This window comes from Micromonospora sp. CPCC 205561 (assembly GCF_036906775.1).
In the GTDB taxonomy this organism is placed as follows: Bacteria; Actinomycetota; Actinomycetes; order Mycobacteriales; family Micromonosporaceae; genus Micromonospora.
This window is the reverse complement of the sequence record NZ_JBAKHV010000032.1, coordinates 1-55,673: the sequence shown is the minus strand read 5'-3', so window position 1 is coordinate 55,673 and position 55,673 is coordinate 1. Positions and strand designations below refer to the sequence as shown.

Below are 55,673 nucleotides of genomic sequence, written 5' to 3'. Positions count from 1 at the left end.
CACTCTTCGTCGACGACACGCCGAGCATGAACCTGATGGAGATCCGGGCCAAGGCGCGCCGGCTCAAGCAGCGGCACGACCTCAAGTTGATCGTGGTCGACTACCTCCAGCTGATGACCTCACCGAAGCGCACCGAGAGCCGGCAGCAGGAGGTCGCGGACCTCTCCCGTGGCCTGAAGCTGCTCGCCAAGGAGGTCGAGTGCCCGGTGATCGCGGTGAGTCAGCTGAACCGCGGGCCGGAGCAGCGCACCGACAAGCGACCGCAGCTGTCCGACCTGCGTGAGTCGGGCTGCCTGACGGCGGAGACCCGGTTGATCCGGGCCGACAACAACTCCGAAGTCACCCTCGGCGAGTTGCTTGCCGGTGGAGCCAGGGACGTCCCGGTTTGGGCGCTGGACGAGACCCTGCGCTACACCCCGCGAACGATGACGCACGTCTTCCCGAGCGGCAACCGGGAGGTGTTCCGCATGAAGCTGGCCTCGGGTAAGCAGATCGACGCGACGACGAACCATCCGTTCCTCACCTTCGCCGGATGGCTGCCGCTCGGGGAGCTCACGCCGGGAACGCGTCTCGCCGCCCCCCGGCACGTTCCGCCTCCACTCACGATCCGACCGTGGGCGGAGCCGGAGGTCGTGCTGCTGGCGCACCTGTTGGGCGACGGCTCGTTCGTGCGCCGGCAGCCCATTCGGTACGCGAGCCGCGACGAAGGCAATCTGCAGGCCGTGGCGGAGGCCGCCAAGCATTTCGGCATCACTGCCATCCGTGACGACCACGAGGCGGCCAGGGTAACTACCCTGCGGCTTCCCGCTCCCTACCGTCTCGCTCGCGGCCGGCGCAATCCGATCGCCGAGTGGTTGGACGGTCTGGGGCTGTTCGGCCTGCGGTCGCATGAGAAGTTCGTTCCGGCATCGGTCTTCGGCATGCCGAAGGAGCAGATCACCCTCTTCCTCCGGCACCTTTGGGCCACGGACGGCTCGGTGACCGTGAACAAGTCCGGCCACGGTGGCCGCATCTACTTCTCGTCGACAAGCCGCCGGATGCTGGAGGACATATCCCGGCTGCTGCTGAGATACGGCATCACCGCCCGGATCAAGGTGGGGCCGGTCGAACGTCACCGACCTCAGTACACTCTTGACGTTTCCGGGCGGGACGACCAGTTGCGGTTCCTCCGGGAGATCGGCGTGCACGGAGACAGGGCGCGCAACTGTGCCGACCTGCTCACATCGCTCGCGGTGACGCAGAGCAACACCAACGTCGACACGGTGCCGCGCGAGGTGTGGAGCCGGGTCCGGGAGATCCTGGCGGAGAACGGCGTGACCCACCGCGAGTTCGCCGCGGCAATCGACTCCCAGTCCCGTGGCGGCACCCTGGGAACGCATGCACCGAGCCGATCCAGGGTTGCGGAGATCGCATCGGTCCTCGACGCCGCCGATCTCGACCTGCACGCCACGAACGACATCTTCTGGGATGAGATCGTGTCTATCGAGTCACTCGGCAGGCACGACGTCTTCGACGCCACCGTCCTCGGTACCCACAACTTCATCGCCAACGGCATCGCCACCCACAACTCGATCGAGCAGGATGCCGACGTCGTCATCCTGCTGCACCGCGACGACTACTACGACAAGGAGTCCCCGCGCGCCGGCGAGGCGGACTTCATCGTCGCCAAGCACAGGAACGGCCCGACCGACACGGTGACGGTGGCGGCGCAGCTCCACCTGTCCCGCTTCGTCGACATGGCCATCGTGTAGCGCAGCCGGTCACGGCGGCCGCCAGCGCCCCGCGGCCGGCGCGCGGATCAGCCCAGCAGCGGGAACCAGCCGGCGACCTCGCCGAGTTCGAGTTCGTCGCGGTCGGTGAGCGGGAGCCGGCCGGTGGCCTTGAGCAGATACTCGGCGTCGCTCCACCCGCCCGGTCGGACGGCGTCGTCGCTGAGCAGGCCGTCCATGGTGGAGAGGGCCACCCGTGTGGCGAGCGCCCCCGGCAGCGGCGCGTCGGGCAGGTCGAGCAGCAGGTCGAGGTGGTGGACGACGGCCTCGGTGGTCAGCGTGGCGAGCAGGTCCGGCACCCGCAGCACGTGCCCCTGGGTGGTGACGCAGCCGTCGGGGTCGGCCGCAGCCGCGGCGCGTACGGCGGCGGGGGCCGTGTCGGCCCAGAGCCCGACGATGGCGCTCGGGCGGTCGAAGGCCGCGGCGGAGCGGCGGGCCCACCAGGCGTGCCGCCCGCCGTCCCCGTCACCGTCGCCGTCGGCCGGGAACGCGCGCCAGTAGCTGACGTCGTCCACGTCGGGCGGACCCTGGGCGGGGCTGGCCAGCGCGACCAGCGCGCGCTGGGCGTCGCAGAGCACGTGGAAGAGCAGGTCGGCGACGAGCCAGCCCCGACACCGGGTGGGCCGTTGCAGGCCGGTGTCGTCGAGGCCGCTCACGACCCCGGTGATCCCGTCGTACGCCTGCGCCAGCGCGAGGTGCTGCCCGTGGTGCGTCATGGAGGGCAGCGTCGCACGACCGCCGCCCGTCGGCACGGCGGATGGCGGTGAGAACGCGGCGCGGCCACGGGTGACCGGGCCGGTCGAGGCACCGACCCGGTCGACGGGGCGGCTCAGCCGAACATCTCGTCCAGGAAGCCCTTGTGCTTCTTGCGCTTGTAGTGCCCGTGGTAGCCGTGGTGCTGCTGGCTGTGCCCGTAGGCGGGCGCCGGCGGGTAGCCGTGCGCCGGGGGCGGCGGCGGGACGGCGCCGTAGCCCGGCTGGTGGGGGGCGGGCGGCGGAGGCGGCGGCGGGTAGCCGCCCTGCGGGTGGCCGGGCTGGCCGGGGTAGCCGCCCGGCTGCTGGACGGGCGGCGGTGGGGGCGTGCCGCCCTGCTGGCGGCTCCAGTTGGCCTCCGCCTCGAACAGCTTCTCCAGCTCGCCGCGATCGAGGAAGATCCCCCGGCATTCGCCGCACTGGTCGATGACGACGCCGCTGCGCTCGTACTGGCGCATCTCTCCGTGACACTTGGGACAGGTCATGCTCATTCTCCGACCGTACCCGGTCTGGTCACGCGGTCGCTGTCAGCGCTTCCGTGACTTCGGAGTCGCCGACCTCGTGGAAGTCCTCGAAGTAGGCGCTCACGGCCATGAAGTCCGGTGGCCGCTGGGCGCAGACGACCTGGTCGGCCTCGGCGGCCAGCAGCTCGTACGCCTCCTGCGCGCCGACCGGGACGGCGACGACGACGCGGCGGGCGCCGAGGTGGCGGGCGACCTGCACGGCGGCGCGGGCGGTGGCCCCGGTGGCCAGGCCGTCGTCGACGACGACCGCGATGCGTCCGGTCAGGTCGAGCGGCGGCCGGCCGGCGCGGTAGAGGCGTTCCCGACGCTCCAGTTCGGCCTGCTCGCGGTGGACGACCTCGGCGACCTCGTCGGGGCCGAGCCGGCTGGCGACGGCGTCGTTGAGCACCCGTACGCCGCCGGGGCCGAGCGCGCCGAAGGCGACCTCGGGAGCCCACGGGATGCCGAGCTTCCGTACCACCAGCACGTCCAGGGGCGCGCCGAGGCGTTCGGCGACCACCCGGGCCACCGGCACGCCGCCGCGTACCAGCCCGAGCACGATGACGTCCGGTTCGCCGATCAGCGCGGTGAGCCGTTCGGCGAGCGTGCGGCCCGCCTCGTCGCGGTCGCGGTAGGTGGTCATGCCATCAGGTGTACGCCGTGTCGCCGTCCTTCGCCCGCCAGTTCGCGGAACCGGCGGGTGCCCCGGGCCGCAGGGCGGGCGCCCAGAGCAGGAGCGCGAGCGGGTAGAGCAGGTAGCCGAAGCGGGTCGAGGGCATCAGCAGGATCGCGGCGAGCAGGCCGTACCCGCAGACGAGGGCGGTGGCGACGGCGGTGCGGGGCGGGCGGCGGGCGAGCCGGACGGCGATCGCCAGTCCGGCCGCGAGCAGCAGGGCGGCGGCGACGGCACGGCCGGCGGGCAGCGCGGTGGCGATCAGGTGGCCGGGGAACGGCGACTGCGCCGGGCTGGTCACCAGGCCGTGGCCGAGCGGGAAGCGGAGCACGTTCTCGACCAGCGCGTCGCGGTCGACCAGCAGGGCCGGCAGCAGGGCGGCGGCGGGCAGGCCGATCGCGCCGGCGGCGACCCGCAGGCCGGCCCGCCGGGTCAGGCCCCAGATGATCAGGACGAGGGCGACGGGCCAGGCGAAGAGCTTCAGCGCTCCGGCGAGGCCGACCGCGAGGCCGGCCCGGCCCGGCCGGCCGGTGGCGGCGAGGGCCAGCGCGAGCAGGCAGAGCGCGAGTACGGGCAGGTCGTCGCCGCCGGTGGCGAGGGTGAGAGCGCAGACCGGCAGGACGGTGGCGGCCTGTACGCCGCGCAGCACGGCGACGCCGGCGCGCTGGTCGGCGGGCGGGTGGGCGGCTCGGATGAGGGCCCGGACCGCCAGGGCGAGCGCGAGTGCGGTGCCCACGGCGAACCAGACGCGGGCGTCGGTCCACCAGGCGTCGACGGCCGCCCGCGGCAGCCCGAAGAGTGCCATCCCCGGCTGGTAGGGGGTGTAGCCGAGCAGTTGCTCGCCGGGCGGCAGGGCGGCGATCGCGTCGTGCCCGAGGTACGGGGTGCCGGTGTCGGCCAGCCGCCGGCCGGACTCCTCGACGACCAGCACCTCCTCCTGCGCCCGGTCGGTGCGCCCCCGGGCGCGCTCGATGCTCTGCCAGGCCAGCGGCAGCAGGGCGGTGGTGAGCCAGGCGAACGCGGTGACCGCCCAGCGGGCCGGTGGCCCGGCCAGCGGCGAGCCGGGGTCGCGCCGGCGCGACAGCAGCTGCCCGGTCGCCGCGAGGGCGGCGAGGAGGTAACCGACGGCGGCGACGCCACCCCAGGCCCGGTGCGGGAGCAGCGTGGAGGTGGCGGCGGTGACGGCGGCGAATGCCGCCGACGCGGCGTAGAGGCCGAGGTCGAGGGCGAGGCCGCCGGCGGCGGAGTCGGCGGCCCGCCAGCCGCGGCGGAGGGCGGTCGGGGCGGCGGTCACGCGGGCCAGTCTGGCAGACGCGCCCGACGTCGTGGCGGCTGGCGGACGGGTGCGGCGTCGGTGGTCAGGCGGGCAGGTGGCGGTCGGTGCGGCCGCGCCCGCCCTGGCGGCGCCCCGGGGCGAGCCGGATCACGGCCCCCGCGTCGTGCAGCGGTGGCGCGAGCGTGCCGGGGCTGCCCCCCGATCCGCGCCGGAACGCGGCGAGGAGCGTGCCGGCGGGCATCGGCCGGGCGAAGAGGTGCCCCTGGCCGGCGGTGCAGCCGAGCTCCCAGAGGGCGCGGCGCTGCGGCTCGCTCTCCACGCCCTCGGCCACCACGTCGAGCCCGAGGCTGCGGCCCAGGTCGAGGGTGGAGCGGATGACGGCGGCGGCCTCGGCGGAACTCTCCATGGCGGTCACGAAGCTGCGGTCGATCTTCAGCTCGTGCACGGGGATGCGGGAGAGCAGCGACAGCGACGAGTAGCCGGTGCCGAAGTCGTCGAGCGCCAGCCGGACGCCCTCGTCCCGCAGCCGGCTGAGCACCCGGTCGACGACGTCGAGCTGGCTGAGGGTGAGCGTCTCGGTCAGCTCCAGGATCAGCCGGTCGGGGGGCAGGTCGTGGGCCCGCAGCCGGGCCAGCACCGAGCCGGGGAAGCGGGCGTCGAGCAGGCTGCGCGGCGACACGTTGACCGCGACGGGCACGTCGAAACCGGCGTCGCGCCAGCTGCCGGCCGCGATCAGCGCCTGGTCGAGGATCGCCTCGGCGAAGGCGGGGAGCAGTCCGGAGCGTTCGACCGCCTCCAGGAAGCGCATCGGGTCGATCATCCCGTGGGTCGGGTGGTGCCAGCGGGCCAGCGCCTCCGCGCCGGTGACGCGGCCGGTGCCCAGGTCGACGATGGGCTGGAAGTTGACGGTGAACTCGTGGTCCGCGACGGCGCGCGGCAGTTCGCCGCCGAGGGTGAGCCGGCAGAGGTCGGCGGTGTCCCGGGTCGGGGCGTACGTCGAGATCCGCTGCCCGGCCCGCTTGGCCTGGTACATCGCCACGTCCGCGCGGCGCAGCAGCTCCGGCATGCCGCCGGTGGCGGGTGCCGCGGCGATCCCGCCGCTGGCCTCGACGCTGATCCGCATGCCGTCCAGGTCGAACGGCTCGTGCAGCGCGGCGAGCAGGGTCTCCGCGCGGTGCGCGGCCACCGCCGGGGCCGGCAGGCCCCGCAGGAGTACGGCGAACTCGTCGCCGCCCAGCCGGGCCACCAGGTCGCCGTCCTGGGCGGCTCCGCTCAGCCGCTCGGCGACCTGCACGAGCACCTGGTCCCCGGCGGCGTGCCCGAGCGTGTCGTTGACCTCCTTGAAGTGGTTGAGGTCGATCAGCACCAGCGCGGTCACCCCGTCGGCGTGCCGGGTGCCGAGGTGCTCGGTGCCCTGGTCGAGCAGGTGCCGGCGGTTGGCCAGCCCGGTCAGCGCGTCGTGCGTGGCGGCGTACGCGTGCTCGTCGGCGACGCGGGCGAGTTCGGCGTACGCCCGGGCGTTGCGTACGGCCGTGCACAGCGCCGAGGCGAAGGTGCGCAGGGTGTACTGCTCCCGTTCGGAGAGCTGCACCGGCCCGCGGAAGCGCAGTCGCAGGATGCCCACGTCGACGGTGCGGTCGTGTCCCTCCAGCGGCGCGGCGATGACTGTGCCGTCCACCGGGGTGGGCTCGCCGGCCGGTCCGTCGTACACGATGGCGGCCACGCCGCCGCGAACGGTCCGGCCGCCGTCGCGCAGCTCGATCTCCACCTCGTCGGCGGAGAAGAGTTCGGCGGCCCGGGTGACCGCCGTGGTGAGGACCTCGTCGAGGTCGACCACGTTGAGCGCGTCGGTGGTGCGGGCCAGCCGCTGCCACGCCTGCTGCTCGGTGCGGGCCTTGACCCGGTTGGAGTAGAGCAGGTGGAGGCTGAGCACCAGGGGCGGCACCGCCAGCAGGAGCCGGGGGTCGGCGCGCAGGATGAACAGGGTGGTGACGATGAGGACGAAGCGCGCCACCGCGCTGGTCAGCCGCAACCCGAGATCCTCGCGGAAGAGCTCCCCGAGCCGGGTGCCGGTGGCGAGCGCGATGACGGGGAGCGTCAGGATCTCGTCGAGGACCACGGTGACGAGGTAGGCGACCCCGATCAGGCCGATGGTGCGCCCCAGGCCGGTGAGCGTCGGCGACCAGCCGAGGGCGTGCAGGGTCGCCCCGGCGCCGGCCGCCAGCAGCATGCTCTTCGCGATTCCGAAGGCGGCCTTGAGTCGCGGCAGCTTGATCAGCAGCAGGGCGATCGTCACGCCGATCCCGGTGGTCAGGATGACCAGGGACGTCGGCGCGACCGCCAGGCTGAGGATGACCGCCGTCTCGCTCCAGGAGATGGCGTGCACGGTCGCCCGGATCCGGATCCGCCACTTGATCGTCACGCCGAGGGCGGCCATGAGGATCAGGGCGAGGGAGGCCGCGAGATCCTGGCCGGAGAGGTCCAGGCGCAGCAGCCCGCGTACGGACGCGACCGCCGCGGCGACCGCCACGACGCAGACGAGGCCGACATGCAGCGCCAGGCGCTGCTCGGCCTCTGTCTTGCTCGCCCCCGGTCGTGTCACCGCACCCCCGACTGCCGCCCGCCCTCGATGGACGGATGCCAAGGCTACCTACGGTCACTCGCCGACCACAATCATTACTGCCACTCGTGTGCCGACATCGCGCTGCCCTCCCACATTCGGCTCGACCGGTGCGCGGCTGGTGTTCCGCGACGCCGACAGCCTAAGTGCGGTTCGGCCAATTATGGAGGGATATATGTGACTATGGGCAATGGATGAGAACTGCGCTCCGCGGCGTGACTTTCCGTTCTTGACCGGGAACGGAGTGCTGTTTCCCTATCGACTCCCGGTTAACGCTAGATAATGAACCGGTGGCGGCTCCGTCGGTATCGGACAGGGCTGCACTTTGCAGCGGCCGAAAGGCCTTCGCCACCAGGACGCGGCGGCCGGGCCGGGCAACTTGCCGTCCGCAGCTTGCCCGGCCCGGTCTCCGGCGACGCGGGAAATTCCGACGATGGCGATGATCGCCGTCCGTGGCGGTGCGGTCAATGGACTCCCGGATACGTTCCCCGCCGGCCGTCGGCCGCCGACGCGATGACGGCGCCGGCGACCGACCGGGTCCGTGGTGGCGGGCGGTGAATCGGGTCGTCGGGCGGCGACTCGGAACCGTTCGTTCCTACGGGCAATTCGCGGTCGCGCCGTGTTGGCGCGACCGATGTCGGCTCCGCGCGGGCGCGGGAGGGCGGTCGGCGCGAGGGCCGCGGGGCACCGCGCCGGGGTTCCTTTCCTGGGCCGGAAAGATAGGCTCGCGAGCGTGACGGATCCCGTGCAGCTCACCCACGTCGACGCGGCGGGCGCGGCCCGCATGGTCGATGTCTCCGCCAAGGCGGTGACCGGCCGCCTGGCCGTCGCCGCGGGCCGGCTCCGCACCACGCCGGAGGTGGTCGAGCTGCTGCGCCGCGACGGGCTGCCCAAGGGCGACGCGCTGGCCGTCGGCCGGCTCGCCGGCATCATGGGCGCGAAGCGCACCCCCGACCTGATCCCGCTCTGCCACCCCATCGCGCTGCACGGCGTCACGGTCGACCTGACCGTCACCGACGACGCCGTCGAGATCACCGCCACCGCGCGGACCGCGGACCGCACCGGCGTGGAGATGGAGGCGCTGACCGCCGTGGCCGTCGCGGGGCTGGCGCTGGTGGACATGGTCAAGGCGGTCGACCCGGCGGCCAGCGTGGACGCGGTCCGCGTGCTGCGCAAGGAGGGCGGCAAGACCGGCCTGTGGGTCCGCCCACAGGAACGGCCGTGATCCGGGCGCGGGTGGTCGTGGCGTCCAACCGGGCGGCGGCGGGGGTGTACGCGGACACCAGCGGGCCGCTGCTCGTGGCCGGCCTGCGCGACCTCGGCTGTGAGGTGGACGGGCCGGTGGTGGTGCCCGACGGGGAGCCGGTGGGCGAGGCGCTGCGGTCCGCCCTGGCCGACGGGGTCGACGTCGTGCTGACCAGCGGCGGGACGGGGATCAACCCCTCCGACCGCACCCCCGAGGTGACCCGCGCGCTGCTCGACCACGAGGTTCCGGGCATCGCCGAGGCGATCCGGGCGCACAGCCGGGACAGGGTCCCCGCCGCCGCGCTCTCGCGGGGGCTCGCGGGCGTGGTCGGCCGGATGCTGGTGGTCAACCTGCCCGGATCGACCGGCGGGGCCCGCGACGGCCTCGCCGTGCTCGGGCCGATCCTCGCCCACGCCGTCGACCAGCTCCGCGGCGGCGACCACTGACGGTCCCGGCGGCGTCGACCCGGTAGAACGGTCCGGCCCTCGGCACGACGGTCCGGCGCCCGGCGAACCGGAGCACGGGACGCCGTCGCCCGCGAGGGTGACCCGGAGCACGGGACAAGGCACTTCTGGCAAAGCGACGGGTCTGCGGCAGGCACTAGGCTCGGCGGGGTGAGCACGGAAACCGCACCGGCCGAGCCGGTCGCCGCGCCCCCGCCGGCCGGCTGGGAGGAGGCCCGCTCCCGGGTGTACGCCGTCGGTCTGGCCGCTGCGCTCCCGGCCGTCAGCCGACCGCTCGCCGAGATCGACGGACACACCCTCGCCGAGCCACTGACCACGCGTACGGACCTGCCGGCCTTCCCCACCTCCAGCGTCGACGGCTGGGCCGTGCGCGGCGCCGGGCCGTGGCGGCCGGTCGGGCGGGCGCTCGCGGGCAGCACCCCGGCGCCGCTGACCGACGACGGTACGACCGTCGAGATCGCCACCGGCGCGATGGTGCCGCAGGGCACGAGCGCCGTGCTGCGGGTGGAGGAGTCCCGGCGTACGCCGGAGGGGCTGGTCGACGGCACGCCCCGTCCGGCGCCGGAGTGGCGCGAACCGGGCGAGGAGGCGTACGCCGGGGAGGAGCTGGTCCCCGCCGGGACGCCGGTCGACCCGGCGCTGATCGGGCTGGCCGCCTCCTGCGGTCACGACACCCTGCGGGTGCGGCGGCAGGCCCGCGCGGCGCTGCTGGTCTTCGGCGACGAGCTGCTGACCGCCGGGCCGCCCGGCGCCGGCCGGGTGCGCGACGCGCTCGGGCCGGCGGTCCCGGCCTGGCTGCGCCGGTACGGCTGCCTGGTCCGCCCCTCGGACGTGGTCGGGCCGGTGGCGGACACGCTGCCCGCGCACGTGGCCGCCCTGCGCGCGGCGCTGACCACCGCCGACCTGGTGTGCACCACCGGCGGCACGATGCACGGGCCGGTCGACCACCTGCACCCCACGCTGGAGGCGCTCGGCGCCGACTACGTGGTCAACACGGTGGCGGTGCGGCCCGGCTTCCCGATGTTGCTGGCCCGGCTCGCCGACGCCGACGGCCGGGTCCGGTTCGTGGCCGGGCTGCCCGGCAACCCGCAGTCCGCGATCGTCGCCCTGGTGTCGCTGGTGGCCCCGCTGCTGGCCGGCCTGGCGGGTCGCCCGATGCCGACGCTGCCGCACGCCACGCTCGCCGAGCCGGTGCGCGGCCGGGGGGCGTACACCCATCTGGCGCTGGTCCGGCTGGACCGGGTGGCCGGCACCGCGCACCCGGTCCGGCACGTCGGCTCGGCGATGCTGCGCGGCCTCGCCGGCGCCGACGGGTTCGCCGTCATCCGCCCCGGCACCTCCGGCGAGCCGGGCGACCGGGTGCCGATCGTGCCGCTGCCGCTGCTGCCCGGGGAGCGTGCGTGGTGACCGCGCCGACCACGACGTTCGGCGAGGTCACCGACCGGCCGCTCGACCTCGCCGCGCACGAGGCGGCGGTGGCGGACAGCCGGGCCGGCGCGGTGGTCTCGTTCCAGGGCGTCGTCCGCGACCACGACCACGGCCGCGCGGTGGCCAGCCTGGAGTACGAGGGCCACCCCAGCGCCGAGCGGGTGCTGCGCGAGGTCGCGGCCGAGATCGCCGCCGACCCGGACGTGTACGCGGTCGCGGTGTCGCACCGGGTGGGCCCGCTCGCCATCGGCGACGCGGCCCTGGTGGCGGCCGTCAGCACCGCGCACCGGGCCGCCGCGTTCGCGGCCTGTGCCCGGCTGGTCGACGAGGTGAAGGCGCGGCTGCCGATCTGGAAGCGGCAGGTCTTCGACGACGGCACCGAGGAGTGGGTGAACTGCCCCTGACGGGGCGTTCCACCCCTCAGCGGCGCACGCCCTGCGCGCCCTGCCGGCCCAGCCGGTCGGCGTAGAAGGCCGGCTCGGCGCCGGGGCGCCAGGGCAGCGCGGCGACCAGCAGGATCAGGGCCAGCGCCAGCGAGTTCTCCATCAGGGCGCCGAAGAGGCCGTCCTGGTAGTGCGACACCTCGGGGAGCTGGTGCTCGTACGGCCAGATGGGCGAGATCAGGAAGAGCAGGTACAGGCCGATGGCGGCGGCGCCGTGCCGGAGCCCGGTCAGCGTCGGGTACCAGATCGGGGGGCGCAGCCCGGCCACCCCCGGCGGCCCGCCGTACGCGCCCTGGCCGCTCCGCTGCACCAGCCCGCGGCTGGCGTCGCGGCGGCGTACCGCGGCGTCGGCCAGCACGATGATCGCCGGGATCACCCACACCAGGTGGTGCGTCCAGGAGATCGGGCTGATCACGTTGGCGGTGAGCCCGACCAGGGTGAACGCGGTCAGCTCGTCGCCGTCGGCGCGCGCGTTGACGGCCCGGGAGAGGCCGAGCGCCAGCATCAGCACCGAGAACGAGAGCCAGAGCAGGCCGGGCGTCTCGATCGAGTCGTAGAGCCGGGCCAGCAGCCCGGCCAGCGACTGGTTGGGCGTCATGTCGGCGGCGCCCACCCGCTCGGTCTGCCAGAGCACCCCGCCGAAGTAGGCGCGCGACTCGGTGCCGACGATCCCGAAGGACCCGACGGTCACCGCGATCACCGTGCCCACGGCGGTGGCCGCGGCGCGCCACTGCCTCGTGATCATCAGGTAGGCGATGAACAGCGCCGGGGTGAGCTTCACCGCGGTGGCCAGGCCGATCCCCACGCCCGCCCAGGCGCCGCTGTAGACGAAGCGCAGCAGCGGGCCGTCGGTGCGGGCGACGTGGGTGCCTCGGCGGGACCGCCAGCGCAGGCCGATCAGGTCGGCCATGATCAGGGCGAAGAGGAGCAGGTTCACCTGGCCGTAGCCGAGGGTCTCCCGGGCCGGCTCGACGGCGACCGCCAGCGGCGTCGCGAGGGCCACGGTGAACCAGAGCGGCCAGCCGAGCCGGTCGACGATCGGGCGGAGCAGCCCGGCCAGCACGACGGCCAGCGCGGCGACGCTGGCCAGCGCGTTGACCAGCCCGGCCAGCTCGACCGGCAGGTGCGCCATGGGGAGCATCACCAGCCCGCCGAACGGCGGGTAGGTGAAGCCCAGGGTGGTGCCGGGTGCGATGAACTCGTAGAGCTCGTGACCGCTCGCCCACCACACCACCGCGCCGTGATAGATCTTCATGTCGAAGAAGTTGTACGGCCGCCCGAAAGCGCCGATGGCAAGCCATGCGGCATAGGCGACGGCGGCCACGATGCCGGTCCGTACGACTGTCCTACGATCGATCCCACGCGTCACGCGACGGACTGGGGCGAGGCGGTCCACCCGTCTTCCGACGGTCGCCGGCATGGCGTGGCCACCCCCGTACCAAGGTCGTCCTACCCGTCCAGGTCCTGCACGGAGCCTAGAACGGCGCCTCACGTTAATGCCTCCCGCGTTATGCGACCGTGTCCGATCCCACACAAGTTTTTGACGTTTCCACCGCGTTAACGCCTACCGAGTGGTTCAGGTGATTCGCGGCGTTGACGGGGTGCGGGCCGGCGGAGGGGAGGTATCGACGCAGGTCAGCCGGGAAGTCGCCGAGCCGTTGCTGCTGATCGTACGGCGATTCGGGCCTCTCTGCGGGCGGTACGGACGGCTCGCTGCACGGAACGTCGGGACTGGCCCACCCGGTGACCGGTCCGCCACCGCAGGCTCGGCCTGCCGCCGGTGTCCGCGGCGGCGAGCAGCAGCCCGCCGAGGAGGCCGAGGTTCTTCAGGAACTGGGTCTGGTCGTTCTGGCGCGCCGCCGGGTCGTCCTTGTTCCAGAAGGGATGCCCGGCCAGGGTGACCGGGATCAGCGTGCCGGCGAGCACCAGCGCCGCCGGTCGGGGGAACCGGCCGGTGGCGAGCATCAGCCCGGCGCCGACCTGCACTGCCGAGTTGATCCGGATCAGCGTCTCCGTGTCCGTGGGGATGCGGGGGTCGGCCTTCTCCAGCAGCGGGGTCACCCGGTCCGTCACGGGCTTCGCGGTCGCGGCCAGCCGCTCGGGGTGCTGGAAGTTGCGGAACCCGCTGGCCACGAAGATGCCGCTCAGCATGGCGCGGGCGAGGGAGCGTACGGGTTTCATGGACAAGTCATACCCCGTCACCGAGCCCGTTACCCCCGCAACCGCCGATCCGGATCGGCCGGCGTGGACGTCACGCCACGCCGATCCGAGCGACCGTCGCTGATGGACCCTCGGTGACGGGTAACGTGCCCCGCGTGACGACGCTGCGGCTGCGCCCCGAGAATCCGGCCGACGCCGGTGCGGTCCGGCGGGTGCTGGCCGCCGCCTTCGCCCGCCCCGACGTGGCCACGCCGCCCGAGGTGGCGCTGGTCGAGGAGCTGCGCGAGAGCGACGCCTGGCTGCCGGAGCTGGCGATGGTCGCCGAGTACGGCGGCGAGGTCGTCGGCTACGCCCTGCTCACCCGGGTGCGGGTCAGGTCCGACGAGCACACCGCGCCGGCGCTGGCCCTCGGGCCGGTGGCGGTCGCCCCGCACCGACAGCGGATCGGCCTCGGCGCGGCCGTGGTGCAGGCCGCCCTCGACGCCGCCACCGAGCTGGACGAGCGGCTGGTGGTGGTGCTCGGCGCCCCGGCCTACTACCACCGGTTCGGGTTCGGCCGGGCCGACCGGTTGGGGCTGACCAGCCCCTGGTCCGGTCTCGGCGACCCCTGGCAGGCTCTGGCGCTCCCGCCGACCGTCAGCGGCGAGGGGCCGCCGCCGCGCGGCGAGGTGCTCTTCCCGCCGCCCTGGTCGAAGGTCTGACTCCCGGTCAGGCCGGTTGGGTGCGCAGGTAGCGGCCGAAGTGCGGGACGGTGAACGCCACCGTGCCGCGCTCGCCCGAGTAGATGAGGCCCTTCTTGATCAGCGCGTCCCGGGCCGGGGAGAGGCTGGCCGGCTTGCGGCCCAGGGCACGGGCGATCTCCGCCGTCGGCACGGCGGCGTCCATGTCGTCGCGGCCCCCGCCGTCGACCTCCCCCTCCACCAGGGAGAGCGTGGCCATGGCCCGCATGTACTCGCGTTCCGCCGGGGTGGCCCGCTCGAACCGGGAACCGAAGAAGCCGACCGCCAGCTCGGCCTCGGCCTCCGGGGCGGCGACCCGTACGTCGGCGGCGCTGATCGGCGAGCGGGGCGCGTGGTCCCAGGTCGCCTTGCCGTACGCCTGCACGAAGTAGGGATAGCCACCGGACTTCTCGTAGAGCAGGTCGAGCGCCTTCTGTTCGTACTCCACCTCCTCGCGCTCGGCCGGCGCGCAGAGCGCCTGGTCGGCGGCGATCCGGTCGAGCCGGTCGATGCGCTGGTAGCGGAAGAGCCGTTCGGAGTACGACTTGGCCGCGCTGAGCACGGCCGGCAGGTGCGGCAGCCCGGCGCCGACCACGATCAGCGGCGCGCCGAGCTGGGACAGCTCGTGGCAGGCGGCGCAGAGCGCGGAGACGTCCTCCGGGCCGAGGTCCTGCATCTCGTCGATGAAGATCGCGATGCCGGTGCCGACGTCGGCGGCCACCGCGGCGGCGTCGGTGAGCAGCTCGACCAGGTCGATCTCGATGTCGCCGGAGTCGGCGCGGCCGCTGGCGGCGGGCACGTCGATGCCGGGCTGCCACCGGTCGCGCAGCTTCGGGGCGGTGGTGCCGCGGCCGGTCGGCGCGGTCCGCTGGGCGAACGCCTTGAGCACGCCGAGGAAGGCGTCGATCCGGTCGGGCGCGCGGTGCCGGGGCGCCAGCTCCCGGACGGCCATGTGCAGCGCGGCGGCGACCGGGCGGCGCAGCGACTGGTCGGGCCGGGCCTCGATCTTCCCGCTGCCCCAGAGGTGGTTGATCGCCTGGGACCGGAGGGTGTTCAGCAGCACGGTCTTGCCGACCCCACGCAGGCCGGTGAGCATCAGGCTGCGTTCCGGCCGGCCCCGCGCGATGCGCTCCAGCACGACGTCGAAGACGTCCAGCTCGCGCCCCCGGCCGGCGAGCTCGGGCGGGCGCTGGCCGGCGCCCGGCGCGTACGGGTTGCGGACCGGATCCACGCATCGCACAGTATCGGCCCGTCTAGCCGCGCGACTAGACATCCGTAGACGGGGCAACCGGCGTGTCGGGCCGGGAGCGCGTCGACACAAAACTAGGGCTGTCTAGCATGGACGCTAGACAGCCCTAGTTTTGGCAATCAGCGCTTCTTGAGGCAGAGCACGTAGTCCAGGAAGTCCAGCGAGTTGTTGTGCACGTAGTTGGCGGTCGCGCCCGGTGCCCGCGACTCGCAGCGGTCGCCGTCCGTGGTGCCGGGGATCCGCAGCAGCACCTCGTACGTGTTCGGGCCGCAGGGCACCTTCCGCAGGTCGGCGTCGCTGGCCGTGCCGTCGTTGACCACGCAGTCGCCCTTGGCGAACTCCTCGCGGCTCCTGGTGGGGCTCGGCCTGGCCGAGGTCGGCGCCGCGCTGGGCTCGGCCGTCGGCTCGCTCGTGGGCGGGCCCGTCGGGCCGGCGGAAGCGCTCGTGGTGGGGGCCGCGACCGGGTCGTCGTCACCGGCCTGCCAGAACGCCCAGCCCGCGAAGCCGAGGCACGGGCAGAGCAGGAGCACCGCCACCAGGCCGATGATCAGGGCCACCCTGCCGCCGCTCCGGCTGGCCGGCGGCGCGCCGGGCGGCATTCCGTAGCCGCCGGGGGCCGGCGGCGGGGCGCCCCACTGGTTGCCGGGCGCCGACGCGGGTGCCGGCCCGGCCGGTGGGTACGGCCCGGCGGGCGGGTAGCCCCCCTGCTCCCCCGGCGGCGGATAGCCGGCGCCGGAGCTGGGCGGCGGCGGATAGCCCGACCCGGAGCTGGGGGGCGGATAGCCCGACCCCGAGGACGGCCCGGGCTGGTTCCACATCGGCGGCTCGGCGGCCGGGTCCGGCTGGCCCCAGTGCGCAGCGGCCGGCTCGCCCCCGGGCTGCCCCCACTGCGGCTGGCCGGGCTGAGGTTGGCCCCACTGCGGCTGTTCCGGCTGCGGCTGGCCCCACTGCGGCTGGCCCCACTGCGGGGCGGCCGGCGGTTCCGAGCCGGCCGACTGCGGCTGCCCCCACTCCGGCAGCGTGGGGTCGATGGGCGGCGGGGTGCCCGGCGGGCGCCGGTGGGGGTCGTCGGGCTGTCCGGGTGATCCGTAGGTCGTCATCTCTTCCCCAGGGGTGCGGTGGCTCAGCGCTGCTTAAGGCAGAGCACGAAGTCGAGGGTGTCCAGCTCGCTGTCGAAGAAGTACCAGTTGGTGTATCCGTCCACCCCGGCGCACTTAGCGGCGGCGTCCTTCTCGCCGCTGGTCGCCTCGTCGATGCGGCGCAGCACCTCGTAGGTCTGCGGGGCGCAGGCGCTGATCAGCAGCTTGGGCTTGCCGTCCACCGGGCCGACGTTGCGGACGCACTGGCCGGCCCGGACGAAGCGCGGGTCGGCGGAGGACTCCGGCGCGGGTGCGCTCGGTGCCGGCGCCGCCGCGCTCGCCGGTGCGCCCGGCGTGCCCGTCCCGGCCGTCGGCGACGACGAACCGCTCGGCGTAGCGACCGGCGTCCCCTCGTCCTGGCCGAGCAGGTGGAACACCGCCGCCGCACCGACGAGGAGCAGCACCGCCACGGTGGCCAGCACCGCGACGACCGGCCCCCGACCGCGCCGGCGTCCGGGCGTCGGAGCGGGACCGTCCGCGTACGGGGAGGCGGTGCCGTCGGCCCAGGAGGCGTACGGCGGTCCGTGGTGCGCCGGCGGTGGGGGCTCCTCCCAGGCGCCCCGCCCGGTGGAACCCGCGCGCGGGTCGTACGGCTCGTCGGGATGCCGCCCGTGCCACGGTCCCGGGTGCCCGCCGCCCGCTGGTCCGTAGTCCGCCATGCACGCCTCCCGCGTGAGTGGTGAGAGGCCGGCCACCAACGAGGGACACCGACGCCCACGCCACCGTAGCGTGTCCACCGATGAGCCCACCTCCACCGAGTGCGTCACCCTCCGCCGACGCCGGTACGCCCGGCGCGCCGGCCCTCGGCACCGGGCGCGCGGGTGCCGCCACGCCGGCCCTGGTCTGGACCGCCCTGCTGCTGGTCTACGTCCTCTGGGGCTCCACCTATCTGGGCATCCGGATCGTCGTGGAGTCCATGCCGCCGCTCGGCTCGGCGGCCACCCGGTTCGCCGCCGCCGGCCTGGTGCTCGCGATCGTGCTGCGGCTGCGGCGCGGTCCGGGCGCCCTGCGCGTCGACCGGAGGCAGCTCGGCTCCGCCGCGCTGGTCGGGGTGCTCCTGTTGGCCTGCGGCAACGGGCTGGTGGTGCTCGCCGAGTCCGGCCCAGAGGGGGTGGCGGTGCCCTCCGGGATCGCCGCGTTGCTGGTGGCGACCGTCCCGCTGCTGGTGGTGCTCCTGCGTACGTTCACGGGCGACCGTCCCCGGTCCTGGACGCTGGCGGGGGTGACCCTGGGCTTCGTCGGCCTGGTGCTGCTGGTGCTGCCGACGGGTGGGGCGGACGACGTACCGCTCGTCGGGGCGCTGACCGTGGTGGTGGCCGCCACCTGCTGGTCGGTCGGCTCGTTTCTCTCCGGACGGATCCGGATGCCCGCCGACCCGTTCGTCGCCACCGTCTACGAGATGCTGGCCGGGGCGGCGGCACTCGCCGTCCTCGCGGTGGGCCGTGGCGAACTGCGCGGCTTCGACCCGGGCACGGTGACCACCCGGTCGTGGCTGGCGCTCGCGTACCTGATGGTTGCCGGCTCCCTGGTCGCCTTCACCGCGTACGTCTGGCTGCTGCACCACGCGCCCATCTCGCTTGTCTCCACGTACGCCTACGTCAACCCGGTGGTCGCGGTGGCGCTCGGGGTGTTGTTCGCCGCCGAGTCGGTCACCGCGCAGGTGCTGCTCGGCGGCGCGGTGATCGTCGCGGGCGTGGCCCTGGTGGTGAGCACCGAGCGACCCCGACGTCCCGCCCGGGGTACCGCAGCGGAGCCGTCGCGCCGGTAGCGTCCGGCCCGTGTCGACCGGGCTGCTGGCGTGCGTGCTGCCGCTCGGCGCCCTGGCCGGCCTGGCCGCGCCCCGGATCGCCCGCCGCTACGCCCGCCCGCCGGCCGTCGACCGGGTCGCGGGGACCGGGTCCCCCGCCGGCCTGGGCGCCCTCGCCGGCGCGGTCGTCTTCGGCGGCCTCGCGGTGGCGCTGGGAGCCGATCCCGTCCTGCCGGTCCTCCTCGCGCTGGCGGCCGTCGGGCTGGTGCTCGCCCTGGTCGACCTGGCCTGCCTGCGGCTGCCCGATCCGCTGGTGGGCGCCGCGGGGCTGCTGGCCGTCGCGGGGCTGGGCGGTGCGGCGCTGGCGGCCGGCACCCCCGGTCGGCTGCTCGACGCGGCGGCCGGGGCCGCGCTCGGCTTCGCCGGTCACGTGCTGCTGGCACTGCTGCCGGGCTCCCGGCTGGGCTTCGGCGACGTGAAGCTCGCCGCCGTCCTGGGGCTGCCGCTCGGCTGGCTCGGCGGGTCGACCCTGGCGCTCGGGCTGCTCCTGCCGCACCTGCTCCACGGGGTGCTCGTGCTCGTCCTGCTGGTCGCCGGCAGGGTGCGCCGCGACACCCCGCTCCCGCTGGGCCCGGCCCTGCTCGTCGGCGCCTGGCTGGCCGCCCTGCTGCCCTGACGCGCGCTGGCGGGATCGGAGTCAGATCAGGCGGAGCTGGCGGTCGCGGGGGCGGCGGGGCACTGCCTCGCCGAAGCGCTCGAAGAGGCCCGGGTCGATGGCGTCGAGGAACGGCGACGGGGCGCACTCGCGTTCCGTGCCGTGCCGGCTGCGGCGGGCGGCGTGGGTCACGTACAGCCGGTCCTGGGCCCGGGTCAGCCCGACGAAGAAGAGCCGCCGCTCCTCGGCGACCGCGTCGTCGTCGGGGGTGCTGCCGGGCCAGCGCAGCGGGAGCAGCCCGTCCTCGGCCCCGACCAGGAAGACCACCGGGAACTCCAGCCCCTTGGCGGCGTGCAGGGTGAGCAGGGTGACCGCCTCGGCCCGCGGGTCGAGCGCGTCCACCTCCGCCCCCGTGGCGAGCTGGGACAGGAACAGCGGCAGGTCGTCGCCGCAGCGCCGGGCCAGCGGGGTGAGCAGGTCGACGGCCGAGCGGACGTCCTCCGGGCGGACCGCGGTGGCGCCGTCCAGGGTGGGTACGGCGAAGCGCTCCGCCAGCACCTGCCCGGCCAGCCGGACCCGCGCCGCCAGCGAGCCGTCGAGCCCGTCGGCGTGCCGCAACTCCCGCGCGATGGCGGCCACGCCGGGCCGGTCCCGCAGCCGGTCGTGCGAGCGCTTCTGCACCGGGATGTTCGCCCGGGCCAGCGCGTCCACGATCGGTGCGGCCTGCGCGTCGGTGCGGTAGAGCACGGCGACGTCGGAGAAGGAGAGCGAGGTCGACCGGCCGTCGATCCGCCCCGAGTCCAGCGACCGGTGGGAGAGCCCGCCGACCAGCTCGTCGATGGTGCGTACGACGAAGTCGGCCTCGTCGGAGACGGAGGCCGCCGGGTAGCGACCCACCAGCGGGGCCTCCGGGTCGAGCCGGGCCGGGTCGAGCCGTCGGCCGCGCACCAGCGACGACGGCGCGATGGCCTGCACGGCGGCGGCCAGGATCGGGGCGGAGGAGCGGTAGTTGCGGTTCAGCCGGACGAGCCGGGCGTCGGTGAAGTCCTCCGAGAAGCGCAGGAAGTAGCCGACGTCGGCGCCCCGGAAGGAGTAGATGGCCTGGTCCGGGTCGCCGATGGCGCAGAGGTTGCCGTCGGCGGGGCTGAGCAGGCGCAGCAGCTCGTACTGCACCTCGTCGACGTCCTGGTACTCGTCGACGAAGATCCAGCGCCAGCGCTCCCGGTAGTGCCGCACCAGCTTCCTGTCGGCCCTCAGCAGCGCGACGGGCAGGGTCAGCAGCTCGTCCAGGTCCACCAGGTCCTGCTTGCGCAGCAGCGCCGCGTAGCCGGCCTCGTCGTCGCCCGCCTCGGCGCGGGCCTCCGCCCGCTGGGCGTCGTCGGCGATCCGGAAGTCCGCCGGCAGGCCGGCGGCGTCGGCGTTCTCCCGGAGGATGGTCAGGCCCAGCGAGTGGAAGGTGCCGACGGTGACGTCCTCGGCGACCGGCCCGAGCAGGCCGTCGAGGCGGTGCCGCAGCTCCTCGGCGGCCCGCCGGGTGAACGTGATCGCCAGGCACTGCTCCGGGAAGACGTTCAGCTCCGCGCAGAGGTAGGCGATCCGGTGGGTCAGCGTCCGGGTCTTGCCGGTGCCCGGGCCGGCGACGATGAGCAGCGGACCGCCCGGCGCGGAGGCGGCCACCCGCTGCATGGCGTCCAGGCGGTCCAGCAGGCCGGTGCCGACCTCCTCCATCCCGGCGAGCATCGGCTCGAACGGTTCGTGCGGCGAGGGCGTCGGCGCGATCGGGGGCGGCGGCGCGGCCGGCGCGGCCTTGCGCTTCGGCTCGGCCTTGGCCGCCGCCGGGCGCCTGGCCCGCGGCTTCGGCGCCGGCTCCGCCGGGGTGCGCTGCGCCGGCACCGGTACGTCGAAGAGCGTCTCCTGGGCCCCGCCGGCGTCGCCGCCCAGCTCGGCCGGGTCGAAGAGGGTGATGACGCCGTACTCGCCGTCGTATCCGGGGACCCGGCGCACGTCGCCCCGGCGCAGCCGGCCGATCCCCTCGGCGAGCAGTTCCCCGCCGACCCGGTCGATCTCGTCCAGCGGGGTGGTGGTGAGGATCTCCAGCTCCGGGCCGAGCGCGGCGATCAGCTCGTGGAGCTTCCCCTCGACCTTCTTGGACCGGGCACCCACCTTGTTGATCTCACCGAGGATCTCGGCCAGCGGCACCAGGTGGGTGACGTCGCGGGCGTACGCGGGCCGGTGGCCGGCGGCGCGGTCGGCCAGCTCCTCGATCCGGCTGAGCACGCCCACGGTCAGCGGCTTGCCGCACTCCGGGCAGCGTCCGCCGGCGGCCCGGGTCTGCTCCGGCGACCAGTTGATCCCGCAGAGCCGGTGCCCGTCGGCGTGGTACTTGCCCTCCTCGGGGAAGAACTCGATGGTCCCGGCGAGCCCGTCGCCGGTACGCAGCGCGTCCCGGATGGCGAAGTAGTCCCGCCCGGTGGCGAAGACGGTGGCCTCCCGGGCCAGCGCCGGGGGCGAGTGGGCGTCCGAGTTGGACACCAGCCGGTAGCCGTCCAGGCTGCCGACCCGCCAGTTCATCTCCGGGTCGGAGGAGAGGCCGGTCTCCACCGCGAAGATGTGCTCGGCGAGGTCGGCGTAGCAGTCGGCGATCGCGTCGAAGCCCGACTTGGAGCCCAGCGCGGAGAACCAGGGGGTCCAGATGTGCGCCGGCACCAGGTAACCGTCGGCGCTGGCGTCCAGGGTGATCTCCAGCAGGTCCCGGGAGTCCAGGCCGAGGATCGGCCGGCCGTCCGAGCCGAGGTTGCCGATCCGCCCGAGCGCGGCGTTGAAGCGGGCCACCGCGTCCAGGTCGGGCAGGTAGATCAGGTGGTGCACCTTGCGGGTGCGGTCGTCCCGCTTGTAGATCGTGGAGATCTCCACGCTGAGCATGAACCGGACCGGGTCCGCCTCCGCCTCGCTCGCCAGCCGGGGCGGCAGCCGGCGGGCGATGTCCCGCTCCGCCTCCGGGCTCAGCCGGTGCAGGCCGGGCTCGGCCGGGTGCAGCGTCTCGCGCAGGTGGTCGTACCAGGCGGGGTGGGTGAAGTCGCCGGTGCCTAGCACCCCGATGCCCTTGCGGCGGGCCCACCAGCCGAGGTTCGGCAGGGTGAGGTCGCGGCTGCACGCGCGCGAGTACTTCGAGTGGATGTGCAGATCCGCGACGAACGGCGCAGGGCCGCCGGAGGGTGCGGGGCTGAACGGAGGCACGCCGCATCCTGTCACGCCGGCCCCCTTACCCACCCGTCGCCACGCACACCCGTGACCTGAGCATCCGGTGCTGGACAACGCCGCCGCCGGGCGCTATGGGTCAACGGGAGCGGAGTTCCACCAGGGTGATCTGCGGTTCGGCGCCGACGCGTACCGGTGGGCCCCAGAAACCGGCGCCGTTGGTGACGTAGACCTTGGTGCCGTCCACCTCGCCGAGGCCGGAGACCACCGGCTGCTGGAGCTTCACCAGCAGGTTGAAGGGGACCATCTGGCCGCCGTGGGTGTGCCCGGAGAGCTGGAGGTCGACGCCGAACTTCGCCGCCTCCACCGCGGCGACCGGCTGGTGGGCGAGGAGCACCACCGGGCGGCTCGGGTCGCGGTCGCCGAGCGCCGCCGCGTAGTTCGCCGGGGCGGCCAGCCCGCTGCCGGCGGCGGTGACGTCGTTGACCCCGGCCAGGTCGAGCACGCCGCCCCGGGCCTGGATCTCCGTCCGCTCGTTCTGCATCACCCGCAGCCCGAGCCGGTCCAGTTCCTGGACCCACTCCTCGACTCCGGAGTAGTACTCGTGGTTGCCGGTGACGAAGTAGCTGCCGTGCCGGGAGCGCAGGCCGCGCAGCGGCTCGGCCGCCTCGCCCAGTTCGGCGACCGAGCCGTCCACCAGGTCGCCGACGACCGCGACGAGGTCGGCGTCCAGCCGGTTGATCGCCGCGACGATCCGCTCGGTGTGCGCCCGCCCGCGCAGCGGACCGAGGTGGATGTCGGAGACGGTGGCGATCCGCAGGCCGTCCATGCCGCGGGGGAGCTTGGCGAGCGGGATCTGCACCCGGTCGAGCCGCGGCGGGCCGAGGGCGGTGCGGATGCCGTACCCGGTGAGGCCGGTCGCGGTGAGCCCGGCGAAGATCGCCGTCCCGCGCGCGAGGAGCAGCCGACGGGTCGGGTCGTGGTCGGACTGCGCGACGGCGTCGGCGGCCGGCGGGTCGGCGGTGCCGGTGGCGCCGACCATGGCGGGCTCCGGCGCGGCGGCGGCGGGCTCCGCGGCGGCTACCCGGCGGCGCAGCACCAGCTTCGTCACCGCCATCGGCACTTCCAGCGCCACGAGCAGGACCAGCAGGTAGAACATGACGGCGAGCCAGAGGTAACCCGGCCAGGCGAGCCAGTAGAGGCCGGCCCGCGTGCCCGCCATGGTCGCCGGTACGAGCAGCGCGAGCACGAGGGCGGTGATCCCGCCGATCCGCCGCCAGCGGCCCGGCGCGGTGGTGTCCCGCACCAGGCGCTTCCAGAGGTAGAGGTGGATCAGGCCGGTGACCAGGGCCATGGTGGCGACGAACGCCAGTGCCGCCAACATGTGTGCGCCTCCCTCAGCCTCCCGCGAAGGGCGGCAGGACGTCGATCGTCGCCCCGGCCGGTAGGGGCGCCTTCCGATCATGACAGGTCAGACCGTCGACCAGGAAACTCGCCGCCTTGAGCACGACGGCGAGCCGCTCACCGTGCCGGCGGGTCAGCTCCACCACGACTTCGTCCAGACAGCGGCCGGCGGATGCGGTCTCCTCTGCCCGGCCGGCGGCGGCCCGCGCCCCGGCGAAGTAGCGCACGGTCAGCGGCAACTCGGCGGCGGTCGCGGGGGCCGACGCTCCGGCAGACGTCGGGGGCATCGGTTCCGCCATGGTCAACCTCCGATCGCCGACATCGGCCGGGCGGGCTGGAGGAAGGCCGGGTCGTCGATGCCGTGCCCGGCCCGTTTACCCCACATCGCCGCCCGCCAGCGCCGGGCCAGCTCGTCGTCGTCAGCCCCGGCCCGCAGCGCGCCGCGCAGGTCGGACTCCTCGGTGGCGAAGAGGCAGGCGCGGACCTGCCCGTCGGCGGTCAGCCGGGTGCGGTCGCAGTCGCCGCAGAAGGGCCGGCTGACGCTGGCTATCACGCCGACCCGGGCGGGACCGCCGTCGACCAGCCAGGTCTCGGCCGGCGCCGCGCCGCGCTCCGCCGGGTCGGGGGTCAGCTGGAACTCCGCGCCCAGCCGGGCCAGGATCTCGTCGGCGGTGACCATGGTGGCGCGGTCCCAGCCGTGCTGGGCGTCCAGCGGCATCTGCTCGATGAACCGCAGCTCGTAGCCGTGCGCGAGGGCGAAGCGGAGCAGCTCGGGCGACTCGCCGTCGTTGACGCCGCGCATCAGTACCGAGTTGATCTTCACTGGGGTCAGCCCGGCGGCGGCCGCCCCGGCCAGTCCGGCCAGCACGTCGGCGAGGCGCGGTCGCCGGGTCAGCAGAGTGAACCGCTCCGGGTGCAGGGTGTCCAGCGAGACGTTGACCCGGTCCAGGCCGGCGGCGCGCAGCGCGGGCGCGAGCCGGTCCAGCCCGATGCCGTTGGTGGTCAGCGAGATCCGGGGGCGCGGCTCCAGCGCGGCCACGGCGGCCACGATCCCGACGAGGCCGGGCCGGATCAGCGGCTCCCCGCCGGTGAAGCGCACCTCGGTCACGCCGAGCTGGCGTACCGCGACCCCGACCAGCCGGACGATCTCGTCGTCGGAGAGCAGCTGCGGGCCCGCCAGCCAGGGCAACCCCTCGGCGGGCATGCAGTAGGTGCAGCGCAGGTTGCACTTGTCGGTCAGAGACACGCGTAGGTCCCGGGCGACGCGGCCGTACCGGTCGGCGAGGACGCCTTCGATCGGCGGGGCGGCGTTCACCGGTCAACGGTAGCGTGCCCCGGCCTCGCCAGGTTTCTTCAGAACTGCGCGGGCGGTCCGGGCGACGGCCTCCCGGTACGCCGCGCCGAAGAGGGCGGTGTGCACCAGCATCAGGTGGAGCTGGTGCAGCGGGATCCGCTCCCGCCAGCCGTCGGCCAGCGGCCACGTCTCCGCGTAGGCGGCGATTATCCGGTCCAGGTGCGGCGCGCCGCCGAAGAGCGCGAGCTGCGCCAGGTCTGTCTCCCGGTGCCCGCCGTGCGCGGCCGGGTCCACCAGCCACACCCGGTCGTCGGCGCCCCAGAGCACGTTGCCCGGCCAGAGGTCACCGTGGGTTCGGGCGGGGGGCTCGTCGCCGCCGAACTCGTCGATCCGCGCGACGACCTCCTCCACCAGCGCGGCCTCGACGTCGGTGAGCCCGCTGCCGTCCACCGAGCGGCGCAGGTGGGGGAGGAGCCGACGCTCGGCGAACCAGCGCGACCAGGGGCCGTCGTCCGGCCGGTTGTCCTGTGGCAACGCCCCGACGAAACCGGCCCAGTCGGCCCCGAAGGACGGCGCGCCGGCCCGGTGCAGCGCCGCCAGCTCGCGACCGAACCGCTCGGCCGCCCCGGGCGTCGGTTCGCCCGGTTCCACCCAGTCGAGCGCCAGCATCCCGGGGAGCGCCACGACCACCTCCGGTACGGCGACCGCACCGCCCTCGCGGAGCCAGCGCAGCCCGGCCGCCTCGGCGGCGAAGAAGCCCTCGGGCACCGGTCCCGCGGCGTCCCCGGGCCAGGTCTTGGCGAAGATCGAGTGCCCGTCGTCGAGCGTCAGCCGGGACGCGGCGCAGATGTCCCCACCGGCGACCGGCGTCTCCCGGATCCGCTGATGGGTCAGGAAGGTCGGCAGATGCTCGGGGTGCGCCCGCAGGTACGCCAGATCCATGACGGCAAGGTAGCCCTCCGGCGGCACCCGGTCCCGCCGACATGATTCATGTCGGGTCGAAAACGGGCCCGAGCTGCGACGATACTCTCCGTGTCTGTGGACAAACCGCGTGTCGTCCACAGGGGCGGTCGACGGCCCGCCCCGCGCCGCAGGCTGCCGGTCATGGCCTCGACCGACCGCCCCCGGCTCGCCGTCCGCTCCCCCGCCGACCTGATCGCCGCCGTGCCCTTCCTGCTCGGCTTCCATCCCGCCGACAGCGTCGTGGTGGTGGCGATGCGGGGTCGCCGGATCACCTTCGCCGCCCGCGCCGACCTGCCCGACCTCGCCGACCGGTGCGACCTCGCCGGCCATCTCGCCGGAGTCGTCGCCCGCCAGCACGCCGAGACCGCCACGGTGCTGGGCTACGGCCCGGCGACGCTGGTCACCCCGGCGGTCGACGCCGTGCGGGCCGAGCTGACCGCCGCCGGGCTCTCCGTGCTCGACGCCCTGCGCGTGACGGAGGGCCGCTACTGGTCGTACGTCTGCACCGAGCCGGAGTGCTGCCCGCCCGACGGCACCCCCTACGACGTCGGCGCCAGCGAGGTCAGCGTGGCGGCCGTCTTCGCCGGCCAGGTGGCCCTGCCCGACCGGGCCGCCCTCGTCGCGCAGGTCGCCCCGGTGACGGGTCCGGCCCGCTCGGCCGTACGCGCGGCCACCGCCCGTGCCGAGCGGCGGCTGGCGGAACTGCGCGGCCAGGCACCGGCGGCGGACCCGCGCGGCGAACGTTCGGTCCGCTCGGCCGGGGCGACGGCCGTACGGACCGCGTTCCGCCGGCACCGGCGGGAGCAGCCGCTCACCGACGACGAGGTGGCGTGGCTGAGCGTGCTGCTCACCGACGAGCCGGTCCGCGACCACGCCTGGGCGCGCACCGACGGGCGTGACGCGGACATCGCGCTCTGGACCGACGTGCTGCGAAGGGCCGAGCCGGAGCTGACCGCCGCGCCGGCCGCGCTGCTGGCGTTCGCGGCCTGGCGGGCCGGGCAGGGGGCGCTGGCGGCGGTGGCCCTGGAACGCGCCCTCGCCGAGCATCCCGGCCACTCGCTGGCGCTGCTCCTCGACGACCTGCTCCGCCGGGGCGTGCCCCCCTCGGACCTGGACGGCTGGCCGGCGGTGGGCACGCCCGACGTGCTACGCCGCAGGCGTAGGCGGCGCGAACGCTGACCGGCGCGGCCACGCCGCCGGGCTGCCGGTGCGAGGAGGTCGACCACCAGATCGCCGGCCGACGGAGGATCCCCAGGCGTGAGCCTGTCGAGCTGATGTCGCAGACGATTCACCGCCGTCTGCTGCCGCAGCGAACCAGACGCACCCGCCTGATGTCACAGACGACTCAGCTCGACAGCGCCGCGCGATCCGTTCGCCCCACGACCGGCTCGGGCGACCGCCACCGCCTCACCGGGCGCGGTCTCCGTCGAAAGATGTAGTGGTTGATCGTTCCGCGGGGCGAGCCGACGGGATCGAGTTCGGCACAGAATGGTTTCGTGCCCTCACCCACCGGAAGACCCGCATGAGCGTCGGGCTGCTGCTGTCGCTCGCGGGCCTGGCCCTGGTCGACAGCACCAGCATCGGCACGCTCTTCATCCCGGTCTGGCTGCTGCTCGCACCCGGGCCGGTCAACGCCCGCCGGATCCTCGTCTACCTGGGCACCATCGCCGTCTTCTACTTCGGCGTCGGGCTGCTGCTCGCCCTCGGCGGCAGCCGGCTGGCCGACGTCCTCGGCGGTGCGATGGACAATCGGCCGGTGCTCTGGGCGCAGCTCGTCCTCGGGGTCGGGCTGTTCGCGCTCAGCTTCCGCTACGACAGCAAGCGGCGTCCGCGCAGCGGCGGCGTGCTGCGCTGGCGGGACCGGGCCACCGCCGGCGACTCGTCCGCGCGGTGGCTGGTGGGGCTGGCGCTGCTCGCCGCCCTCGCGGAGGTGGCGACGATGCTGCCGTACCTCGGCGCGGTCGGCCTGCTGACCACCTCGGGGCTCGGTGCGGCGCAGATGGTGGGATTGCTCGCCGGCTACTGCCTGGTCATGGTCCTGCCGGCGGTGCTGCTGCTGGTGGCCCGGGTGGCCCTGCCGAGGCTGGTCGAGCCGGTGCTGGCCCGGCTCAACGCCTGGATCATGCGAGCCTCCGGCAGCATGCTCGGCTGGATCCTCGGCATCGCGGGCTTCCTGCTCGCCCGGGACGCCGCGTTCCGGCTGGGGCTGTTCGGCTGGGGCTAGTCCCGCTTGAACACCACCACCGGGACGGCGGCCGGCAGGGCCGCCCGACACGGCTCAGTGGGTGACGCGGACCGTGTCGTCGATCTGGCCGTACTCGCAGGTGTCCTGGCCGCACAGCTCGGTGCTGCCCGTGACCAGCGCCTCGCCGCTACGGAAGACGGCGCCCTCGGTCGCCGCCCACACCCGGCCCGTCACCTCCTGCGGAGCACCCGTGCACCCGACGGGCGCCCAGCCGGACCCGTACGCGATCCTGTTGCCGGACCGCTGCCTGAGCACCAGCTCGAACGAGCCGGACCTGCCGGCCGGGCACGCCACCGAGATGGTGAGATCCACGGCGACGCCCCGGACGACCAGGGTCCCGGACGTGACGTCGATGCTGGCCGCCGCGCTCGCCGGCGTCGAGCCCAGCAGGACGAACAGTGGCATGCCGAGCAGTGCGATGGCGGTCCTGATGCGGCGCACGATGGTTCTCCTCTGTCCGAAGGGCACTCTGGTGCGCGCCAACCATAGGCCGGTTCGGCACCTTCGGTGATCGTCCGATCACACAGGATTCCGCGGCTGTCCGGTGACGACGACCCGCTCGGGACGGGCATACACGTTCATCGCGTTGCCACGTAGGAAGCCCACCAGCGTCAGCCCGGCCTCCTCGGCCAGCTCCACGGCCAGGGAGCTCGGCGCCGAGACCGCCGCGAGCAGCGGCACCCCCGCCATCCACGCCTTCTGGGTCAGCTCGAAGCTGGCCCGCCCGGAGACCAGCAGGACGTGCCCGGCCAGCGGCAGCCGCCGCTCGCGGACCGCCCAGCCGATCACCTTGTCGACGGCGTTGTGCCGGCCGACGTCCTCACGCAGCACCACCAGCTCGCCGCCGGCGGTGAAGAGGCCCGCCGCGTGCAACCCGCCGGTGCGGTCGAACCCGCGCTGCGCCGCGCGCAGCCGGTCCGGCAGCGCGGTCAGGACCGCCGCCGGCACGGCCAGCGGGTCGTCGGCCACCGCGAAGACCGATCGGGTGCGCACCGCGTCGATGCTCGCCTTGCCGCACACCCCGCAGGAGCTGGTGGTGTAGAAGTTCCGGGCCGGATCGGTGGCCGGCTCGGGCACGCCGGGCGACAGCACCACGTCCACCACGTTGTAGGTGTTGGGCGTCTCCGTGCCGGCGCAGAGCTGGGCGGTGCGCACGTCGTCGGCGTAGCGGATCAGGCCCTCGGTCAGCAGGAATCCGATCGCCAGGTCGAGGTCGTCGCCGGGCGTACGCATCGTCACGGCGAGCGGCCGTCGCCGGCCGGGGCCGGCGGCGCCGACCCGGATCTCGAGCGGCTCCTCCACGGCCAGGCTGTCCTGCCGGCGTACCGAGATGCGGCCGGTGGCCGCCGCGTCGAGGTCGACGCGGAGCACGCCGCGCCGGTCAGTCGCCCGTCCCATCCCGCCATCCTGCACCCCCGCAGCCCCGCCGCGCTCCGGGACGACGGCACGTCACCGCCCGTCGCTCCACCTCGCCCGTCGATGCCGCCCGGCCTCGCTCCGCCTCGCCTCCCGAGGCGGAGCGCGGATACCGTGGCCGGATGGACGCGTACGCGGCGGTGGTGCTGGCGGGCGGGGCGGCCCGGCGGATGGGGGGCGTGGACAAGCCCGCCCGGACGGTAGGCGGCCGGCCCATGCGGGACCGGGTGCTGGCCGCCGTCGCGGACGCCACGCCGCGTGTCCTGGTCGGCCCGCCGGGACCGGTGCCCGCCGGGGTCCGGGTGACCCGGGAGGAGCCGCCGGGCGGCGGCCCCGTCGCCGCCGCGGCGGCCGGGCTGGCCCTGATCGACCCCGGTACGCCGGTGGTCGCGCTGCTCGCCGCCGACCTGCCCCTGCTCACCCGCGCGGCGGTCGGGGAGCTGCTCGGCCACCTCGACGCCGGCCACGACGGCGCCTGCTACGTGGACGACGACGGGCGGCGGCAGACCCTCTGCGGCGTGTGGCGGCCGGCCCCGCTGCGGGCGGCCCTGGACCGCCTCGTGGTGCCGCTGGCGGGGGCGCCGATCCGGGCCCTGCTGGGTGGGCTGCGGGTGCGCGAGGTGGCGTGGTCCGGCGACGGGCCGCCGCCGTGGTTCGACTGCGACACTGACGAGGACGTACGCCGGGCGGAGGAGTGGACGCGATGACGGTGATGGACGACTGGGTGACGGCGGCCTGCGCCGAGTTGGCTCTCGATCCGGCCGAGGTGTCGGTGCCGGTCGTGCTCGACCTGGCCAAGGACGTGGCGCACCAGGTGCTGCGGCCGGGCGCGCCGGTCACCGCGTACCTCCTCGGGTTGGCGGTCGGGCGGGGGGCGGACCCGGCCGGCGCCGCGGCCCGGCTCAGCGCGCTGGCCGCCTCCTGGCCGGTCGAACCCGGCGCCGGACGCCCGGGCGGAACACCCGCCTGACCCGGCTGTCCGATCACGGTCGGGCCGATTCGTCCCCCCGGTTCCGTGGGTAGGGTGACCTTGACGGACGGAGGCGATCATGACCGCAGACCACCCCTCGGCGCCGAGCGGCGACGCGCCCGGCACCCTGCCGGCGCACCACGAGCCGATCCTGCTCGACGAGCCCAGCACGGCCGACCTGCGGGCCAAGGTCACCCAGGCCTGGCGGGAGTTCGCGCGGGCGCTGGCCGGGCGGCTGGCGGCGCTGCCCACGGGCACGCACGTCGAGCTGACGCTCGACCCGACCGCCTCCGGCACCGGCGACGCGGTCTACTCGATCAGCGTCGACGTCGGCGCGGACGGCAGGCTGGCCGCCCGCGCGGTCGGCAACGCCACCCTGCCCCAGGGCTACCGGCTGGACCGGGCCGCGGTGGCGGACATGATCGCGCTCGGCTGGTCGCCGCCCGGCGTGGTGGAGGGCTCCGGCGAGCACTTCGGGCTGGACGGCGCCACCAGCGAGGCGACCCGCCTCGCGGCCCTGCTCACCCGGACGCTGCGCGACGTCTACGGCGCCCCGCACCCCGCCTTCCTCGTCTACCTGATCCACGACGCCGAGGGCGAGCCGCTGCCGGTGGAGCCGCTGGGCACCGCGCGCAGCGAGTTCGGCCCGGACCGCAACGTCGAGGCCGACCTGGACGAGGCGCTCGCGGCGGCGGCCGCCGCCCAGGCGCCGGGGAGCGACGTGGCGGCGCTCGCCGAGCAGGTCCGCACGGTCGTCTCGACCATGCTGAAGTCGGAGCCGGACCGGTTGCAGGTCGACTCCGACGGCGACATCAACATCCGCGCCGGCTCGGCGATGGTCTTCGTCCGGGTCCGCGACAACCCGCCGCTGGTGGACGTCTTCTCCCCGGTGCTGACCGAGGTCGAGCCGACCGAGCGGCTCTACGTGAAGCTCTCCGAGCTGACCAACCGGATGCCGATCGGGCGGCTCTACTGCGCCGACGACACCGTCTGGGCGTCCATCCCGGTCTTCGGCCGCAACTTCCAGGCCACCCACCTCATGCTCGCGGTACAGGTGATGACCGGGCTCGCGGACGAGCTCGACGACCGCCTGCACGGCGAGTTCGGCGGGAAGCGGTTCTTCGGCGAGGGGGACAAGCCGGTCAGGCGCGACCAGGACGAACACCGCACCGGCATGTACCTCTGACCCGCCGCCCCCGCCCCCGCCGCCGTGGTGGGGGCGGGTGGAGCCCGGAAACCCCGAGAAACCGGGCCCCACCCGCCGGGGAGGGAGGATCAGGTCACCGGGAGCCAGTCGAGGCTCCGCGCCGTGCTGGGGTCGGTGGCCCGCAGGCCGGCCTCGGAGACGGTCCAGAGCACGTCACCGACCAGCAACGACCGGAGGACCGGGGCCGCCCGGCCGGTGTGGGACACCGTGCCGACCTCGCCGATGTCGGTGCCGGAGACCCGGAGCAGGCGTACGTCGTCGTCTACCGGCAGCGCGACCAGGCCGGTCTCCGGGTGGTGCAGGAAGGCGTGCGTGTCGTACTCCAGCGCGGAGTACGTCCGGGGCAGGTGCCACTGGTCGAGCCGGAGCGGGCGGGCCGGGTCGCGTACGTCGAAGAGGGAGACCTGGAGCCCCCGAGTCCGTCCCTGCCGGTCGGCCTCCTGACCCACGCCGAGCAGCCGGCCGTCCGGCAGCGGGTGCAGGTACGCCGAGTAGCCGGTGATCTTCAGCTCGCCGGTGACCCGGGGCGCGGTCGGGACGGTCAGGTCGAGCGCGTACAGCGGGTCGGTCTGCCGGAACGTGACCACGTACGCGGAGCCGCCGAGGAAGCGCACCGAGTAGATCCGCTCGCCGGGCCCGAGGCCGTCGACGTGGCCGGCCCGGACGAGCCTCCTGCCGTCGGGGCGCAGCACGTACACGGCGGAACGTGACGTCGAGCGAGGGCTGGCCCAGGCGTCGCCGATCGTGGTGGCGACCCGCAGGTGCCCCTGCCACTCCGAGAGCGCGTACTGGTTGACGAGGGTGCCGGGCACCGTGCCGGCGGCCACGTAGCGGGGTCGGCCGGACGAGCCGGTGTCGAACCGGTGGATCTCGGTGACCTGGGCGCCCGGCCGCCAGCGGTCCCCGCGAGGCGAGCCGGGCCGCCCCGTCGCCGGCCGCTCCCCGGCGAGGTAGAGGCTGCTCCCGGTGCCGTAGACGGTGGTGGCGTCGGCGGCGACGCTGACCGGGTCGCCGTCGCCGAGCCGGTCGGCGGCCAGGTCGAAGCTCAGCACGGTCAGCATCGACGTCCCGGACCAGACCGGCGGCCGGCTCAGCCGGTCGCAGCCGACCCGGCCGACGTGCCGTTGCGACCCGGCGGTCCACTCGTACGCCGGCAGCCACGCCTCCACCCCGGCCCTGGCGATCACCGCCCGGTTCGCGGCGGTCCGCGTGCCCACGGTGCCCCGCTCGTCGTGCGGGAAGACCAGCCGGGGCCGGGTGCGGAGCACCACCCGCGCGGTGGACCCGGTCTGCCGGGCGTCGACGAGGCTGCCGTCCATCCGGTAGGTGCCGAGCACCCGGGGCGGGCCCGCCAGGTCGACCAGGACGAGACGCGGCACGTGGCCGACCGCCGCGCTGCGGCCGGCGGGCTTCCGGCCGCCCGTGCCCGCCTGGGACAGCACCAGCGCCCGGTCGCCGTGCAGCAGCAGGGTCGACAGCCCCGCCGGCGTCGGCTCCGACAGCTCCCGGGCGAGGTCGAGGCGCCCGGTCTCGCGTCGGCTGGCCGGGTCCACCACCCGCAGCGTGTCGCCGGTGACGGTCACGATCCGACGCCCGTCGGTCTTCACCAGGTCCGGCTCGTCGGCGCCGGGCTCGTGCACGTTGGTGGTGGAGTGCTCCGGGGCGGCGCCGGCGGGCTGGGCGGGCATCCGCGCGGAGGAGGCGTCCCCGGGTACGGCGCCGAGGTCGAGCCCCGTGCGCCAGCCTTCACCGAAGCCGTACGCGCCGACGGAGCTGCTGGCGGCGGCGCGGAGCCCGGCCAGCGCGTCGGCGCAGGATTGGTAGGAGACCAGCAGGGGCGGGGTGGCGGGGTCGGACAGGTCCGGCCGGTCGGGTGCCGCCGTCCGCAGCGCGCTGCCGCCGAGCAGGGTGAGCGCGGCCAGCGTGCCGACCGCGGCGATGTGGGCTCCCCGTGTCATGGCCGGTTCGACGCGCCCGGCCGACGCCCGGTTCCGTCCCCGGCTCCGCCCTTCGCGCCGTTCCCGCCCCGCCGGCCGGTCCGGTCGGTCAGCGGGGCGCCGGCCCGACGCCCGGTGACTCGACCAGGCGGGAGAGCACGATGGTGCTCCGGGTCGAGGTCACGAAGGGCTCGGCCCGCAGCCGCTCCAGCGCCGCCTCCAGGTGCGCGATGTCGGCGGCCCGCAGGTGCACGAGCGCGTCGGCCTCGCCCGAGACGGTGTACGCGCCGACCACCTCCGGGTGTCGCCGGGTGGCCACCCCGATCTGTACCGGGGTGGTGCGCCCGGCGCAGAACAGCTCGACGAACGCCTCTGTGGTCCACCCCACGGCGGCCGGGTCGACGACGGCCGTGAAGCCCCGGATGACGCCGGCCGCCCGCAGCCGGTCCACCCGCCGCTTGACCGCCGGAGCGGAAAGCGACACCCGCTGCCCGATGTCGGCGTACGAGGCGCGGGCATCCGCGACGAGGAGCGCAATGATCCGCTGGTCTACGGCATCAATCTGCAACGTTCCGCCTCTGGGAAGCAACGGTTGTGGCTGTTACCAAACTTCCACGGTACCTACTCTTGGTCACCGTGAACCAGCAGCGGGTCCCGCGAAAGCGGACATATCTCATGTGCTCGCCCGAGCACTTCGCGGTCGAGTACGCGATCAATCCGTGGATGGACGTGGCCACCCCGGTCGACCCCGCCCTTGCGGTCAAGCAGTGGGACCAGCTGCGGGAGACACTCGTCGGCCTCGGTCACGAGGTGCACCTGCTGACTCCCGAGCGGGGCCTGCCCGACATGGTCTACGCGGCGAACGGCGCGTTCGTCATCGACGGCACGGCCTACGGCGCCCGCTTCAAGCACGAGCAGCGGGCCGCCGAGGCCGCCGCGCACCGGGCGTTCTACGAGTCGCGGGGCTGGCGGTTCATCGCGCCGAGCGAGACCAACGAGGGCGAGGGCGACTTCGCGTACCTGCCGGAGGCGCACGGCGGGCTGGTCCTCGCCGGGCACGGCTTCCGCACCGAGCTGCCCGCGCACGCCGAGGCGCAGGAGGCGCTGGGCCGGCCGGTGGTGTCGCTGCGCCTGGTCGACCCGCGCTTCTACCACCTGGACGTGGCGCTCGCCTCGATCGACGACGGGAACGTCGTCTACTACCCGGGCGCCTTCTCCGCGGCCAGCCAGCGGGTGCTCGCCCAGCTCTTCCCCGAGGCCGTCGTCGCCGACGACGAGGACGCCCTCGCCTTCGGCCTGAACCTGGTCAGCGACGGGCTCAACGTCGTGCTGAACAGCGAGGCGACGCGGTTGGCCGGGAAGCTGAAGGCGGCCGGCTACCACCCCGTCCCGGTCGAACTCGCCGAGCTGAAGAAGGGCGGCGGCAGCGTGAAGTGCTGCATCGCCGAGCTGCGCCACTGAACAGAGCGGGCCGGCCTCCCGCTCGGGAGGCCGGCCCGCCGTGTCCTGCCGGTGCTCAGCCGAGCGTGGCCAGCTCGGTCACCAGGACGTTCGACAGCACCTGGCCGTCGAGCTGGACCTCGCGCAGGTACCACTTCTGCTGCGGGGTGCGCGGCTGGTTGAACTGCCACACCCCGCGCGGGCTGTCGATCTGGCCGATCTTGCCGAGGGCCAGGTTGACCTGCTGCGGGCTGGGCGAGCCCCCGGCGATCCGGATCGCCTGGTTGAGCACCTGCGCGGCGTCGTACGAGGCCATCGCGTAGGTGGTCGGCGAGGTGCCGTGCTTCTTCCGGTACGCGGAGGCGAAGCGGCGGTTGGCCGTGTTGTTGAGGTCGGCCGAGTAGTTGAGGGCGGTCTGGATGCCCAGCGCCTCCTCGGTCTTGACGCTCTCCAGCACCCGGCCCTCGGTGAGGAAGCCGGGCGCGTAGACCTTGCCGGTGAATCCCTCGGCGCGCAACTGCTTGATGAACTCGACCGCCGCCGGCCCGGAGAAGAAGCAGAACACCGCCGTCGGGTTCCGGTCCAGCGCGCTGCGGATGTCGGCCCGGTAGGCGGACTTGGAGGGGTTGGTGAAGACGCCCGTGGAGGTCACCGCGTCCCTGATCCGCGGGTCGGACTCGCCGAACTCCTGCCGGAAGCCCCGCACCACGTCCTGGGCGCCGACGCTGTCCGGCGCGATGATCGCCAGCCGCCCCGACGGCTCCAGCTGCTCCCGCAGGTAGCGGCCCAGCGCGCGGCCCGCCTCGTCCAGCACGTACGACGTCCGCCAGATGTAGACGACGCTCTGGAGGCTGGACGGCGAGGCGTTGGAGCCGATGAGCGGCACCCGGGCCTTCTCGACCGTGTCGCGGATGGCGGACATGACGTTCGCGTCGACCACGCCGGTGAGGGCGAGCACCCCCTGCTTCAGCAGCCCCTCGACGGCGGCCCTGCCGGTCTTGACGCTCTCGCCCTCGTCGGCGGTGACCAGAGTGGTCGGGTGCCCGCCGAGCATGTTCTCGTTGAGATCGAGGAAGAGCTGGAAGCCGTTGGTGATCTCGTCACCGATCGCCTTGAGGCCGCCGCTGGTGGGCGCCACCAGGCCGATCTTGATCGGGCTCCCGGTGCCGGCGGCCTCGCCGTCGGCGTCCTCGGTGCCGCAACCGGCGGCCAGCCCGGCCGTACCGAGCGCGGCCAGCAGTTGGAGTGCCCGCCTGCGGTTCATCTGCGACACCGAGTTCCTTCCGGGGAGCGTTGCAGGGCGGATCACGCCCCCTCGGCGTTCTACCCGGTCGGCGACGCTGCGTCAATGCTTAGCGATCTTCAAGCAATGATCGAAAAGCAGCCGTGATGTGTGGCCAGGCCGCCGACTCCGGATCGATGAGCCCAAAATGCTCGCATTCCGGCAGCTCAACGAGGCGGGTGTCGCCCCCTGCGGCGCGATCGGCAGCGACGAAGTCGCGGCTCATCGCCACCGGCACCTGCCGGTCCAACGCACCGTGAATGACTACTGTGCGTGTTTGAGTGGGCACCAATAAGCGTGGATCGGCGGCGGCGTACGCCTCGGGGACCGCCGTGGGTCCGCCGCCCAGCAGCGCGGCCACCGCCCCCTCGTCCAGGTCCAGCCGGTACGCCTCCGCCAGGTCCGACACCGGGGCCAGGGCCAGCACGCCGCCGACGGCCGCCGGGGCGGCCGCGGCCGCGTACAACGCCAGGTGTCCCCCCGCCGAGTGCCCCACCAGCAGCGGCGCGCCCGCGGCGACCCGGCCGGGCAGCGCCTCGGTCGCCAGCCGGGGCAGTTCCGCCACGCCGGTCAGCACGTCCGCCGGCGTCGCCGGCCAGCCGCCGCCCGGCTGCCCCGTCCGGCGGTACTCCAGCTGGGCCACCGGATGCCCGAGCCCGGCCAGCGCGGCGGCCAGCGGGTCGGTGTGCCGCCGGTCGTACTCGGCCCGCCAGAAGCCGCCGTGCACCACCACGACCAGCCGCCGGGCCGGTCCCGAACCGGCGGGGAGGCGCAGGTCGGCCACCTGGTCCGGGTGGTCGCCGTAGGAGACCGTGCGGTCGGGGGGCGGAGCGGGACGGCTGAGCACGTCGCGGGGATCGGCGGACATGGCGCGACCGTAGCGCGGATCACCCCGGATCCGAGTGGAGGATCGGTCCCCGGGCGCATGGGCGTTCGCGGCTGGGTAAAGATTGACCCCATGACCGAGACGCACTCCACTGGACAGAACGACGAGCCGGGCCAGGATGGCACCGGTCACTCCGGAACGGTGGTGGTGGTGGGCCCGGACGGGCGGCCCGTCGGCACCGTGCAGACCGACGAGGCCCACGGCGAGGACCCCACCCGACTGGTCGAGCAGCCGGCCAAGGTGATGCGGATCGGCAGCATGATCAAACAGCTGCTGGAGGAGGTCAAGGCCGCCCCGCTCGACGACGCCAGCCGGCACCGGATGCGGGAGATCCACGAGCGGTCGATCGTCGAGCTGAAGGAGGGGCTCGCCCCCGAGCTGCGGGACGAGCTGGAGCGGATCTCACTGCCCTTCACCGAGGAGAAGGCGCCCAGCGAGGGCGAGCTGCGCATCGCGCACGCCCAGCTCGTCGGCTGGCTGGAGGGGCTCTTCCACGGCATCCAGGCGGCCCTGGTCGCCCAGCAGATGGCCGCCCGGGTGCAGCTCGAGCAGATGCGCTCCGGCCGGCAGGCGCTGCCCAGCGGGCCCGGCGGGGGCATCCTGCCGGGCATCCCGGGAATGGGTCAGCCGCCGCAGGGCGGCGAGGGACACAGCACCGGCCAGTACCTGTGACCGCGCGGCCGGCCGGGGACCCGGCCGGCCGCTCACCCCACCCCGAAGGCCTTCTCCAGGTACGCCGCCACGCCGTCCACCGAGTTCGCCGCGGTCACCTCGTCGGCGACCTCCAGGACCGCGTGGTGCGCGTTCGCCACCGCCACCCCACGCCCCGCCCAGGCGAGCATGGGCACGTCGTTGGGCATGTCACCGAAGGCGAGCACGTCCCGGGCGTCGATCCCCAGCCGGGCGCAGTACCACGCCAGCCCCGCCGCCTTGGTCACACCGGCGGCGGAGATCTCCACCAGCCCCGAGTACGACGAGTGGGTCGCCTCGGCCAGCCCCTCCAACGCGCCGGCGACCAACGCGACGAACGCGTCCGGATCCTGCTCGGCGCCCCGGGCGAGCAGCTTCACCGCCGGTGCCGCGAGCAGCTCCTCGGGGGTCTCGACCGCCCGGATCGCGTCGTGGTCGGCGTCCCAGCGCAACGGGTAGTGCGCCTCGTGCCGCATCTGCCGGCTGTCGACGATCTCGACCGCGAAACTGATCTCGGGGACCTCCGCGCGCAGCCGCCGCGCCACCTCGGCGAGCAGCTGCGGGGCGAGCGGGTCGGCCCGCAGCACCTCGTCGGCGACCGGGTCGTAGACCACCGCGCCGTTGGCGCAGATGGCGGGCAGCGGCTCGGCGAGCTGCTCGTACACCATCCGCAGCCAGCGGATGGGCCGGCCGGTGACCAGCACGACCGGCGTGCCCCGCGCGGCGAGCCGCGCCAACACGTCGGCGGTGTGCGCGCTGAGCGTGCGGTCGTCCCTGAGCAGGGTGCCGTCGATGTCGGTGGCGACTAGCCGTGGTGCCTCTCCCATCAGCGGGACAGTAGCCGATCGAGGTACACCGCCACCCCGTCGTCGTCGTTGCGCAGGGTCACCTCGTCGGCGAGGGCGCGGACGGCGGGATGCGCGTTGGAGACGGCGACCCGGGCCCAGCCCGCCCACTCGAACATCGGCAGGTCGTTGGGCATGTCACCGAAGACCAGCACCTCGGCCGGGTCGACGCCCAGCCGCTGCGCCACCACCGTGAGCCCGGTGGACTTGTCCACCCCGGGCGGACCGATCTCGACGAAGCCCAGCCCGGCCTGGGTGAGCGTGGCGACCTCCGGCGGGACGATCTCCCGGGCGACCGAGAGCAGCTCGTCGATGTCGTGGTCGGGGGTCCGGACGAACCCCTTGATCACGTCGCAGGAGAGGCACTCGGCCCGGGTGCGCGCCTCGAACGCGTCCCGGTAGGGCCAGCTCGGGTGGTAGTCGCCCCACAGCGGCGCGCCCTGCTCGTCCGACGCCTCGACCATCACCGTCAGCGGACCGACGGCCGCCTCCAGGTCCGCCAGCACCGCGGCCAGCACCTCGGCGGGGAGGCGCTCGTCGCGCAGCACCACCGGCCCGGACGGGTCGCTCTGGTCGACCACCCGGCTGCCGCCCGCCATCACCAGGAAGTCCGCGGCGCGGATGTCGTTGCGGGTCAGCTCGGCCAGCCGGGGGCCACGCCCGGTCGCGCCGACCACCGGGATGCCGGCGGCCCGCACCCGGTCGAGCACCTGGTGGGTGTACGCGGAGACGGTGTCGTCGCTGCGGACGAGCGTCCCGTCGAGATCGGTGGCGATCAGCTTGGGCAGGCCGGGGCGGGTCATGGTTCCTCCTTCGCCCGCCGCCGTCGCAGCCAGCCGTCGCGGTCCTCGTTGCCTCGACCCTGAGTGACGGCGGGCAGCAAACGTACCTCGTGGAGCGGGCCCCGACCATGGCGTTCCGGCGAATGCCGGCCCAACGGCGGGCGTCCGCCCGGGTCCCCGCCCGGGGCGTCCCCCGGGACCGTACGGTGCAGGGGTGGGCGATCGAGACTGGCCGGTGGCGGAGATCATCGACACCGAGCGACTGCTGCTGGAGCCGCTGCGGGTCGGGCACGCCGAGGAACTCGCCCCGCTCCTGGACGACGCCACCCTGCACGAGTACACCGGCGGTGCGCCGGCCACCCCGGAGCAGCTGCGGGAGCGTTACGCCCGACAGGCCGCCGGGCGGTCCCCGGACGGCCGGGAGGGCTGGCTCAACTGGGTCGTCCGGCACCGGGAGACCGGCGACGCGGTCGGCACCGTGCAGGCCACCGTGCGGCTGGACGGCGTCCGGCCCGTCGCCGAGCTGGCCTGGGTCGTCATGGCCCCGCACCAGGGCCGCGGGTACGCCGGCGAGGCCGCCGCCGGACTGGTCGGCTGGTTGGCGGAGCGGGGGGTCAGCGCACTCGTCGCGCACGTGCACCCCGACCACCGGGCCTCCACCCGGGTGGCCGAGCGGCTCGGCCTGCGGGCCACCGACGAGCTGGTGGACGGCGAGGTCCGCTGGTCGGCCCCCTGAGCGGTCCGTCGCCGTGCCGCCCGGGCGTGCCCGCGGGGCGGCCGGCGCGGCGGGCGGTCGGTCAGTCCCGGGCGTCGGGCCGGGCGAAGGGGAGGGCCGGCCCGACGGTGAGGTCTGCCGGCGCGGGCAGCCCGTCGTCCGCCACGTCCCCGTTCCGGCGGCCCCGCGGGCGCCGGCCGACCGGCTCCCCCGCGTCGGCGGCCTCCTCGGTCGGCGGCGCGCCGCTCGTGGCCAGCTTCAGCGCCGCCGCGAAGAGGACGCAGGCGACGAACGCCGTCACCAGGCCGCGGCCGTACTCGACCCGGAACCCGTCGTCGGCGGAGTAGAAGAAGACCCGCTGGCCGGACTCGTCCAGCGAGGCCGCGGTGGCGATCAGCAGCCCGAGCAGGGCCCCGGCGAGGGTCAGCCCGGCGAGCCGGGCGTTCGCGCGTACCGCAGCGGTGCCGCGCAGCGCCAGCGCCACGGTGCAGACCAGCGCGAAGAGCCCCACCAGGTAGCCCACCCCGAAGCCGCCGATGTCGGACACCCCGCCCGGCACCCGCAGCGGCGTGTTGCCCTGCGGCCCGGAGTTGGGGATGGTCATCACCTGCCACTCGCCGAGCATCGAGGCGAGGGCGGCCACCGCGCCGAGCGTCGCGAGCAGCAGCGGCAGCCGGCGGTCCCGGCCCAGGCCCGAGAACGTACGCCCGAACCGGCCCGGCCGGTCCGGCTCCGCCGAGCCCCACTCCACGACGGTCGTGCCGTCGGACCGGGGTTCCTGCCGAGGAATGGGGAGATCCTGGGACATCGGCCACCCTTCCGCGTTCGCGGGCCTGGCTCGAATCATGACACAGTACGCAGTCGAGGACGCGGAGCGTGAACGGTCGCCGGTCGGTGCCCCATCGGCTAGCGTCGGGTGCATGCCTATCCGTACCGCTTCCGCACGTTGGCAGGGCAGTCTCACCGAGGGGTCCGGCACCGTCCGCACCGGCAAGGGCGGGTTGGAGGGGAACTACTCCTTCAAGTCCCGTTTCGAGGAGGGGGAGGGGACCAACCCCGAGGAGCTGATCGGCGCGGCCCACGCCGGCTGCTTCTCCATGGCGTTCTCCAAGGCGCTCGCCGAGGCCGGCTCCCCGCCCACCTCCGTGGAGACCACCGCCAAGGTGCACCTGGACAAGACCGACGCCGGAATGAGCGTCACCCGGATCGAGCTGGAGACCGTCGGCACGGTGCCGGGCATCGACGAGGCGCAGTTCGCGAAGCTCGCCGAGGCCGCCAAGGAGAACTGCCCCATCTCCCGCCTGCTCGCCCCGGGCGCGCAGATCAGCCTGAACGCCCGCCTCGCCTCCTGACCGTCCCGTCCACCGGCGTCGGCCGCCACGGGGAGCACCGCTCCCCGTGGCGGCCCGCCGGTCCTGACCGGCGCGCCCGCGCCGCCCCGTCGGGCAGAATGGGCGGGTGCCGGTGGAGATGAGTCGCGAGCGCTTCGAGGAGCTGGTCGGCGACGCGCTCGACGAGGTGCCCGAGGAGCTCCTCGCCCTGATGAGCAACGTCGTGATCCTGGTGGAGGACGATCCGCCCCCCGGCGAGGACCTGCTGGGCCTCTACGAGGGGCACGCCCTCACCGACCGGGGCTGGGACTACGCCGGGGTGCTGCCGGACCGCATCCTGATCTACCGCAACCCCATCCTGAACATCTGCGACGACGACGAGGACGTCGTGGACGAGGTCGCGGTGACGGTGGTGCACGAGATCGCCCACCACTTCGGCATCGACGACGCGCGCCTGCACGAGCTGGGCTGGGGCTGACCGGTCGCCGCCGGCCCGTGGGACGGGTGGGTCCTCCGGCGGGCGGTTGCGGGGTTCGCCTACCGTCGGTCCAGGCACCACGAACTCAGGAGGCACTTCCATGCGCAGCGAGCTGTTCTCGGCGGAGAACCTTGAGAAGGAGTCCGCGCAGCCCGGCATGCGGCTGCAGAACTCCAAGATGTTGAAGATCGAACTCAACGGCGAGGCGATGGCCCGGGTCGGGTCCATGGTCGCGTACCAGGGGCAGGTGCAGTTCCAGGCGCTCGGCTCGGGCGGGCTCGGCAAGTTCCTCAAGCAGAAGCTCACCGGCGAGGGCGTCCCGCTGATGAAGGTCACCGGCCGGGGTGACGTCTTCCTCGCCGACCTGGCCAAGGACGTGCACGTCATCGACCTGGAACCGGGCGACGCGCTCTCCATCAACGGCTCCAGCGTGCTGGCCTTCGACTCCTCCCTCCAGTACGACGTCCGGATGGTGGGCGGGGCCGGCATGGCGTCGTCGTCCGGCATGTTCAACTGCGTCTTCACGGGTCACGGCCGGATCGCCATCACCACCAAGGGCACCCCGGTGGTGCTCAACGTCGACGCCCCCACCTACGTCGACCCGCAGGCGGTCGTCTGCTGGTCGGCCAACCTCCAGACCGGCTACCACCGCGCCGAGCAGCTCGGCCTCGGCACGCTGCTCGGTCGGCGCACCGGCGAGTCGTTCACGATGAGCTTCGCCGGTCAGGGCTTCGTCGTCGTCCAGCCCTCCGAGGAGCCGCCGATCATGGGCAGCGGCACCCAGGAGCAGCAGGGCGGCCTCCTCGGCGGCCTGCTCAGCTGAGCGCAGCACCCGCCCCGCGCCGGACCGGCCCCGCCGGTACCGGCGCGGGGCGGTGTCGTCAGGTGAGGTCGCCGGCCCGCAGGCGGGCCACCCAGGCGGCGGCGTCGGCGTAGTCGGCGTCCGCCAGGCCGGGCGGGGCCGGGACCGGGCCCTTGCCCGTCGCGGGGAACCGGTGCCGGGGATACGAGCCGAGGAAGCGCACGTCGGCGCAGACCCGGCGCAACCCCTGCAACGCCTCGCCGAGCCGCACGTCCGCCACGTGCCCGGTGCAGTCGAGGAAGAAGACGTACCGGCCGAGCGCCTCCCCGGTGGGGCGGGACTCGATCCGGGTCATGTTGACCCCCCGGACGGCGAGCTCCATCAGCACCGACAGCAGCGCGCCCACCCGGTCGTGCGCGATGTACACCGCCAGGGAGGTCACGTCGTCGCCCGTCGGCGGCGGGGGCGGCCCGGGGCGGGAGAGCAGCGCGAAGCGGGTCACCGCGTCCGGGTGGTCGGCGATCTTCTCGCCGAGCACGTCGAGCCGGTGCCGGCCCGCCCCGATCGGGGCGCAGATCGCCGCGTCGTACTCGCCGGCGGCGGCTCCCGCGGCGGCCGCGCCGTTGGAGAGCACGTCGACCACGATCGCGTCCGGCAGGTGCGCGCGCAGCCAGCCCCGGCACTGCGTGGACGCCTGCGGGTGAGCGGCGACGCTGCGCACGTTCGGGATCGTCGTGCCCGCCCGCGCGGCGAGCACGAACTCGACCGGCAGGATCACCTCGCGGGTGATCACCAGGGGCTCGCCCTCGGCGAGTTCGTCCAGGGTCACCCCGACCGCGCCGCCGACGGAGTTCTCCAGCGGCACCAGGGCCGCGTCCGCCTCCCCGGTCCGTACGCTCTCCAGCGCCTCCGGCACGCTGCGGGCCGGCGTGCGGTTGCCCCGCTCGGCGACGGGGATGGTGTTCAGCGCCTGCTCGGCGAAGGTGCCCTCCGGCCCGAGGTAGACGAAGCGCGTCGGCGGTGTTCCCGGCATGGCGACAGCCTACGCACCCGGCAGGCCGGGCGACCCGGCATCGCAGACGAGCGTCCGGATGCCCGGCGGGCCGGCGGCGCGCACCTCGGCGGTGCAGACGTCGGTGCCGGCGGTGACCAGTTGCGGGGCGCCCGGGCGTCCCCGGGTGACCACCTGGAGCGCCTCGTGCCCGGTCACGTCGAGCAGTGTGTAGTGCCACTCACCGGCGCAGAGCGGCCCGTTCTTCACCCGGACCCGGACGCTGGCCGGGAGCACGCCGCCCCGGCCGCGTACCAGGTCGACGATCCGCGCCCCCGAGGGGCCGGTCGGGCAGGGGGTGGCGACGAGGCCGGCGTCGGCCGTGCCGGTCGCTCCGGCACCGGGCAGACCGGTGGCGGGCGGCGGGCTCGGCGTGGCGCTCGGCGTGCCGCTCGGGTGGGGCCCGGCCGCACGGGTCGGGACGCTGGTCGGGGCGGGCCGTTCCAACCCGGGCGGGGTGCCGCAGCCGGCCAGGGCCAGCAGCCCGAGGGCGAGCAGCCCGAGCCCCGCCAGCCGGCGCGGCCGGTCGTGCGGTGCCCGAGCCGGCACGACGACGGCCGGCCGGGGCGGGACCGGTCGCCGGGTGGTGCGGGCACACGGCCGGCCCGCTCCGGAGCGCCCGGGTTCGGTGCCGGGCGGGCGGGCGGGGGAGGCGTGGCGCGGAGGGTGGGGCGGCACGGCCGATCCTCGGGACATCGGGAAGCGTCACTGCGGCCGGGGGGGCCGAGCCCATCCTAGGAGCAACCGGCGGCCGGGTGAAGATCAGCCGAGGACGCGATGGCCGGCGCGCTCCAGCGCGGCGGTCGCCTCGCGGACCCGCACGGCGGGGACCAGCAGGTAGTCGGTGTCGTACGTGGAGAAGGCGACCACGCTCACCCGGGCGGCGGCGAGGGGGTCGACCAGCGCGGCGAGGGTGCCGCTGACGGCCGTGTCGAGCGGCCCGACCACCCGCAGGCAGCGCCAGGCGGTCTCGGCGACGGCCTGCTCGGGCGCCCGGTCGGCGGGGCAGATCAGCGAGATGCCGTCGGCGGTCCAGCTCACCGTGACGACGTCACCGTCGCCCAGTCCGCCCGCCAGCTCGGGCGGCAGGGCGGAGTCGGCGGCCAGGCGGCACACGGCGTACTCCCCCGGCAGCAGAGCGATATCGAGCATGAGGGCACCCTACGGCCTCGGTGCCGGCCCGCCCCAGCTTCGCCGCGTGCGGCGAACGCCACATCGCGGCGCTGGTCAGACGGGGGAGAAGAACGTCAGCGACCCGGTGACCGCCCCGTGGGTGAGCACCGGGGTGGAGATCGCGTCCACGGTCGAATCCGGCGCGTCGGCCGCCGCGCCCTGCACCCGGAGCAGCCCCCGGGCCAGGCGTTCGGAGGAGAGGGCCAGCAGCGGGGGGATCTTGTCGATCTCGGGCTCGGTCAGCTCGCCCCGGTTGGCGGTGAAGTCGAGCAGCCGCAGCCCGCCGTCGAGCAACGGCAGGCCGATCACGTCCTCCGGGGCGCCCAGGCAGAGCAGCTCGCACCCGGAGGCGGAGACGGCGACCACCCTCGTCTCGGAGTCGATCAGCAGGCACGGCTCATCGGCGCGGGAGACGGTCGCCGACCACCGCCCGACATTGTCGGACTCCTGCTCTGTCGATGTCCCCGCCGTTGGCGCGAACACGTCAGAGAGCGAGAGTTCGACGTGGGCCACCGCGCCTCCTATGTGCACCGACTGTCCGTCCACGCTAGCCGGTCGTCGCGGATGCCGTCGGCCGCGTGGGGCCGCCGGACCGCCGATGGGTGCGGCAGCGACCTGACCGGGCGGTCTGCGACGGCGCGGCCGACGGGTGCCGGCCGGCACCCGGGTGCGTGGCGTCGCCGGTGACGTTACCGCCGGTTCGCCGGCTTGTCAGCGGCCGTTCGGCCGCCCTCGTACCACCGGTAGTCGGCGGCCGGACGGTACGCGCCGTTCATCCAGGTGTCGGGGTGCTGCGCGACCCGGGAAAGTTTTTCGGCGGTCGCCGGGCTGATCCGGCTGCCCCCGGCGACGAGCAGGCGGTCCAGCTCGCGGTGGGTCGCCATGAGGCAGTCCTTCGGCAGGCCGTAGACGCTGATGACGCCGGAGCCGACGAAGGTCAGCACCGGCGACACCGGGATCGACAGCCCCACCGCGTCGGAGAGCGCCTTGCTGGCGCGCTTGGCGTCGCGGCGGGCCTCGGCCACGTAGGGCGGTCGCTTGCCGTTGATCTGGACCACGTCGCCGGCCACCAGCACCCGGGCCCGACCGTGGTCGGCGATGGTGACCGCGAAGAGGCCGCTCGGCCCGATGGCCAGGAACCCCGCGCGGTCGTCGCGCTCGTGGTCGAGGAGATCGGCGGCGTCGGTGCGGGGCCACTCGATGACGTGCCAGGCGGGCCCGAGGTGGTCGAGTCGGCCGAGCGCCCGCGCTCCGGCCGCTTCCAGCCGCCGGGCGCCCCGCTCCGCGCGGCGGCGGCGGGCCCACTCCAACGGGGACGGACGGACGGGCGCGAGCACCCCCGGCGACTCCACGCGGGGGTGTGGTACCGCCGCGGGCGGCAGTGCCCGGGCGGACGGTACGGCTCGACGTTCGGGAAAGACAGTCATCGCGACCTCCGGCAAAAGGTCCCTCGAAGTTATGTCCTCACTACCCTACGTCGCCAGTCCCCCGTGTCGGCAAGTTGGAACGCCGGAGTGAGTGCGGATGAATGCCATATTCATCCACCCCTGTTTTATCGGATGCCGCCAAACCCTGTCCTACGCTGCGGTGGTGACCCACTACGTGGACAGCGAAGTCGGTCGGCTCGGAACCGTGCTGCTGCACCGTCCCGGCCCCGAACTCGCCCGACTCACCCCCCGCAACAACGACTCACTCCTCTTCGACGCGATCCCCTGGGTCGGGCGCGCCCAGGAAGAACACGACGCCTTCGCCGCCGCCCTGCGCGAGCGTGGGGTCGAGGTGCTCTACCTCGCGACCCTGCTCGCCGAGACGCTCGCCGTCGCCGACGCGCGGGCCGAACTCACCGAGGAGGTGCTGCGCTCGCGCAGGCTCGGCCACTCGCTGCGTGCCCGGGTCGCCGAGCACCTCGCGTACCTCGACCCCGCCGCGCTCGCCGACGTGCTCATCGCCGGGCTGGCCCACGAGGAACTGCGGGTCAGCCGGGAACGCCCCGGCGGCCTGGTCTACACCCTGATGGACCGGCACGACTTCGTCATCGACCCGCTGCCCAACCTGCTGTTCACCCGGGACTCCTCGTTCTGGGTGGGCGACCGGGTCGGGGTGACCAGCCTGGCGATGCCGGCGCGGCGGCGGGAGACCACGCTGACCGACGCCATCTACCGGCACCACCCGCGCTTCGCCGGCACCGAACTCGTCTACCACCCCGAGCTGGAGCACCTGGAGGGCGGCGACGTGCTGCTGCTCGCGCCGGGGGTGCTGGCCGTGGGGGTGGGCGAGCGGACCACCCCGGCCGGCGCGGAACGCCTCGCCCGGCAGGTCTTCGCCGCGAAGCTCGCGCACACCATCCTCGTCGTCCCGATCGCCCAGGAGCGGGCGACCATGCACCTCGACACCGTCTGCACGATGGTGGACGTCGACGCCGTGCTGATGTATCCGAACATCGCCCACACGCTCTCGGCCTACACGGTCATAGCCGGGGCGGACGGCGAGGACCCGCGGGTGGACGGCCCGGCGCCGTTCCTTCGGGCCGCCGCCGACGCGATGGACCTGCCCCAGCTCCGGGTGATCGACACGGGCCTGGACCCGGTCACCGCGGAACGCGAGCAGTGGGACGACGGGAACAACACCCTCGCCATCGCGCCCCGGCTCTGCGTCGGCTACGAGCGCAACACGGAGACCAACGCCCAGTTGGAGCGCGCCGGCATCGAGGTCATCCCGATCGCCGGCTCCGAGCTGGGCTCGGGCCGGGGCGGCCCGCGCTGCATGTCGTGCCCCCTGGTCCGGGAGCCGCTGGGCGGGCGGGGAAGGATCCCGTCCTGACGCCGGCGGCGGGGCGGGGGCGGCGCGGGCCGCCCGCCGGGGCCCGGCGGGCGGCGTCCGGCTCAGCGCAGGCTGAGCTGGCGGCCGAGCAGACCGTGGCGGGCACGCCGCCCGGCGGCGTCCAGCGGGGCGGGATCGGCGAGCGCCTCGGCGTACCGCCCGGCGAAGTCGGCGAGCGGCTGCTCCCAGTCCGCCGCCGGCACGTCCTCCGGCAGGTCCCAGACCGGCACCAGCCGCCCGTGGGTGCGGAACATGCCCGCGAAGCGGGTGCGCTCGCCGAGGACCAGCGTCCCGGCCACGCTCAGCCGGGCCAGCGCGTCCAGCGCCGCGTCCTCGTCGTCGGGCAGCACCCAACGCACGTGCGCCTTCTCCGGCACCTGGCACCAGTAGGCGGCCCGGGCCGCCGCGAGCGGGACGGTGGGATAGATCGCGGCGTTCGCCCGCTCCAGGGACGCCTGCACGTTCGGGTCGTCGCCGGCTCCCGGGTCGAGCCAGAAGTCGAAGCCGTCGTGCATGGTGACCTCCAGCGGGCCGTCGACCAGGACGTCCTGCAACCGGGGGCCCGGGCCGGGCAGCGGCGGCACGGCAACCGGCCGGCCCGGCTCGGCCCGCAGCGCGCAGAGCAGCGCCTCGGCCAGGTCCCGGGAGACGTCGCCCGACTGGATGTGGCGCTGAAGCCCGATCAGGACCCGGCCGTCGGGCTTGGTCATCGCCGGGGCGGCCATCGGCAGCACGGTGGCCAGGGTGACCTCCCGGTCACCGAACTCCTCGACCAGGGCGGGGGCGAGCCGCAGCGGCGCGGAGGCGGCGGGCACCAGCTCCCGCAGGGCGATCCACTCCGGTTCGTCCGTCAGCCCCTCGAACGGTCGGGGCACGAAGATGTCGCGCACCTTCTCCCGCTTGGGGGTGGCTTCTGCGGCCCGCTGGCTCTTTCGACGCTTGCTCACGGCGACACAGCCTAGAGGCCCCCGCCGCCCGGCGGGGCAGGACCCGCCTCTCCCGGTCGGTCAGCCGGCCACGGCCAGGTCCGCCCGGGTGACGTCGGCCGGGTCGAACTCGGCCCAGACGCTCTGACCCAGGCCGTCGCGCTCGACGCCCCAGCGGTCGGCCAGCCCCGAGACGATGTGCAGCCCCCGGCCGTCGACGGCGTCGGCGTCGGCGATCCGCATCGCGGGGCCCGCGGTGGCGCCGCCGTCGGTCACCCGGAGCTGCACCTGCTGGCCACCGGCCGAGCCACGCAGCCGCCAGGCCACCCGGACCACCCCGCCGGGCAGCGGATCCGCGTGCCGGACCGCGTTGCCGACCAGCTCGGCCAGGACCGCGACGAGATCGGCCAGGAGCGGCGGGGGCACCACGTCGGTCAGCTCCTCGGCCAGCCGCCGCCGCGCCAGTCGCGCCCCGACGGCGTGGTGGGGCACCACCACGCACCACGCCCGTTCGGCAGCTCGCGTCGACACATCCGTCCCTTTCCCGCCCCGTGCCCGTCGCCGGTCACCCGCGGGGCAGCCGCACCTCTGCGACCGTACCGCCACCGGCCCTCGGTCGTAGGGATACCCATCCATTCTGCTGTTCAACGATCCGGCGGACGAGATAGAGGCCGAGCCCGGCCCCGGGGTAGCGGCGGCGGTCGCCCGACTCGCCCTGCCAGAACCGGTCGAAGGCCCGCTCCACGTGCTCGGGACGGATGCCGATGCCCCGGTCTCCGATCCGGAAGGAGACGGTCGACCCGTCCGCCCCGGCGCTGAGTTCGATGGTCGAGCCCGCCGGGGAGTACTTGCCGGCGTTCGTGCACAACTCGGTGAGCATGGTCGCCACGCTCGGGCGGTGACCGAGCGCCTTGGGCAGGTCGGCGGGGAGGTCGAGGACGAGCCGCTGCCGCAGCTCCGCCGGGAGGTCGCCCGCCGCCGTGCGCAGCGCGTCGCCGAGGTCGTACGGGGCGGGAGGCTCGTCGCCCGGCCCCGCCTCGGCCGCCGAGGAGAGCAGCCGGTCGACCAGCCTGGCCAGCTCGTTGGCGCGCTGCCCGATCACCCGGGCGGCCTGCCGCCGGTCGGTCTCGGTCAGCGACTCCCAGTGGTCGGTGAGCGTGTCCGCGTAGCCCTTGATCACCGTTACCGGCGTACGCAGCTCGTGGCTGGTCACCGCGACGAAGAGGTCGCGATCGTGGTCGCGGCGCTGCTGGTCGGTGATGTCCCGGAAGGTGACCACGCGCAGGGTGCCGGGGCCCGGCAGCTCCCCGGAGGTGACCTTCAGCCAGCGGCCGTCCGGCAACCGGTGGTCGAGCACCTGCCCGGGCGGCGGCAGCGGGAAGGGCAGCGGCCGGCTCAGCGCCTCGGCCGCGGAGCGGCCGGTGACCTGGGCGGCGGCCGGATTCCAGAGCCGGACGTGACCGTCGCGGTCGACCACGGCCAGGCCGTCCGCCAGCGCCGCCACCACCGGGCCGTCGCCGTGCACGGGCAGCCCGGTCTGGTCTCCGTACATGTGGGCGATGCAGGAGGCCACGTAGCTCACCACGGCGTGCTGCCCGGCGTCCGGGGGAGCGTCCGCGTCCGGGTGGAGCACGTGCAGGCTGCCGACCGTCAGGCCGCCGATCTCGACGCGGGAGACCACCATCCGCAGCAGGCCCCGGTCGGCGAGCTCACCGGCGAGCTTGCCGGCGAGGCCGTCCGTGCGGAGCTCGCGCACGCGGGCCCCGGAGAGCAGGCAGACGGTGGCCGGGTCGTCGGCCGGTACGGGGTGGCCGACGGCCCACTCGGCGGCGCCGGTCGCCGCGATCACCCGGCCACCGTGCGGCGTGAACTCGACGAACGCCGTGCCGGCCGCGCCGAGCGCCGACTGGGCCACCCGGAGCAGGTGGGTGAGGACGGGGAGGCCGGCGTCGCCGGAATTGATCATTTCGATCACCGCGGTGTGGCCGGTGATGAGAGCGGAGAGGTCGGGGCGCTCCGGCATGCCCCGAGTCTGCCCCGTCGGCCGTCGTCCGGACACCCCTGCCCGGCCGGTGTCCCGCCACCGGACGGGGAGGCCTCGGCCGGCGCGGCGGGCCGCGGCGACAGCGCCACCGGATCAGCGTCCCAGGCGGGCCAGCGCCTGCGCCGGCCGGTCGGTGATGATGCCGTCCACCCCGGTGGCGAGGACGAGGTCCAGGTCGGCGGGCTCGTTGACGGTCCACACGTAGACCTGGTTGCCGGCCGCCCGCAGCGCGGGCACCAGCTGCGGGCGGGCCCGCACCAGGGCGACACCGGGACCGGCGACGCGGGTGCCGAACGGCAGCCGGCCCAGCGGCAGCCAGCGCGGCAGCACCTCCAGCAGCAGCACCGTGGGAAGCGCGGGGGCCAGTTCGCGCATCCGGCGGATGGCCAGCGGGGAGAACGACATGACGGTGACCCGTACCGGATCGTCCGGTTCGGGTTCGGCCAGGCCGTGGCGGCGCAGCAGGGCGGCGAGCCGGCGCTCGACGTTCCCGCCGTGGCGGCAGGGGTGCTTGGTCTCGATCAGCATCCGTACGGGCCGCCCGGCGGCCCGCACCGCGTCCAGCAGCCGCTCCAGGGTGAGCAGCCGGGTGTGCGACTCGTCGAGCACCTCGTCCCCGTCGGCCGGCACGCAGCCCGGGTGCCAGGAGCCGAAGTCCAGCGCCTCCAGCTCGGCGAGGGTGCGCGCGCTGACCAGCCCGCGGCCGTTGCTGGTCCGGTCGAGCCGACGGTCGTGCACGCAGACCAGGTGCCCGTCCCGGGTCAGCCGGACGTCGCACTCCAGCCCGTCCGCGCCCTCGTCGAGGGCGCGCAGGTAGGCCGCGAGGGTGTGCTCTGGCAGGTCGTACGAGGAGCCGCGGTGCGCGAAGACCAGGGGGTCGCCCATTGCGTCCGTCCTAGAGGACCCGGCCCGGCCGCCCGTCCTCGGCGACCACCGGCCGCCCGGCGGCGGCCCACTCGCCCATCCCGCCCTCGACGTTGCGCACCTGGTCCCAGCCGTTGCGCATCAGGTAGGTGACGACCTGCGCGGAGCGCCCCCCGGAGCGGCAGATGACGGCGACGTCCCGGTCGGTCGGCACCTCGGCGATCCGGGCCGGCAGCTCCATCATCGGCAGGTGGTGCGCCTCGGGGGCGTGGCCGGCGTTCCACTCGTCGTCCTCCCGGACGTCGAGCAGGTAGGCGTCGTCGCCGATCTCGGGCACGGTCACGGTGGGAACCTGGGATCCGAACACGGGCCAAGCCTAGAGCCTCCCCCGGGCGCCCGTCGGCGGGCCGGTCCCCGTCGTCACAGCCGGGTGACCCAGGCCGGGTTGGCCCGCGCCCAGTCCGGCACCCGGGTGCCGCGTACCGCCTCGAAGAGGCCGTGGCCGCCGTTGTCGAGAACCACGTACGACACCTGGTCGATGGTCTCCGGGTGGGAGGGGATCCGCACCCCGCGCAGGGCGTCCGCCGGCAGGTCGCGCAGCGCGAGGACCAGGTCCTCCAGCGGTACGCCGTTGGTGTCCACGGTCAGCGAGCCCCCGACGGCCCGGATCACCTGGTCCAGCCGGACGGGATCGGTCCGCAGCGACGTCTCGCTGGTGCGTTCCAGCACCGCCCGGAGCAGCTGCTGCTGGTGCGTCTGCCGGTCGTAGTCGCCGCCCGGGAGGTCGTAGCGCTGGCGGACGTAGTCCAGCGCCTGGCCGCCGTCCATCTGCTGGCAGCCGGGGCGGAAGACCCGGTCGGTGTGGATCGAGCGGACCTCGGTGTCCACGCACATGCGTACCCCGCCGAGCAGGTCGATGACCTTGCGGAAGCCGGAGAAGTCGATCAGTGCCGCGCCGTCGAAGCGGACGCCCGTCAGCCGGGCCAGGGTGGCCGAGAGCAGCCGGGTGCCCTGCTGGCCGCCGCCGCCGTGCTCGTACGCCGCATTGATCTTGTCCTGGCCGCCGCCGTAGCCGTTGCCGGCGGGGATGGCGACCAGCAGGTCGCGGGGGACGGAGACCAGGTACGCCTCGCGCCCGCCGGCCGGAACGTGCACGATGAGGATGGTGTCCGACCGCCGGCCCGCCGCGCTGCCGCTCTGCCACCGGTCGGTCCCCACCAGCAGGTAGTTGAGCGGCCCGTCGGCGTCGGTGCGCTCCCGGCGGGCGGTCGGGTCGAGCAGTTGCTCGCGGACCACGGAACGTTCGTACCGGTCGGTCAGCGCCCGCACGCCCATCACGGCGAGCGCCGCCAGCAGCACCAGGGTCAGTCCGAGGCCGAGCAGCAGGCGCGGCCAGCGGGCGCGGCGGGGGCGGGCGGTCCGGGCGCGGTCCCCGGCCCGGCCCCGTTCGTCGCCCGCCGATCTGGACGTGACGCCTCCCCCGCGACCCGTACGTGAATGTCTCTCACGTCAGGCTACGGGGCGGCTGCGACGGCCCGGGCCGCTTCGCCGACTTTGCCCGGGCCGGGCGGCGCTACTGGCGGCTGGAGACGACCTCGGGGTTGGCGAAGACGAACTCGGCCAGCTTGTCCTGTTTGACCGCGTGGAACATGTCCAGCGTCTGCGGGCTCAGCGTCTCCCGGGTGCCGTCGCTGTGGAAGGTGCCGCCGTTCGTCTTCAGCATCACGAGGTCGTTGCCGGTGACCCCGCGCATCGTGAAGACGAAGTCCGCGACCGGTACGCCGCCCGTGTCGAGGATGAACGCCTTGCCGGCCACCTTGATCAGGTCGTTCAGCTTCAACGGGTTGGTCAGCGTGCCGTCCTCGGTGGCCTTGCGGGCCATCGCCTTGATCAGCTGCTGCTGGTTCTGCTGCCGGTCGTAGTCGCCGTTCTTGAGGGACTTGCGCTGCCGGGAGTAGTCCAGCGCCGCCCAGCCCTCCATCTCGCGGCAACCCTTCTTGTGCACCACGGGCGTCATCCGCTTGCCGGTCTTCTTCGCGTCCGCGTTCCACATCGGCTTGCCGTCGACGTACGACATGTGCAGCGACTCGACCTCCTGCTTGACGCAGATCCGGACCGAGCCGAGGGCGTCGATGACGTTCTTGAAGCCGCCGAAGTTGATGATCGCCGCGCCGTCGAAGCTGATCCCGGTCATCTTCTTGATCGTCTGCGCCATCAGCTGGGCGCCGCCCTCCCAGCCGCCGCCGTTGCGGGCGCCCGCCTGGAAGGCTGCATTGATCTTGTCGGTGCCGCCCTGCCAGCCGCTCTTCTTGAAGGCCGGGATCTGGGCCTCGGTGTCCCGGGGGATCGAGATCAGGTACGCCTGGTCGTGCGTCGCGGGGATGTGCAGCACGATGATGCTGTCCGCCCGGACGTCGTCGGCCGCCCACCGCTCCCGGGCGTCCACGCCGAGCAGCAGCATGTCGATCGGGCCGTCCAGGCTCGCGCCACCCTCGGCGTCCGACTTGCCCGCGTCGCCGAGCAGGTTCCGCTGGGCGATGTTGCCCGTGGCCTTGCTGATCAGCGCCTTGCTGCCGACGATGGCGACGCCACTGGTAACCATCAGCACGGCGCCGAGGACCAGGGTGAGCCGGGCCCAGAGCGGGTCCTTGCGCCGCGTCCGCTTCTTCGCGGACCCGGCACCGGTCTTGACGCGCCTGGTGGGCTGCTTGGGGAGGTTGGCGGAGGCCCGGACCGGGCCGCGGGGGGACTCCAGCGCCGGAGGGCGACGGCTGGTCTGAACCGGCATGCGTGCTCCAGCTCGCGTAATCAGGGGGCGGGACCACTGTACGGACGCTTTCCCGTCCTGGCGAGGTCGTCCGAGCGTCAAATGCCGTTCGCCTGGCCGTCACCCAGGGAAACTGACCGAACGTCCAGATCGATACGGCCGGTCGGCGGTTGGCTCACAGGAAAATGGCGGCCGGCCCACAGATTCGTGATGACGGCGGTCGATCACGGTGGGCCGGCCGGCGGGGCGGGTCAGTTTCCGGTGCCGCTCTTCTTCTGGTTGGCGTCCACCCATGCGGTCATGGTGTCGGCGGACATCGCCTTGTACATGGCCAGGGCCTTCTCCTTGTCCGAGACCACCACCGACTCGCCGTTGATGGTCTGGCTGCCGATGTGCGGGCTGGTGACGAAGGTCAGGTTCTCGCCGCGCAGGTTGCGGAACTGGACCCCCATGTCGACCAGCGAGAAGCCCTCGTCGACGGTGACCGCGGCGGTCACCGACTTGAGGAAGTCGTTCAGCTTCTTCGGGTTGGTCAGCGTGCCGGTGCTCGCCGCCTTGTCCATCAGGGCGCGGAGGAAGTCCTGCTGGTGGCGCATCCGGGCGAAGTCGCCGTCCGGGAACTGCTTGCGCTGCCGGATCCAGTCCAGCGCCTCGGCGCCGTCCATGTGGTTGGTGCCCTTGGTGAACGTCCGGTACGGCTTGTGGATCGAGGTGACGGTCCGCTCCACCTTCAGGTCGACGCCGCCCAGGGCGTCGGTGACCTGCTTGAAGCCGGCGAAGTCGATCGCCATCACGTGGTCGAGCCGTACGTCGGTGAAGCACTCCACCGTCCGCACGGCCAGCGGCAGCCCGCCGAAGGCGAACGCGCCGTTGATCTTCCCCCGCTGCCCGGAGCCGCAGTCCGCGTTGGCGCCCCCCGGGATCGGCACGTAGAGATCGCGGGGGATGGAGACCAGATAGGCCTTCTGGTGGTCCGACGGGATGTGCATCACGATGATCGTGTCGGCCCGCCACTTGCTGGACTTGTCGACCGGCGCGTCCGGGTCCCGCGAGTCGCTGCCGACGAGCAGGATGTTCAGCGCCCCGTCCACGGCCTTGGCCGGCCGGCCCCCGGTGATCTGCGAGAACGGGTCGGTGCGGGCCAGGTCCTCGTCGAGGCCGCGGGCGTAGAACCAGGCGCCGGCGCCGCCGAGCAGCGCGAGCACCAGCACGGCCACGCCGGCCACCAGGGCGATCCGGCCCCACCGGGGGCGCGGGCCGCCCGGCCCGCGCCGGCCCGGCCCGTCGGCGAAGTCGGATC

General features: G+C 74.4%; 57 protein-coding genes (1 of these 57 running past the window's edge). 20 read left to right on the top strand and 37 right to left on the bottom strand.

Annotated elements, in window-relative coordinates; translation table 11 throughout:
* Positions 1-1,751: the 3' portion of a replicative DNA helicase gene (locus V6V16_RS17920; protein WP_334563484.1), read on the top strand. The gene continues 2,527 nt to the left of window position 1, outside the view; 1,751 of the gene's 4,278 nt are visible here — the last part of the coding sequence; its start codon lies beyond the left edge, outside the window; its stop codon occupies positions 1,749-1,751.
* Positions 1,752-1,798: 47 nt separating this feature from the next.
* Here the strand turns inward: V6V16_RS17920 and V6V16_RS17915 are convergent, their stop codons facing one another.
* The 5 genes from V6V16_RS17915 to V6V16_RS17895 all read right to left on the bottom strand — a co-directional run bounded on the left by V6V16_RS17915 (position 1,799) and on the right by V6V16_RS17895 (position 7,575).
* Positions 1,799-2,485, bottom strand: a complete 687-nt coding sequence (locus tag V6V16_RS17915; RefSeq protein ID WP_334563482.1) for a maleylpyruvate isomerase N-terminal domain-containing protein — start codon at positions 2,483-2,485, stop codon at positions 1,799-1,801.
* A gap of 113 nt (positions 2,486-2,598) precedes the next feature.
* Positions 2,599-3,012 (bottom strand): TFIIB-type zinc ribbon-containing protein, encoded by a 414-nt coding sequence (locus tag V6V16_RS17910; protein WP_334563480.1) that lies wholly within the window; start codon positions 3,010-3,012, stop codon positions 2,599-2,601.
* A 22-nt stretch (positions 3,013-3,034) separates the two neighbouring features.
* Positions 3,035-3,667 (bottom strand): phosphoribosyltransferase, encoded by a 633-nt coding sequence (locus V6V16_RS17905; RefSeq protein ID WP_334563478.1) that lies wholly within the window; start codon positions 3,665-3,667, stop codon positions 3,035-3,037.
* A 4-nt stretch (positions 3,668-3,671) separates the two neighbouring features.
* Complete coding sequence (locus V6V16_RS17900) at positions 3,672-4,991, bottom strand: glycosyltransferase 87 family protein (RefSeq protein ID WP_334563476.1); 1,320 nt, start codon at positions 4,989-4,991, stop codon at positions 3,672-3,674.
* 64 nt (positions 4,992-5,055) lie between these two features.
* On the bottom strand, positions 5,056-7,575 hold the full coding sequence (locus V6V16_RS17895; protein WP_334563474.1) for a putative bifunctional diguanylate cyclase/phosphodiesterase: 2,520 nt from the start codon (positions 7,573-7,575) through the stop codon (positions 5,056-5,058).
* A gap of 751 nt (positions 7,576-8,326) precedes the next feature.
* Between V6V16_RS17895 and moaC the strand changes: the two genes are divergently transcribed.
* The 4 genes from moaC (at position 8,327) to V6V16_RS17875 (ending at position 11,135) form a co-directional block, all read left to right on the top strand.
* Positions 8,327-8,818 carry a cyclic pyranopterin monophosphate synthase MoaC gene (gene moaC / locus V6V16_RS17890; RefSeq protein ID WP_334563472.1) on the top strand — a complete coding sequence of 164 codons (492 nt, stop codon included), beginning with the start codon at positions 8,327-8,329 and terminating at the stop codon, positions 8,816-8,818.
* Positions 8,815-9,285, top strand: a complete 471-nt coding sequence (locus V6V16_RS17885) for a MogA/MoaB family molybdenum cofactor biosynthesis protein (protein WP_334563469.1) — start codon at positions 8,815-8,817, stop codon at positions 9,283-9,285. Before moaC ends, V6V16_RS17885 begins: the two co-directional genes overlap by 4 nt.
* Before the next feature lie 168 nt (positions 9,286-9,453).
* Positions 9,454-10,710, top strand: a complete 1,257-nt coding sequence (locus V6V16_RS17880) for a molybdopterin molybdotransferase MoeA (protein ID WP_334563467.1) — start codon at positions 9,454-9,456, stop codon at positions 10,708-10,710.
* Positions 10,707-11,135: a molybdenum cofactor biosynthesis protein MoaE gene (locus tag V6V16_RS17875; protein ID WP_334563466.1), complete on the top strand. Its 429-nt coding sequence runs from the start codon at positions 10,707-10,709 to the stop codon at positions 11,133-11,135. The genes V6V16_RS17880 and V6V16_RS17875 overlap by 4 nt, the downstream gene beginning before the upstream one ends.
* A 16-nt stretch (positions 11,136-11,151) precedes the next feature.
* Here V6V16_RS17875 and V6V16_RS17870 read toward each other — a convergent pair whose 3' ends face one another.
* Together V6V16_RS17870 and V6V16_RS17865 are read right to left on the bottom strand one after the other, a co-directional pair.
* A complete protein-coding gene (locus tag V6V16_RS17870; RefSeq protein WP_334563465.1) occupies positions 11,152-12,594 on the bottom strand; it encodes a glycosyltransferase 87 family protein in 1,443 nt (480 codons plus the stop codon).
* A 215-nt stretch (positions 12,595-12,809) separates the two neighbouring features.
* Positions 12,810-13,355, bottom strand: a complete 546-nt coding sequence (locus V6V16_RS17865) for a DoxX family protein (RefSeq protein ID WP_334563464.1) — start codon at positions 13,353-13,355, stop codon at positions 12,810-12,812.
* Positions 13,356-13,480: 125 nt separating this feature from the next.
* Between V6V16_RS17865 and V6V16_RS17860 the strand changes: the two genes are divergently transcribed.
* Positions 13,481-14,035, top strand: a complete 555-nt coding sequence (locus tag V6V16_RS17860) for a GNAT family N-acetyltransferase (RefSeq protein ID WP_334563509.1) — start codon at positions 13,481-13,483, stop codon at positions 14,033-14,035.
* Between the two features lie 7 nt (positions 14,036-14,042).
* Here V6V16_RS17860 and V6V16_RS17855 read toward each other — a convergent pair whose 3' ends face one another.
* The 3 genes from V6V16_RS17855 to V6V16_RS17845 all read right to left on the bottom strand — a co-directional run bounded on the left by V6V16_RS17855 (position 14,043) and on the right by V6V16_RS17845 (position 17,100).
* Positions 14,043-15,284 carry an ATP-binding protein gene (locus V6V16_RS17855; protein ID WP_334563463.1) on the bottom strand — a complete coding sequence of 414 codons (1,242 nt, stop codon included), beginning with the start codon at positions 15,282-15,284 and terminating at the stop codon, positions 14,043-14,045.
* 137 nt (positions 15,285-15,421) lie between these two features.
* Positions 15,422-15,853 carry a PT domain-containing protein gene (locus tag V6V16_RS17850; RefSeq protein ID WP_334563507.1) on the bottom strand — a complete coding sequence of 144 codons (432 nt, stop codon included), beginning with the start codon at positions 15,851-15,853 and terminating at the stop codon, positions 15,422-15,424.
* Between the two features lie 572 nt (positions 15,854-16,425).
* Positions 16,426-17,100: an LppU/SCO3897 family protein gene (locus V6V16_RS17845; protein ID WP_442934103.1), complete on the bottom strand. Its 675-nt coding sequence runs from the start codon at positions 17,098-17,100 to the stop codon at positions 16,426-16,428.
* Between the two features lie 80 nt (positions 17,101-17,180).
* Here V6V16_RS17845 and V6V16_RS17840 point away from each other — a divergent pair, with 80 nt between their 5' ends.
* Together V6V16_RS17840 and V6V16_RS17835 are read left to right on the top strand one after the other, a co-directional pair.
* Complete coding sequence (locus V6V16_RS17840) at positions 17,181-18,209, top strand: EamA family transporter (RefSeq protein ID WP_334563461.1); 1,029 nt, start codon at positions 17,181-17,183, stop codon at positions 18,207-18,209.
* A 10-nt stretch (positions 18,210-18,219) separates the two neighbouring features.
* Positions 18,220-18,864 carry a prepilin peptidase gene (locus V6V16_RS17835; protein WP_334563459.1) on the top strand — a complete coding sequence of 215 codons (645 nt, stop codon included), beginning with the start codon at positions 18,220-18,222 and terminating at the stop codon, positions 18,862-18,864.
* Between the two features lie 21 nt (positions 18,865-18,885).
* On the opposite strand, the gene V6V16_RS17830 is transcribed toward V6V16_RS17835, so the two are convergent.
* From V6V16_RS17830 to V6V16_RS17810, 5 genes are all read right to left on the bottom strand, one after another.
* A complete protein-coding gene (locus V6V16_RS17830; RefSeq protein ID WP_334563457.1) occupies positions 18,886-22,080 on the bottom strand; it encodes a UvrD-helicase domain-containing protein in 3,195 nt (1,064 codons plus the stop codon).
* 100 nt (positions 22,081-22,180) lie between these two features.
* Positions 22,181-23,425 (bottom strand): metallophosphoesterase, encoded by a 1,245-nt coding sequence (locus V6V16_RS17825; protein ID WP_334563454.1) that lies wholly within the window; start codon positions 23,423-23,425, stop codon positions 22,181-22,183.
* 13 nt (positions 23,426-23,438) lie between these two features.
* Positions 23,439-23,732 carry a MoaD/ThiS family protein gene (locus V6V16_RS17820; protein ID WP_334563453.1) on the bottom strand — a complete coding sequence of 98 codons (294 nt, stop codon included), beginning with the start codon at positions 23,730-23,732 and terminating at the stop codon, positions 23,439-23,441.
* A gap of 14 nt (positions 23,733-23,746) precedes the next feature.
* On the bottom strand, positions 23,747-24,760 hold the full coding sequence (gene moaA, locus V6V16_RS17815) for a GTP 3',8-cyclase MoaA (protein WP_334563452.1): 1,014 nt from the start codon (positions 24,758-24,760) through the stop codon (positions 23,747-23,749).
* Positions 24,761-24,763: 3 nt separating this feature from the next.
* On the bottom strand, positions 24,764-25,681 hold the full coding sequence (locus tag V6V16_RS17810) for a fructosamine kinase family protein (protein ID WP_334563451.1): 918 nt from the start codon (positions 25,679-25,681) through the stop codon (positions 24,764-24,766).
* Between the two features lie 162 nt (positions 25,682-25,843).
* Here V6V16_RS17810 and V6V16_RS17805 point away from each other — a divergent pair, with 162 nt between their 5' ends.
* Positions 25,844-26,881 (top strand): DUF4192 domain-containing protein, encoded by a 1,038-nt coding sequence (locus tag V6V16_RS17805; RefSeq protein WP_334563449.1) that lies wholly within the window; start codon positions 25,844-25,846, stop codon positions 26,879-26,881.
* Positions 26,882-27,224: 343 nt separating this feature from the next.
* Positions 27,225-27,926 (top strand): GAP family protein, encoded by a 702-nt coding sequence (locus V6V16_RS17800; protein ID WP_334563448.1) that lies wholly within the window; start codon positions 27,225-27,227, stop codon positions 27,924-27,926.
* 54 nt (positions 27,927-27,980) lie between these two features.
* Here V6V16_RS17800 and V6V16_RS17795 read toward each other — a convergent pair whose 3' ends face one another.
* Entirely contained in the window at positions 27,981-28,388 is a 408-nt protein-coding gene (locus V6V16_RS17795; protein WP_334563446.1) for a hypothetical protein, read from the bottom strand.
* A gap of 78 nt (positions 28,389-28,466) precedes the next feature.
* On the bottom strand, positions 28,467-29,345 hold the full coding sequence (gene fdhD / locus V6V16_RS17790) for a formate dehydrogenase accessory sulfurtransferase FdhD (protein ID WP_334563444.1): 879 nt from the start codon (positions 29,343-29,345) through the stop codon (positions 28,467-28,469).
* 140 nt (positions 29,346-29,485) lie between these two features.
* Here fdhD and mobA point away from each other — a divergent pair, with 140 nt between their 5' ends.
* The 3 genes from mobA (at position 29,486) to V6V16_RS17775 (ending at position 31,519) form a co-directional block, all read left to right on the top strand.
* Positions 29,486-30,070, top strand: coding sequence for a molybdenum cofactor guanylyltransferase (gene mobA / locus V6V16_RS17785; RefSeq protein WP_334563442.1), 585 nt, complete (start codon positions 29,486-29,488; stop codon positions 30,068-30,070).
* A complete protein-coding gene (locus V6V16_RS17780) occupies positions 30,067-30,333 on the top strand; it encodes a DUF6457 domain-containing protein (protein WP_334563440.1) in 267 nt (88 codons plus the stop codon). The genes mobA and V6V16_RS17780 overlap by 4 nt, the downstream gene beginning before the upstream one ends.
* Before the next feature lie 79 nt (positions 30,334-30,412).
* Positions 30,413-31,519 (top strand): T3SS (YopN, CesT) and YbjN peptide-binding chaperone 1, encoded by a 1,107-nt coding sequence (locus V6V16_RS17775; protein WP_334563438.1) that lies wholly within the window; start codon positions 30,413-30,415, stop codon positions 31,517-31,519.
* Between the two features lie 89 nt (positions 31,520-31,608).
* On the opposite strand, the gene V6V16_RS17770 is transcribed toward V6V16_RS17775, so the two are convergent.
* Together V6V16_RS17770 and V6V16_RS17765 are read right to left on the bottom strand one after the other, a co-directional pair.
* Positions 31,609-33,498 carry a beta-propeller domain-containing protein gene (locus V6V16_RS17770; protein WP_334563436.1) on the bottom strand — a complete coding sequence of 630 codons (1,890 nt, stop codon included), beginning with the start codon at positions 33,496-33,498 and terminating at the stop codon, positions 31,609-31,611.
* A gap of 88 nt (positions 33,499-33,586) precedes the next feature.
* Positions 33,587-34,045, bottom strand: coding sequence for an Lrp/AsnC family transcriptional regulator (locus tag V6V16_RS17765; protein WP_334563434.1), 459 nt, complete (start codon positions 34,043-34,045; stop codon positions 33,587-33,589).
* A 59-nt stretch (positions 34,046-34,104) separates the two neighbouring features.
* On the opposite strand from V6V16_RS17765, the gene ddaH reads away from it, so the two are divergent.
* Positions 34,105-34,938 carry a dimethylargininase gene (ddaH, locus tag V6V16_RS17760; RefSeq protein ID WP_334563432.1) on the top strand — a complete coding sequence of 278 codons (834 nt, stop codon included), beginning with the start codon at positions 34,105-34,107 and terminating at the stop codon, positions 34,936-34,938.
* A gap of 55 nt (positions 34,939-34,993) precedes the next feature.
* Here ddaH and V6V16_RS17755 read toward each other — a convergent pair whose 3' ends face one another.
* A complete protein-coding gene (locus V6V16_RS17755; RefSeq protein WP_334563431.1) occupies positions 34,994-36,190 on the bottom strand; it encodes an ABC transporter substrate-binding protein in 1,197 nt (398 codons plus the stop codon).
* A gap of 79 nt (positions 36,191-36,269) precedes the next feature.
* Complete coding sequence (locus V6V16_RS17750) at positions 36,270-37,067, bottom strand: alpha/beta hydrolase family protein (protein ID WP_334563429.1); 798 nt, start codon at positions 37,065-37,067, stop codon at positions 36,270-36,272.
* Between the two features lie 90 nt (positions 37,068-37,157).
* On the opposite strand from V6V16_RS17750, the gene V6V16_RS17745 reads away from it, so the two are divergent.
* Positions 37,158-37,757, top strand: coding sequence for a bacterial proteasome activator family protein (locus V6V16_RS17745; protein ID WP_334563428.1), 600 nt, complete (start codon positions 37,158-37,160; stop codon positions 37,755-37,757).
* Between the two features lie 32 nt (positions 37,758-37,789).
* Here the strand turns inward: V6V16_RS17745 and V6V16_RS17740 are convergent, their stop codons facing one another.
* Both V6V16_RS17740 and V6V16_RS17735 read right to left on the bottom strand, forming a co-directional pair.
* A complete protein-coding gene (locus tag V6V16_RS17740; protein ID WP_334563427.1) occupies positions 37,790-38,602 on the bottom strand; it encodes a Cof-type HAD-IIB family hydrolase in 813 nt (270 codons plus the stop codon).
* Entirely contained in the window at positions 38,602-39,423 is an 822-nt protein-coding gene (locus tag V6V16_RS17735) for an HAD family hydrolase (RefSeq protein WP_334563425.1), read from the bottom strand. Before V6V16_RS17735 ends, V6V16_RS17740 begins: the two co-directional genes overlap by 1 nt.
* Positions 39,424-39,616: 193 nt before the next feature.
* On the opposite strand from V6V16_RS17735, the gene V6V16_RS17730 reads away from it, so the two are divergent.
* Positions 39,617-40,138, top strand: a complete 522-nt coding sequence (locus V6V16_RS17730) for a GNAT family N-acetyltransferase (RefSeq protein WP_334563423.1) — start codon at positions 39,617-39,619, stop codon at positions 40,136-40,138.
* A 61-nt stretch (positions 40,139-40,199) separates the two neighbouring features.
* Here the strand turns inward: V6V16_RS17730 and V6V16_RS17725 are convergent, their stop codons facing one another.
* The gene (locus tag V6V16_RS17725; RefSeq protein WP_334563422.1) at positions 40,200-40,925 is read right to left on the bottom strand and encodes a hypothetical protein; all 726 of its coding nucleotides are present in this window, start codon (positions 40,923-40,925) and stop codon (positions 40,200-40,202) included.
* A 112-nt stretch (positions 40,926-41,037) separates the two neighbouring features.
* On the opposite strand from V6V16_RS17725, the gene V6V16_RS17720 reads away from it, so the two are divergent.
* The 3 genes from V6V16_RS17720 (at position 41,038) to V6V16_RS17710 (ending at position 42,749) form a co-directional block, all read left to right on the top strand.
* A complete protein-coding gene (locus V6V16_RS17720; protein ID WP_334563420.1) occupies positions 41,038-41,469 on the top strand; it encodes an OsmC family protein in 432 nt (143 codons plus the stop codon).
* A gap of 112 nt (positions 41,470-41,581) precedes the next feature.
* Positions 41,582-41,926: a metallopeptidase family protein gene (locus tag V6V16_RS17715; RefSeq protein ID WP_334563505.1), complete on the top strand. Its 345-nt coding sequence runs from the start codon at positions 41,582-41,584 to the stop codon at positions 41,924-41,926.
* A gap of 100 nt (positions 41,927-42,026) precedes the next feature.
* Positions 42,027-42,749 (top strand): AIM24 family protein, encoded by a 723-nt coding sequence (locus V6V16_RS17710; protein ID WP_334563419.1) that lies wholly within the window; start codon positions 42,027-42,029, stop codon positions 42,747-42,749.
* 58 nt (positions 42,750-42,807) lie between these two features.
* Here V6V16_RS17710 and pheA read toward each other — a convergent pair whose 3' ends face one another.
* The 5 genes from pheA to V6V16_RS17685 all read right to left on the bottom strand — a co-directional run bounded on the left by pheA (position 42,808) and on the right by V6V16_RS17685 (position 46,379).
* The gene (gene pheA / locus V6V16_RS17705) at positions 42,808-43,761 is read right to left on the bottom strand and encodes a prephenate dehydratase (RefSeq protein ID WP_334563418.1); all 954 of its coding nucleotides are present in this window, start codon (positions 43,759-43,761) and stop codon (positions 42,808-42,810) included.
* A 9-nt stretch (positions 43,762-43,770) separates the two neighbouring features.
* The gene (locus tag V6V16_RS17700) at positions 43,771-44,328 is read right to left on the bottom strand and encodes a hypothetical protein (protein ID WP_442934102.1); all 558 of its coding nucleotides are present in this window, start codon (positions 44,326-44,328) and stop codon (positions 43,771-43,773) included.
* 213 nt (positions 44,329-44,541) lie between these two features.
* Positions 44,542-44,931, bottom strand: coding sequence for an ACT domain-containing protein (locus V6V16_RS17695; protein ID WP_334563417.1), 390 nt, complete (start codon positions 44,929-44,931; stop codon positions 44,542-44,544).
* A gap of 75 nt (positions 44,932-45,006) precedes the next feature.
* A complete protein-coding gene (locus tag V6V16_RS17690) occupies positions 45,007-45,465 on the bottom strand; it encodes a hypothetical protein (RefSeq protein ID WP_334563416.1) in 459 nt (152 codons plus the stop codon).
* A gap of 176 nt (positions 45,466-45,641) precedes the next feature.
* Complete coding sequence (locus tag V6V16_RS17685; RefSeq protein WP_334563414.1) at positions 45,642-46,379, bottom strand: hypothetical protein; 738 nt, start codon at positions 46,377-46,379, stop codon at positions 45,642-45,644.
* Positions 46,380-46,539: 160 nt separating this feature from the next.
* Between V6V16_RS17685 and V6V16_RS17680 the strand changes: the two genes are divergently transcribed.
* Positions 46,540-47,772, top strand: coding sequence for an arginine deiminase (locus V6V16_RS17680; protein ID WP_334563413.1), 1,233 nt, complete (start codon positions 46,540-46,542; stop codon positions 47,770-47,772).
* A gap of 62 nt (positions 47,773-47,834) precedes the next feature.
* Here V6V16_RS17680 and V6V16_RS17675 read toward each other — a convergent pair whose 3' ends face one another.
* From V6V16_RS17675 to V6V16_RS17640, 8 genes are all read right to left on the bottom strand, one after another.
* On the bottom strand, positions 47,835-48,719 hold the full coding sequence (locus V6V16_RS17675) for a DUF5926 family protein (protein ID WP_334563412.1): 885 nt from the start codon (positions 48,717-48,719) through the stop codon (positions 47,835-47,837).
* 60 nt (positions 48,720-48,779) lie between these two features.
* On the bottom strand, positions 48,780-49,196 hold the full coding sequence (locus tag V6V16_RS17670; RefSeq protein ID WP_334563501.1) for an ATP-binding protein: 417 nt from the start codon (positions 49,194-49,196) through the stop codon (positions 48,780-48,782).
* 67 nt (positions 49,197-49,263) lie between these two features.
* Positions 49,264-50,721, bottom strand: a complete 1,458-nt coding sequence (locus V6V16_RS17665) for a PAS domain-containing sensor histidine kinase (RefSeq protein ID WP_334563410.1) — start codon at positions 50,719-50,721, stop codon at positions 49,264-49,266.
* A gap of 114 nt (positions 50,722-50,835) precedes the next feature.
* Positions 50,836-51,627: a glycerophosphodiester phosphodiesterase gene (locus tag V6V16_RS17660; RefSeq protein ID WP_334563408.1), complete on the bottom strand. Its 792-nt coding sequence runs from the start codon at positions 51,625-51,627 to the stop codon at positions 50,836-50,838.
* A gap of 10 nt (positions 51,628-51,637) precedes the next feature.
* Positions 51,638-51,973, bottom strand: a complete 336-nt coding sequence (locus V6V16_RS17655) for a rhodanese-like domain-containing protein (protein WP_334563406.1) — start codon at positions 51,971-51,973, stop codon at positions 51,638-51,640.
* Positions 51,974-52,026: 53 nt separating this feature from the next.
* Positions 52,027-52,965 (bottom strand): LCP family protein, encoded by a 939-nt coding sequence (locus tag V6V16_RS17650; RefSeq protein WP_334563404.1) that lies wholly within the window; start codon positions 52,963-52,965, stop codon positions 52,027-52,029.
* Positions 52,966-53,179: 214 nt separating this feature from the next.
* Positions 53,180-54,394, bottom strand: coding sequence for an LCP family protein (locus V6V16_RS17645; RefSeq protein ID WP_334563402.1), 1,215 nt, complete (start codon positions 54,392-54,394; stop codon positions 53,180-53,182).
* Positions 54,395-54,624: 230 nt separating this feature from the next.
* A partial coding sequence (locus tag V6V16_RS17640; RefSeq protein ID WP_334563401.1) for an LCP family protein occupies positions 54,625-55,673 on the bottom strand: 1,049 nt, incomplete at its 5' end.

Coding starts and splice junctions, on each gene's coding strand:
- V6V16_RS17915 (WP_334563482.1), bottom strand. CDS start 2,485: ATGACGCACCACGGGCAGCACCTCGCGCTGGCGCAGGCGTACGACGGG.
- V6V16_RS17910 (WP_334563480.1), bottom strand. CDS start 3,012: ATGAGCATGACCTGTCCCAAGTGTCACGGAGAGATGCGCCAGTACGAG.
- V6V16_RS17905 (WP_334563478.1), bottom strand. CDS start 3,667: ATGACCACCTACCGCGACCGCGACGAGGCGGGCCGCACGCTCGCCGAA.
- V6V16_RS17870 (WP_334563465.1), bottom strand. CDS start 12,594: ATGCCGGCGACCGTCGGAAGACGGGTGGACCGCCTCGCCCCAGTCCGT.
- V6V16_RS17865 (WP_334563464.1), bottom strand. CDS start 13,355: ATGAAACCCGTACGCTCCCTCGCCCGCGCCATGCTGAGCGGCATCTTC.
- V6V16_RS17845 (WP_442934103.1), bottom strand. CDS start 17,100: ATGGCGGACTACGGACCAGCGGGCGGCGGGCACCCGGGACCGTGGCAC.
- V6V16_RS17840 (WP_334563461.1), top strand. CDS start 17,181: ATGAGCCCACCTCCACCGAGTGCGTCACCCTCCGCCGACGCCGGTACG.
- V6V16_RS17825 (WP_334563454.1), bottom strand. CDS start 23,425: ATGTTGGCGGCACTGGCGTTCGTCGCCACCATGGCCCTGGTCACCGGC.
- V6V16_RS17820 (WP_334563453.1), bottom strand. CDS start 23,732: ATGCCCCCGACGTCTGCCGGAGCGTCGGCCCCCGCGACCGCCGCCGAG.
- V6V16_RS17810 (WP_334563451.1), bottom strand. CDS start 25,681: ATGGATCTGGCGTACCTGCGGGCGCACCCCGAGCATCTGCCGACCTTC.
- V6V16_RS17805 (WP_334563449.1), top strand. CDS start 25,844: ATGGCCTCGACCGACCGCCCCCGGCTCGCCGTCCGCTCCCCCGCCGAC.
- V6V16_RS17800 (WP_334563448.1), top strand. CDS start 27,225: ATGAGCGTCGGGCTGCTGCTGTCGCTCGCGGGCCTGGCCCTGGTCGAC.
- fdhD (WP_334563444.1), bottom strand. CDS start 29,345: ATGGGACGGGCGACTGACCGGCGCGGCGTGCTCCGCGTCGACCTCGAC.
- mobA (WP_334563442.1), top strand. CDS start 29,486: ATGGACGCGTACGCGGCGGTGGTGCTGGCGGGCGGGGCGGCCCGGCGG.
- V6V16_RS17780 (WP_334563440.1), top strand. CDS start 30,067: ATGACGGTGATGGACGACTGGGTGACGGCGGCCTGCGCCGAGTTGGCT.
- V6V16_RS17775 (WP_334563438.1), top strand. CDS start 30,413: ATGACCGCAGACCACCCCTCGGCGCCGAGCGGCGACGCGCCCGGCACC.
- V6V16_RS17770 (WP_334563436.1), bottom strand. CDS start 33,498: ATGACACGGGGAGCCCACATCGCCGCGGTCGGCACGCTGGCCGCGCTC.
- V6V16_RS17750 (WP_334563429.1), bottom strand. CDS start 37,067: ATGTCCGCCGATCCCCGCGACGTGCTCAGCCGTCCCGCTCCGCCCCCC.
- V6V16_RS17745 (WP_334563428.1), top strand. CDS start 37,158: ATGACCGAGACGCACTCCACTGGACAGAACGACGAGCCGGGCCAGGAT.
- V6V16_RS17740 (WP_334563427.1), bottom strand. CDS start 38,602: ATGGGAGAGGCACCACGGCTAGTCGCCACCGACATCGACGGCACCCTG.
- V6V16_RS17735 (WP_334563425.1), bottom strand. CDS start 39,423: ATGACCCGCCCCGGCCTGCCCAAGCTGATCGCCACCGATCTCGACGGG.
- V6V16_RS17725 (WP_334563422.1), bottom strand. CDS start 40,925: ATGTCCCAGGATCTCCCCATTCCTCGGCAGGAACCCCGGTCCGACGGC.
- V6V16_RS17720 (WP_334563420.1), top strand. CDS start 41,038: ATGCCTATCCGTACCGCTTCCGCACGTTGGCAGGGCAGTCTCACCGAG.
- V6V16_RS17710 (WP_334563419.1), top strand. CDS start 42,027: ATGCGCAGCGAGCTGTTCTCGGCGGAGAACCTTGAGAAGGAGTCCGCG.
- pheA (WP_334563418.1), bottom strand. CDS start 43,761: ATGCCGGGAACACCGCCGACGCGCTTCGTCTACCTCGGGCCGGAGGGC.
- V6V16_RS17695 (WP_334563417.1), bottom strand. CDS start 44,931: ATGCTCGATATCGCTCTGCTGCCGGGGGAGTACGCCGTGTGCCGCCTG.
- V6V16_RS17685 (WP_334563414.1), bottom strand. CDS start 46,379: ATGACTGTCTTTCCCGAACGTCGAGCCGTACCGTCCGCCCGGGCACTG.
- V6V16_RS17665 (WP_334563410.1), bottom strand. CDS start 50,721: ATGCCGGAGCGCCCCGACCTCTCCGCTCTCATCACCGGCCACACCGCG.
- V6V16_RS17660 (WP_334563408.1), bottom strand. CDS start 51,627: ATGGGCGACCCCCTGGTCTTCGCGCACCGCGGCTCCTCGTACGACCTG.
- V6V16_RS17645 (WP_334563402.1), bottom strand. CDS start 54,394: ATGCCGGTTCAGACCAGCCGTCGCCCTCCGGCGCTGGAGTCCCCCCGC.